Source organism: Isoptericola sp. NPDC055063 (assembly GCF_053608125.1).
Genome location: NZ_JBSGUW010000010.1, coordinates 121,362 through 177,385, shown reverse-complemented (window position 1 = coordinate 177,385; position 56,024 = coordinate 121,362). Strand labels below are relative to the sequence as shown.

General features: G+C 74.6%; 51 protein-coding genes (1 of these 51 only partly in view). 17 read left to right on the top strand and 34 right to left on the bottom strand.

Annotated features, from left to right (window positions below; translation table 11 throughout):
• Positions 1-498, bottom strand: partial view of an AMP-binding protein gene (locus ACWF41_RS13990; RefSeq protein WP_380315088.1) — the 5' portion only. Its footprint begins 1,080 nt before the window's first position; the window shows 498 of its 1,578 coding nt (coding positions 1-498); its start codon is at positions 496-498; the stop codon falls past the left edge of the window.
• 294 nt (positions 499-792) lie between these two features.
• Between ACWF41_RS13990 and ACWF41_RS13985 the strand changes: the two genes are divergently transcribed.
• Genes ACWF41_RS13985 through ACWF41_RS13975 form a run of 3 tightly spaced genes read left to right on the top strand, consistent with a single transcriptional unit; the run spans position 793 to position 4,491 of the window.
• Complete coding sequence (locus ACWF41_RS13985; protein ID WP_380314994.1) at positions 793-2,205, top strand: hemolysin family protein; 1,413 nt, start codon at positions 793-795, stop codon at positions 2,203-2,205.
• Entirely contained in the window at positions 2,202-3,242 is a 1,041-nt protein-coding gene (locus ACWF41_RS13980; protein ID WP_380314997.1) for a hemolysin family protein, read from the top strand. The genes ACWF41_RS13985 and ACWF41_RS13980 overlap by 4 nt, the downstream gene beginning before the upstream one ends.
• A gap of 40 nt (positions 3,243-3,282) precedes the next feature.
• Entirely contained in the window at positions 3,283-4,491 is a 1,209-nt protein-coding gene (locus ACWF41_RS13975; RefSeq protein WP_380315000.1) for an acyl-CoA dehydrogenase family protein, read from the top strand.
• Between the two features lie 65 nt (positions 4,492-4,556).
• On the opposite strand, the gene ACWF41_RS13970 is transcribed toward ACWF41_RS13975, so the two are convergent.
• Positions 4,557-5,516 carry an aldo/keto reductase gene (locus ACWF41_RS13970; protein ID WP_380315003.1) on the bottom strand — a complete coding sequence of 320 codons (960 nt, stop codon included), beginning with the start codon at positions 5,514-5,516 and terminating at the stop codon, positions 4,557-4,559.
• Positions 5,517-5,576: 60 nt separating this feature from the next.
• Between ACWF41_RS13970 and ACWF41_RS13965 the strand changes: the two genes are divergently transcribed.
• The 3 genes from ACWF41_RS13965 to ACWF41_RS13955 are packed head-to-tail and all read left to right on the top strand — an operon-like array spanning position 5,577 to position 9,753.
• Positions 5,577-6,983, top strand: coding sequence for an MFS transporter (locus ACWF41_RS13965; protein WP_380315006.1), 1,407 nt, complete (start codon positions 5,577-5,579; stop codon positions 6,981-6,983).
• Positions 6,980-8,548, top strand: coding sequence for a pyridoxal phosphate-dependent decarboxylase family protein (locus ACWF41_RS13960; protein ID WP_380315009.1), 1,569 nt, complete (start codon positions 6,980-6,982; stop codon positions 8,546-8,548). The genes ACWF41_RS13965 and ACWF41_RS13960 overlap by 4 nt, the downstream gene beginning before the upstream one ends.
• A 59-nt stretch (positions 8,549-8,607) precedes the next feature.
• On the top strand, positions 8,608-9,753 hold the full coding sequence (locus ACWF41_RS13955) for a trans-sulfuration enzyme family protein (protein ID WP_380315012.1): 1,146 nt from the start codon (positions 8,608-8,610) through the stop codon (positions 9,751-9,753).
• Positions 9,754-9,786: 33 nt separating this feature from the next.
• Here the strand turns inward: ACWF41_RS13955 and ACWF41_RS13950 are convergent, their stop codons facing one another.
• From ACWF41_RS13950 to murA, 3 genes are read right to left on the bottom strand one after another with little or no spacing between them, the layout of a single operon-like run.
• Complete coding sequence (locus ACWF41_RS13950; RefSeq protein ID WP_380315015.1) at positions 9,787-10,845, bottom strand: NAD(P)H-dependent glycerol-3-phosphate dehydrogenase; 1,059 nt, start codon at positions 10,843-10,845, stop codon at positions 9,787-9,789.
• Positions 10,842-11,600, bottom strand: a complete 759-nt coding sequence (locus tag ACWF41_RS13945) for a lysophospholipid acyltransferase family protein (protein ID WP_380315018.1) — start codon at positions 11,598-11,600, stop codon at positions 10,842-10,844. Before ACWF41_RS13945 ends, ACWF41_RS13950 begins: the two co-directional genes overlap by 4 nt.
• Positions 11,601-11,642: 42 nt before the next feature.
• A complete protein-coding gene (gene murA, locus ACWF41_RS13940; RefSeq protein WP_380315021.1) occupies positions 11,643-12,959 on the bottom strand; it encodes a UDP-N-acetylglucosamine 1-carboxyvinyltransferase in 1,317 nt (438 codons plus the stop codon).
• A gap of 239 nt (positions 12,960-13,198) precedes the next feature.
• On the opposite strand from murA, the gene ACWF41_RS13935 reads away from it, so the two are divergent.
• Positions 13,199-14,560 carry an MFS transporter gene (locus ACWF41_RS13935; RefSeq protein WP_380315024.1) on the top strand — a complete coding sequence of 454 codons (1,362 nt, stop codon included), beginning with the start codon at positions 13,199-13,201 and terminating at the stop codon, positions 14,558-14,560.
• Between the two features lie 90 nt (positions 14,561-14,650).
• On the opposite strand, the gene ACWF41_RS13930 is transcribed toward ACWF41_RS13935, so the two are convergent.
• Positions 14,651-16,303, bottom strand: coding sequence for a DHA2 family efflux MFS transporter permease subunit (locus ACWF41_RS13930; RefSeq protein WP_380315027.1), 1,653 nt, complete (start codon positions 16,301-16,303; stop codon positions 14,651-14,653).
• A gap of 37 nt (positions 16,304-16,340) precedes the next feature.
• Entirely contained in the window at positions 16,341-16,850 is a 510-nt protein-coding gene (locus ACWF41_RS13925) for a MarR family winged helix-turn-helix transcriptional regulator (protein ID WP_380315030.1), read from the bottom strand.
• A gap of 51 nt (positions 16,851-16,901) precedes the next feature.
• On the opposite strand from ACWF41_RS13925, the gene ACWF41_RS13920 reads away from it, so the two are divergent.
• The 3 genes from ACWF41_RS13920 (at position 16,902) to ACWF41_RS13910 (ending at position 19,546) form a co-directional block, all read left to right on the top strand.
• The gene (locus tag ACWF41_RS13920) at positions 16,902-17,975 is read left to right on the top strand and encodes an LLM class flavin-dependent oxidoreductase (protein ID WP_380315033.1); all 1,074 of its coding nucleotides are present in this window, start codon (positions 16,902-16,904) and stop codon (positions 17,973-17,975) included.
• Positions 17,972-18,631, top strand: a complete 660-nt coding sequence (locus tag ACWF41_RS13915; protein WP_380315037.1) for an NADPH-dependent F420 reductase — start codon at positions 17,972-17,974, stop codon at positions 18,629-18,631. Before ACWF41_RS13920 ends, ACWF41_RS13915 begins: the two co-directional genes overlap by 4 nt.
• 219 nt (positions 18,632-18,850) lie before the next feature.
• Positions 18,851-19,546, top strand: a complete 696-nt coding sequence (locus tag ACWF41_RS13910) for a DUF4287 domain-containing protein (protein ID WP_380315040.1) — start codon at positions 18,851-18,853, stop codon at positions 19,544-19,546.
• A 48-nt stretch (positions 19,547-19,594) separates the two neighbouring features.
• Here the strand turns inward: ACWF41_RS13910 and ACWF41_RS13905 are convergent, their stop codons facing one another.
• The 3 genes from ACWF41_RS13905 to ACWF41_RS13895 are packed head-to-tail and all read right to left on the bottom strand — an operon-like array spanning position 19,595 to position 21,850.
• Positions 19,595-20,089, bottom strand: coding sequence for a MarR family winged helix-turn-helix transcriptional regulator (locus tag ACWF41_RS13905; protein ID WP_380315043.1), 495 nt, complete (start codon positions 20,087-20,089; stop codon positions 19,595-19,597).
• Positions 20,086-20,844, bottom strand: a complete 759-nt coding sequence (locus ACWF41_RS13900) for an SDR family NAD(P)-dependent oxidoreductase (protein ID WP_380315046.1) — start codon at positions 20,842-20,844, stop codon at positions 20,086-20,088. Before ACWF41_RS13900 ends, ACWF41_RS13905 begins: the two co-directional genes overlap by 4 nt.
• Positions 20,845-20,863: 19 nt before the next feature.
• A complete protein-coding gene (locus ACWF41_RS13895) occupies positions 20,864-21,850 on the bottom strand; it encodes a helix-turn-helix transcriptional regulator (protein WP_380315049.1) in 987 nt (328 codons plus the stop codon).
• 137 nt (positions 21,851-21,987) lie between these two features.
• Here ACWF41_RS13895 and ACWF41_RS13890 point away from each other — a divergent pair, with 137 nt between their 5' ends.
• Complete coding sequence (locus ACWF41_RS13890) at positions 21,988-22,392, top strand: VOC family protein (protein WP_380315052.1); 405 nt, start codon at positions 21,988-21,990, stop codon at positions 22,390-22,392.
• 15 nt (positions 22,393-22,407) lie between these two features.
• On the opposite strand, the gene ACWF41_RS13885 is transcribed toward ACWF41_RS13890, so the two are convergent.
• From ACWF41_RS13885 to ACWF41_RS13875, 3 genes are all read right to left on the bottom strand, one after another.
• On the bottom strand, positions 22,408-23,463 hold the full coding sequence (locus ACWF41_RS13885) for a Gfo/Idh/MocA family protein (RefSeq protein WP_380315055.1): 1,056 nt from the start codon (positions 23,461-23,463) through the stop codon (positions 22,408-22,410).
• Positions 23,460-24,476, bottom strand: a complete 1,017-nt coding sequence (locus ACWF41_RS13880; protein WP_380315058.1) for a Gfo/Idh/MocA family protein — start codon at positions 24,474-24,476, stop codon at positions 23,460-23,462. The genes ACWF41_RS13885 and ACWF41_RS13880 overlap by 4 nt, the downstream gene beginning before the upstream one ends.
• Before the next feature lie 74 nt (positions 24,477-24,550).
• Positions 24,551-25,075: a VOC family protein gene (locus ACWF41_RS13875; RefSeq protein ID WP_380315061.1), complete on the bottom strand. Its 525-nt coding sequence runs from the start codon at positions 25,073-25,075 to the stop codon at positions 24,551-24,553.
• Between the two features lie 93 nt (positions 25,076-25,168).
• Between ACWF41_RS13875 and ACWF41_RS13870 the strand changes: the two genes are divergently transcribed.
• Positions 25,169-26,131, top strand: coding sequence for a helix-turn-helix transcriptional regulator (locus ACWF41_RS13870; protein ID WP_380315064.1), 963 nt, complete (start codon positions 25,169-25,171; stop codon positions 26,129-26,131).
• Here the strand turns inward: ACWF41_RS13870 and ACWF41_RS13865 are convergent.
• Positions 26,128-27,018, bottom strand: coding sequence for a sigma-70 family RNA polymerase sigma factor (locus ACWF41_RS13865; RefSeq protein WP_380315067.1), 891 nt, complete (start codon positions 27,016-27,018; stop codon positions 26,128-26,130). The two genes, ACWF41_RS13870 and ACWF41_RS13865, sit on opposite strands and share 4 nt — an antisense overlap.
• A 120-nt stretch (positions 27,019-27,138) precedes the next feature.
• On the opposite strand from ACWF41_RS13865, the gene ACWF41_RS13860 reads away from it, so the two are divergent.
• On the top strand, positions 27,139-27,648 hold the full coding sequence (locus ACWF41_RS13860; RefSeq protein ID WP_380315070.1) for a DoxX family protein: 510 nt from the start codon (positions 27,139-27,141) through the stop codon (positions 27,646-27,648).
• Positions 27,649-27,919: 271 nt separating this feature from the next.
• Here the strand turns inward: ACWF41_RS13860 and ACWF41_RS13855 are convergent, their stop codons facing one another.
• The 4 genes from ACWF41_RS13855 to ACWF41_RS13840 all read right to left on the bottom strand — a co-directional run bounded on the left by ACWF41_RS13855 (position 27,920) and on the right by ACWF41_RS13840 (position 34,730).
• Complete coding sequence (locus tag ACWF41_RS13855; protein ID WP_380315073.1) at positions 27,920-28,894, bottom strand: hypothetical protein; 975 nt, start codon at positions 28,892-28,894, stop codon at positions 27,920-27,922.
• Entirely contained in the window at positions 28,891-29,877 is a 987-nt protein-coding gene (locus tag ACWF41_RS13850) for a hypothetical protein (protein WP_380315076.1), read from the bottom strand. The genes ACWF41_RS13855 and ACWF41_RS13850 overlap by 4 nt, the downstream gene beginning before the upstream one ends.
• Positions 29,878-30,055: 178 nt before the next feature.
• A complete protein-coding gene (locus ACWF41_RS13845; protein ID WP_380315079.1) occupies positions 30,056-30,850 on the bottom strand; it encodes a helix-turn-helix transcriptional regulator in 795 nt (264 codons plus the stop codon).
• A gap of 118 nt (positions 30,851-30,968) precedes the next feature.
• Complete coding sequence (locus tag ACWF41_RS13840; protein WP_380346804.1) at positions 30,969-34,730, bottom strand: S8 family peptidase; 3,762 nt, start codon at positions 34,728-34,730, stop codon at positions 30,969-30,971.
• Between the two features lie 223 nt (positions 34,731-34,953).
• Between ACWF41_RS13840 and ACWF41_RS13835 the strand changes: the two genes are divergently transcribed.
• A complete protein-coding gene (locus ACWF41_RS13835) occupies positions 34,954-37,494 on the top strand; it encodes a polysaccharide lyase family 8 super-sandwich domain-containing protein (protein ID WP_380316240.1) in 2,541 nt (846 codons plus the stop codon).
• A 122-nt stretch (positions 37,495-37,616) separates the two neighbouring features.
• Here the strand turns inward: ACWF41_RS13835 and ACWF41_RS13830 are convergent, their stop codons facing one another.
• The 10 genes from ACWF41_RS13830 to ACWF41_RS13785 all read right to left on the bottom strand — a co-directional run bounded on the left by ACWF41_RS13830 (position 37,617) and on the right by ACWF41_RS13785 (position 47,496).
• Positions 37,617-38,519, bottom strand: coding sequence for an alcohol dehydrogenase catalytic domain-containing protein (locus tag ACWF41_RS13830; protein WP_380316237.1), 903 nt, complete (start codon positions 38,517-38,519; stop codon positions 37,617-37,619).
• A gap of 1 nt (position 38,520) precedes the next feature.
• On the bottom strand, positions 38,521-39,420 hold the full coding sequence (locus ACWF41_RS13825) for a BadF/BadG/BcrA/BcrD ATPase family protein (RefSeq protein ID WP_380316232.1): 900 nt from the start codon (positions 39,418-39,420) through the stop codon (positions 38,521-38,523).
• Positions 39,417-40,466 carry an SIS domain-containing protein gene (locus tag ACWF41_RS13820; RefSeq protein ID WP_380316229.1) on the bottom strand — a complete coding sequence of 350 codons (1,050 nt, stop codon included), beginning with the start codon at positions 40,464-40,466 and terminating at the stop codon, positions 39,417-39,419. The genes ACWF41_RS13825 and ACWF41_RS13820 overlap by 4 nt, the downstream gene beginning before the upstream one ends.
• A 120-nt stretch (positions 40,467-40,586) precedes the next feature.
• Positions 40,587-41,330, bottom strand: a complete 744-nt coding sequence (locus ACWF41_RS13815; protein ID WP_380316226.1) for a GntR family transcriptional regulator — start codon at positions 41,328-41,330, stop codon at positions 40,587-40,589.
• Between the two features lie 53 nt (positions 41,331-41,383).
• Positions 41,384-42,376, bottom strand: a complete 993-nt coding sequence (locus ACWF41_RS13810; protein WP_380316223.1) for an NAD-dependent epimerase/dehydratase family protein — start codon at positions 42,374-42,376, stop codon at positions 41,384-41,386.
• Positions 42,373-43,158, bottom strand: a complete 786-nt coding sequence (locus tag ACWF41_RS13805; RefSeq protein WP_380316220.1) for a sugar phosphate isomerase/epimerase family protein — start codon at positions 43,156-43,158, stop codon at positions 42,373-42,375. The genes ACWF41_RS13810 and ACWF41_RS13805 overlap by 4 nt, the downstream gene beginning before the upstream one ends.
• A complete protein-coding gene (locus ACWF41_RS13800) occupies positions 43,155-43,898 on the bottom strand; it encodes a ThuA domain-containing protein (RefSeq protein ID WP_380346802.1) in 744 nt (247 codons plus the stop codon). The genes ACWF41_RS13805 and ACWF41_RS13800 overlap by 4 nt, the downstream gene beginning before the upstream one ends.
• Positions 43,899-43,916: 18 nt before the next feature.
• Positions 43,917-45,551 carry a type 2 periplasmic-binding domain-containing protein gene (locus tag ACWF41_RS13795; RefSeq protein ID WP_380316214.1) on the bottom strand — a complete coding sequence of 545 codons (1,635 nt, stop codon included), beginning with the start codon at positions 45,549-45,551 and terminating at the stop codon, positions 43,917-43,919.
• A gap of 29 nt (positions 45,552-45,580) precedes the next feature.
• A complete protein-coding gene (locus ACWF41_RS13790) occupies positions 45,581-46,531 on the bottom strand; it encodes a carbohydrate ABC transporter permease (RefSeq protein WP_380316211.1) in 951 nt (316 codons plus the stop codon).
• Positions 46,528-47,496: an ABC transporter permease gene (locus ACWF41_RS13785; protein ID WP_380316208.1), complete on the bottom strand. Its 969-nt coding sequence runs from the start codon at positions 47,494-47,496 to the stop codon at positions 46,528-46,530. The genes ACWF41_RS13790 and ACWF41_RS13785 overlap by 4 nt, the downstream gene beginning before the upstream one ends.
• 157 nt (positions 47,497-47,653) lie before the next feature.
• Here ACWF41_RS13785 and ACWF41_RS13780 point away from each other — a divergent pair, with 157 nt between their 5' ends.
• Positions 47,654-49,249, top strand: a complete 1,596-nt coding sequence (locus ACWF41_RS13780; RefSeq protein ID WP_380316205.1) for a beta-N-acetylhexosaminidase — start codon at positions 47,654-47,656, stop codon at positions 49,247-49,249.
• Positions 49,250-49,256: 7 nt separating this feature from the next.
• Here ACWF41_RS13780 and ACWF41_RS13775 read toward each other — a convergent pair whose 3' ends face one another.
• A complete protein-coding gene (locus tag ACWF41_RS13775) occupies positions 49,257-49,871 on the bottom strand; it encodes a GNAT family N-acetyltransferase (protein ID WP_380316202.1) in 615 nt (204 codons plus the stop codon).
• Positions 49,868-51,619 carry a glycoside hydrolase family 9 protein gene (locus ACWF41_RS13770; RefSeq protein WP_380316199.1) on the bottom strand — a complete coding sequence of 584 codons (1,752 nt, stop codon included), beginning with the start codon at positions 51,617-51,619 and terminating at the stop codon, positions 49,868-49,870. The genes ACWF41_RS13775 and ACWF41_RS13770 overlap by 4 nt, the downstream gene beginning before the upstream one ends.
• Positions 51,620-51,716: 97 nt before the next feature.
• On the opposite strand from ACWF41_RS13770, the gene ACWF41_RS13765 reads away from it, so the two are divergent.
• Positions 51,717-52,151 carry a TY-Chap domain-containing protein gene (locus tag ACWF41_RS13765; RefSeq protein WP_380316196.1) on the top strand — a complete coding sequence of 145 codons (435 nt, stop codon included), beginning with the start codon at positions 51,717-51,719 and terminating at the stop codon, positions 52,149-52,151.
• Between the two features lie 30 nt (positions 52,152-52,181).
• On the opposite strand, the gene ACWF41_RS13760 is transcribed toward ACWF41_RS13765, so the two are convergent.
• Complete coding sequence (locus ACWF41_RS13760) at positions 52,182-52,670, bottom strand: pyridoxamine 5'-phosphate oxidase family protein (RefSeq protein WP_380316193.1); 489 nt, start codon at positions 52,668-52,670, stop codon at positions 52,182-52,184.
• A gap of 100 nt (positions 52,671-52,770) precedes the next feature.
• On the opposite strand from ACWF41_RS13760, the gene ACWF41_RS13755 reads away from it, so the two are divergent.
• Entirely contained in the window at positions 52,771-53,202 is a 432-nt protein-coding gene (locus ACWF41_RS13755; protein ID WP_380316190.1) for a hypothetical protein, read from the top strand.
• A 3-nt stretch (positions 53,203-53,205) separates the two neighbouring features.
• On the opposite strand, the gene ACWF41_RS13750 is transcribed toward ACWF41_RS13755, so the two are convergent.
• Genes ACWF41_RS13750 through ACWF41_RS13740 form a run of 3 tightly spaced genes read right to left on the bottom strand, consistent with a single transcriptional unit; the run spans position 53,206 to position 55,891 of the window.
• A complete protein-coding gene (locus ACWF41_RS13750) occupies positions 53,206-54,033 on the bottom strand; it encodes a DUF6999 family protein (protein ID WP_380316187.1) in 828 nt (275 codons plus the stop codon).
• Positions 54,033-54,764: an iron-containing redox enzyme family protein gene (locus ACWF41_RS13745; protein ID WP_380316184.1), complete on the bottom strand. Its 732-nt coding sequence runs from the start codon at positions 54,762-54,764 to the stop codon at positions 54,033-54,035. Before ACWF41_RS13745 ends, ACWF41_RS13750 begins: the two co-directional genes overlap by 1 nt.
• On the bottom strand, positions 54,761-55,891 hold the full coding sequence (locus ACWF41_RS13740; RefSeq protein WP_380316181.1) for a 3-oxoacyl-[acyl-carrier-protein] synthase III C-terminal domain-containing protein: 1,131 nt from the start codon (positions 55,889-55,891) through the stop codon (positions 54,761-54,763). Before ACWF41_RS13740 ends, ACWF41_RS13745 begins: the two co-directional genes overlap by 4 nt.
• Positions 55,892-56,024 lie beyond the last annotated feature (133 nt).

The following is a 56,024-nucleotide window of genomic DNA, read 5'->3' as shown; positions in this document are numbered from 1 at the left end:
GTCGGGCGCCGCGTGGCCGCCCGCGAGGAGCTCGCCGAGCGACGGGTGCCCGTCCGCGCCATCGAGAACGACGACGTCCGCGGCCGCCATCCCGACCGCGTCGGCGCCGGCCTCGGCCGCGGGCAGCAGCGCGGACACGGTCACGAGCGCCTTCGCCCCCGACGACCCGAGCTGCTTGGCGACCTCGCGCCCGGACGCGAGCGCGTTGATCGTCGTCACCGTGACGCCTGCCCGCAGCAGCCCGTGGAACACGGCGACGAACGCCGGCACGTTGGGGCTGTGCAGGGCCACGACGTCGCCGACGCCGAGCCCGCGCGCGGCGAACGCGCCCGCGATCGCGTCGACCTGGGCGCGCAGCTCGGCGTAGGTGGTCGTGGCGCCGCTCGGGCCGTCCACCAGGGCGACGCGGTCGAGGTCGGCGCCCGAGAGGGGAGCGAAGAGGAAGTCGTACAGGCTGACGTCGGGGATCTCGACGTCGGGATGGAGGCTGCGGATGATGCCGTCGTCTGCCGGGCCGGTGGCGGGGCTGGCTGCGGGGCGGGCTGCGCTGGTGTCGGGCATGGCGGTCCCTTCGTGCGGCACGGTCCTCGTCGACCGTGTGCCACCGGAGCGTAGCGCCGGGAACCGATCGCGCGACGCTCGCGTTGGGGCGTTCGTGGACATCACCCTCACGACGGAAGCCGTCACGGCGCCCGCGGCCGACGAGGCCGCCGCGCCCGCCGACGACCCCAGCCATAGTCCGGGCTCCCCGCAGCTCCCTGCCCCCCTCGGGCGTGAGGCGGTGCGCGTCCGATGACCGCCGTCCTCTCGCTCCTCCTCGGCCTCCTGGTGATCCTCGTGATCACCGCGGCGACGGCGTACTTCGTCGCCCAGGAGTTCGCCTACATGACCGTGGACCGCTCCCGGCTCGCCGCCCGCGCGGAGGCCGGTGACGCGACCGCGCAGCGCGCCCTCGCCGTCACGAGACGCACGTCGTTCGTGCTCTCGGGCGCCCAGCTCGGCATCACTGTGACCGGCCTGCTGGTCGGCTACGTCGCCGAGCCGCTGGTGGGCGACGCGCTCGGCACGCTGCTGGGCGGCGTCGGCGTCCCGACCGGTGTCGGCGTGGCCGTCGGGACCGTCGCGGCGCTCGTCGTCTCGACGCTGGTGCAGATGCTGTTCGGCGAGCTGTTCCCGAAGAACCTCGCCATCGCCCGGCCCGAGCCGACGGCGCTGCGCCTGGCGGGTTCGACGACGGCCTACCTCACGGTGCTCGGCTGGCTCATCGCCGTGTTCGACAAGGCGTCGAACGCGTTGCTGAAGCTGCTGCGCATCGAGCCGGTGCACGACGTCGAGCACTCCGCCACGGCCCGCGACCTCGAGCACATCGTCGCGGACTCCCGCGACAGCGGCGACCTGCCCGACGACCTGTCGATGCTGCTGGACCGCATCCTCGACTTCCCGCAGCACGACGCGCGCCACGCGATGATCCCGCGCTCGCGCGTCGGGACCGTCGAGCCCGGGCTCACGGTGGGCGAGCTGCGCACCCTCATGGCCGGCGGCCACTCCCGCTACCCGGTCGTGGACGGCGAGGACCAGGCGATCGGCGTCGTGCAGCTCACCGACCTGCTGCGCACGCCGCTGGCGGACGACGCGCCCGTGACCGAGCTGATGCGCCCGGTCACCGTGCTGCCCACGCTGATGCCGCTGCCCGCGGCCCTGACGGAGCTGACGCGCTCGCGCAACCAGCTCGCCGTCGTCGTCGACGAGTACGGCGGCCTCGCGGGCGTCCTCACCCTCGAGGACCTCGCGGAGGAGCTCGTCGGCGAGATCACCGACGAGCACGACGACGACGAGACGGCCACCGTCACGGCCGAGGCCGACGACACCTGGGTGATGGGCGGCGACGTGCACCTCGACGAGGCGGAGCGGGCCCTCGGGCACGACCTGCCGCGCGGGGACCACGAGACGCTCGCCGGGCTGCTCATCGCACAGCTCGGCTCGCTGCCCCGCGCGGGCGACGCCGTCACGGTGGAGCTGCCGCCCGACCCTGCCGACCTCGCGCACGACGAGCCCGTCTCCCGGCGCATCGAGGCGGAGGTGCTCGCCGTCGAGCGGCACGTGCCGCACCTGGTGCGCGTGCGCCTGGTCGAGGCCACCGGTGATGCTGCGCCGGACGCCGCGACCGCCACCTCGACCCGCACCACGAAGGAGGAGGACCGATGAGCGACCCCTGGGTCGTCCTCGCCGCGACCGTCGTCATCATCGCGCTCAGCGCGTTCTTCGTGGCCGTGGAGTTCGCCCTGCTCGGGGCGCGCCGCCACCGGCTCGAGGACGCCGCGCCCACCAGCCGGTCGGCGCGCGCCGCGCTGCGCAGCTCGTCCGAGCTGACGCTGCTGCTCGCAGGCTCGCAGCTCGGGATCACCGCCTGCACCCTGGCCCTCGGCGCCGTGACCAAGCCGGCGGTGCACCACTGGCTCACCCCGCTCTTCGCGGGCTGGGGCGCGCCGTACTGGGTGGCCGACGTCGCGGGCTTCGTGCTCGCCCTGGTCATCGTCACGTTCCTGCACCTCGTCGTGGGCGAGATGGCGCCCAAGTCGTGGGCCATCGCGCACCCCGAGACGTCGGCCACCCTGCTCGCGCTGCCGATGCGCGGGTTCATGTGGCTCACGCGCCCCGTGCTGCGCTGGCTCAACGCCCTCGCCAACCGGTGCCTGCGTGCCGTCGGCGTGGAGCCGGTCGACCACATCGAGGCCGGGCACGACCCGACCACGCTGCGCCACCTGGTGGAGCACTCCGCGAACGTCGGGGCGCTCGACGCGGCGTACTCCTCGCAGATCTCCGGCGCGCTGGAGCTCCAGGCCCTCACCGTCGACACGCTCGTGGCCCCGGGATCGCGGCCCACGGCGGTGCCCGCCGGTGCCACGGCCGCGGACGTGCGGGCCGCGTCCGTCACGTCGGGCCACCTGCGCATCTTGCTGCGGTCGGGCTCCGGGCACGACGCAGGGGACGACGGCGGGGTGACCGGTGTCGTGCACGTGCGCGACACGCTGCTGCTCGACGACGCCGCCCCCGTCGCGCCCATCGCCCGGGAGCCCTTCGTGCTGGACGCGTCGACCACCGTGCACGCGGCCATCGCGCTGCTGCGCGAGGCGGGCGAGCAGCTCGCCCTGGTCCACCGCGACGGCCGCACGCTCGGCGTGATCACCCTCGCCGACGTGCTGCACCGCCTCCTGCCGGAGCCCGTGCCCGCGGGCGGCTGATCGCGCGCAGCCGGGTGACGGCGCGTCGTACGGTGAGGGCATGCCTGCGCCCTCACCGTCCGACGCGCCGTCGCCGTTCTCGACCCCCCGACAGATCCTCACCGACGAGCTGCTGGAGACCATCCGCGGCCGGGCGGCGACGCACGACCGCGAGAACACGTTCTTCGCCGACGACCTCGCGGACCTCAAGGCCGCGGGCTACCTCGCGGCGATGGTGCCCGAGCACCTCGGCGGCGCCGGGCTCACGCTGCGGGAGGCCGCGCGCGAGCAGGCCCGGCTCGCGGGCGCCGCGCCCGCGACCGCGCTCGCGGTGAACATGCACCACGTGTGGGTGGGCGTCGCCCGGTTCCTGCACGAGCGCGGCGACCGCTCCCTCGACTGGCTGCTCGAGGAGACGGCGCGCGGCGAGGTCTTCGGCTTCGGCTACTCCGAGGCGGGCAACGACCTCGTGCTGCTGGGCTCGCGCACCGAGGCGCGCCCCGACGGCGACGGCGGGTACTCCTTCCACGGCACCAAGATCTTCACGTCCAACTCCCCCGGCTGGACCCGCCTCGGCGTCATGGGGCTGGACGACACGACCGACCCCGACGACCCACGCATCGTGCACGCCTTCGTCACCCGCGACGGCGGCGGCTTCGAGATCAAGGACGACTGGGACACGCTCGGCATGCGCGCGTCGCAGTCCTGCACCACCGTGCTGGACGGCGCCCACGCCCCCGCCGACCGCGTGCTGCGGCGCATCGCGCCCGGCCCGAGCCTGGACCCGTACGTGCTCGGCATCTTCACCAGCTTCGAGATCCTGCTCGCGTCCGTTTACCTCGGCATCGCGGACCGCGCGCTGGCGCTCGCCGTCCAGGCGGTGAACAAGCGCCGGTCGATGAAGACGGGCAAGGCGTACTCGCAGGACCCCGACATCCGCTGGCGCATCGGCACCGCCGCGCTCGCCCTGGACGGCCTGTGGCCGCAGCTGGACATGGTGGCCGGGGAGGTCGACGCCCAGGTCGACGTGCGGTCCGGATCAGGCGCCGGGTTCTTCCGCTCGACGGCGGGGCTCAAGGTGCGCGTCACCGAGACGGCCCGCGAGGTCGTGGACGAGGCCATCCGCTGCTCCGGCGGGTCCACGTACTTCAACCGCTCCGAGTTGGGGCGCCTCTACCGCGACGTGCTGGCCGGCATCTTCCACCCGTCCGACGACGAGTCCGCGCACTCCACCGTCGCGCAGGCGATCCTCGGGCCGCTGGAGGACTGACCCGCCTCCCGAGCTGTCAGGGCCACACGCAGGTATACGTCACCGTGGCCCTGACAGCTCCGGGGTCAGGACGAGGCGCCGTCGAGCCGGGCGAGCTCGTCCGCGGTGAGCTCCAGCGTCATCGAGCGCAGCAGGTCGTCGAGCTGACCGGTGCGGCGAGCGCTGGCGATGGGCGCGACGACGGTGGGCTGCTGGCGCAGCCACGCCAGCGACACGGAGGCGACGGGCACGCCGTGGGCGGCGGCGACGTCGTCGAGGGCGGCCAGCACGCGGCGACCGCGGTCGTCGAGGTAGCGCGCGGCGCCCTGGGCGCGGGGGCTGTCCGGCGTCTCGCCGTCGCGGTACGTGCCGGCGAGGAACCCCGACGCGAGTGCGTAATACGGCAGCACGCCCAGGCCGTGCCGCTCCGCGGCCTGGCGCAGCCCGTCCTCGAAGCCCCGCTCCACGAGGTTGTAGTGCGGCTGCAGCGCGACGGGCCGGTGCAGGCCGCCCTCCTCGACGGCGGCGAACCACTCGTCGACCCGCTCCGGCGTGTAGTTGGAGACGCCGATCTCCCGCACGAGGCCGTCGTCGACGAGCGCGGAGAACGCGGCGGCGGTCTCGGCGATCGGCGTCTCGGCGTCGTCGAAGTGCGCGTAGTACAGGTCGATGCGGTCGGTGCCGAGCCGCTTCAGCGACGCCTCCGCCGCGGCCCGGACGTTCGTCGCGGCCAGCCCGCGGAACTGCGGGTGCGTGGAGACCTTGGTCGCGACCAGCACGTCGTCGCGGCGACCGGCGCGGGCGAGCCAGCGCCCGATCGTCGCCTCGCTCTCGCCACCCGAGTTGCCCGGCACCCACGCCGAGTAGCCGTCCGCGGTGTCGACCATGCGGCCGCCGGCGTCGGCGAACGCGTCGAGCACGGCGAAGGACGCCGCGTCGTCGGCCGTCCAGCCGAACACGTTGCCGCCGAGCACCAGGGGCGCCGCGTCGAGATCGAGGGAGCCGAGCGCGCGGCCGGCCGGGGCGGAGTGAGTCGTCTGGGTCACAGGTCGCACAAGCCCGACGGCGTCCGGATCATTCCCGCGGGAGCGCTACGATCCCCGCTCATGACGCTGCGCAGGGGCACGGTCGCCCGGTATGCCGTCGGGTCCGTCGGCACCGGCGGGTTCGCGACGCTGCCCGGGCTCGTCCTCGTCTTCTACCTCACGGACACCCTCGGCGTGACGGCCGCCCTCGCGGGCCTGCTCGTCACCGCGGCCAAGGTGTGGGACGTGATCATCGACCCTGTGATCGGCGCGGCCAGCGACCGGGAGCGCGCCCGCACCGGTCGCCGTCGCCGGCTCATGGTGGCCGGCGGCGTCGCCCTGCCCGTGTTCTTCGTGCTCACCTTCGCCGTCCCGGCCGGCCTCGCCCCGGCGGCGGGCGCGGTCTGGGTGCTGCTCGCGTTCCTCGCGGCGGCGACGGCCTTCAGCCTGTTCCAGGTGCCGTACATCGCCCTGCCGGCGGAGCTCGCGGACACCTACGACGCCCGCACCCGCCTGCTCACCGCGCGGGTCGTGGTGCTCACCGCCGCCATCCTGCTGTTCGGCGGTGGCGGCCCCGCGCTGCGCGGCCTCGGGGGCGACGACGAGCGGCTCGGCTACCTGGTCATGGCCGTGGCGGCCGGGCTGGTGCTCGGCGCGGCGCTGCTCGTCTCCTCGACCGTCGAGAAGTCCGCCGGCCCGCCCGCGCCGCTGCGCCCGGTCCCGGCCCGTACCCGGCTCGCCGCCCACTACCGCGAGGGGCTCGGGCTGCTGCGCGCCAGCCGCCCGTTCCGCACGCTGCTCGGCACGTTCGTGCTGCAGGCGCTCGCCACCGGCGCGATGCTCGCGGGCGCCCAGTACGTCGCCACCTGGGTGCTGCGCGACACCGCCGCGGTGACCTTCCTGTTCGTGGCCCTGGTCGGGCCGGCGCTGGTCGTGACGCCGGCGTGGGGCGCGCTCGCCCGCCGGGTCGGCAAGGAGCGCACGTTCCGGCTCGCGTCCGGGCTGTTCGCCGTCGCGGCGCTCGCCCTGCTGCCGCTGGCCTGGGCGCCCGGCGCCTGGGTGTACGCGCCGGTGGCGCTCGCCGGCGCCGCGTACGCAGGCATGCAGTCCCTGCCGATGGCGATGCTGCCCGACGTCATCGCGCACGACGCCCGCACCACCGGCGCCGACCGCGCCGGCGCGTTCGGCGGCGTCTGGACGGCGGGCGAGACCACGGGCATGGCGCTCGGCACCACCCTGCTGACCGTCGTCCTCGCCGTCACCGGCTACGTCGAGTCGACCGGCGGCCAGTCGGTCGACCAGCCCGGCGCCGCCGTCCTCGGCATCGTCGCGGCGTTCAGCGTGCTGCCCGCGGCGCTCGTGGCCCTCAGCCTGCTCCCGCTCGCCCGCTACCCGCTGCGCCGCCGTGACATCGACGCCGCCCGCCCCGCCGACCACCTCGGCACCCCCGGCACCCCCGGCACCCCCGATCACCAGGAGACCCCGTGAACCGCCCCGCCCGGCCCGACGCCGCCCTCGACCTGGAGCAGTCCCCGGAGGCGGTGCTCGCCGCCCTGGCCGCGCTGCGGCACCGGGACGCCCCCACCCACGGCGGGCGGGTGCTCAGCTACGTCTACGACCCGGGCGTGCCGGAGCTCGACGAGCTCGCCGCCGGCGCCGTCCGCGCCATGCAGCCGGTCAACGGCCTCGACCCGACGACGTTCGGCTCCGTGGCCGCGCTCGAGCGGGATGTCGTCGGCTTCGCGCGGGACCTGCTGGGCGGCGACGCCGACACCGTAGGCACGGTGACCAGCGGCGGCACGGAGAGCTGCCTGCTCGCCGTCCAGTCGGCGCGCGACACCTGGCTCGCGGCCCGGGGGCTGCGGCCCGGCGAGGCCCGGCCGCGCCTGCTCGCCCCGGTGACGGTGCACGCCGCGTTCCAGAAGGCCGCCCACCTGTACGGGCTGGAGCTCGACCTCGTGCCCGTCGTCGCGGACGAGCCCGGCACCGGGGCGGTCGAGGCGGCCGCGCTGGGCGCCCGCCTGCACGACGGCACCGGCGGGGCCGACGGCGTCGCCCTCGTGGTCGTCTCCGCGCCGTCGTACCCGCACGCCGCGGCCGACCCGGTGGCCGACGTCGCCGCCCTCGCCTCGGCCGCCGGGGTGCCGGTGCACGTCGACGCGTGCATCGGCGGCTTCGCGCTGCCGTTCTGGCCCGGCCTGCCCGCGTGGGACCTGCGCGTGCCGGGCGTGACCAGCCTGAGCGCCGACCTGCACAAGTACGCCTTCGCGCCGAAGGGCGCCTCCGTGCTGCTGCACCGCGACCGCGACCGGCAGCGCGCGCAGTACTTCGCCACCACCCGCTGGCCCGGCTACCCCGTGGTCAACCCGACGCTGCTCGGCTCCCGGTCCGGCGGCCCGCTGGCTGCCGCCTGGGCGATCCTTCAGGCCCTGGGGACGGACGGGCTCGCGACGCTCGCCGGCCGCGCCCGGCGCGCCACGCTCGCCCTGCACGACGCCGTGGGCGAGATCGACGGGCTGCGCGTCGTCGGTTCCCCCGTCGGGCCGCTGCTCGCCGTCGCCGCCGACGACGCCGTCCCCGCGGACCGCCGCGTCGACCCGCACGTCTGGGCGGACGCCGTCGGCGCCCGCGGCTGGACGCTCCAGGCCCAGCCCGGCATGGACCAGGCCGACGGCACCCGCCTGCCGCACACCACCCATCTCACCGTCACCCCCGTCACCGAGGGCGTGCTCGGCGACCTGGTGCCCGTGCTGCGCGCCGCCGCCGACGAGGTCCGCGGCGTCCCCCGGCCCGACGCCGGCGCGCTGCTCGGTGCGCTGCCGCCCGCCCTCCTGCCCGGCGACGCCCCCGCCGCGCCCCTCGACTCCGCGACGGCCGCCGCGCTGCTCGACGCCGTCGGGCTGGGCGCCGTCGGCGGCGACCCCGACGCGGCGCCCGGCGTCGGGCCGATGGCGCCGCTGCTCGCGCTCGTCGAAGCGCTGCCCGCACCACTCGTCGAGCGGCTGCTCGTCGAGCTGCTGGCCCGCCTCGTGGAGCCGCGCCCCGCCGCCTGACACGAGTTGTCAGTGGGACGGGGCGACGGCGGCGCGGGTCGGCGTCGTACCCTGCGGCCATGACGCACGACCCCCAGGGCTCCCTGTCCCCCGCCACGCTCGCCGTCACCGCGGGGCGTCCGCCGCGCACGCAGGGCGGCCCGGTGAACCCGCCGGTCGTGCTGAGCTCCACGTACGTGAACCAGGGCGTCTCCGCCCCGGGCGAGCTGCTGTACACCCGGATGGACACCGAGACGTGGCACCCGTTCGAGGAGGCCCTGGCGGCGCTGGAGGGCGCGACCCACGGCGTCGTCTTCGGCTCCGGCATGGCGGCCGTGATCGCGGCGGTCGGGCACGTGCCCGAGGGCGGAGCCGTCGTCGTCCCGCGGCACGCCTACCAGGTGTCGCTCGGCTACCTGGACGACCTCGCCGCCACGCGCGGCGTCGAGGTGCGGCGCGTGGACGTCGCGGACACGGACCAGGTGGTCGCGGCCCTGGACGGCGCCGCGGTGCTGCTGGCCGAGTCGCCCACCAACCCCATGCTCGAGGTCGCGGACCTGCCCGCGATCCTGGCGGCGGCGCGCGAGCGCGGGGTGCGCTCGGTCGTGGACAACACGTTCGCGACGCCGCTCGGCCAGCGCCCGCTGGACCTCGGCGCGGACGTCGTCGTGCACTCGGTGACCAAGTACCTGGCCGGGCACTCGGACGTGGTGCTCGGCGCGGTCGTGACGCGCGACGACGAGATCGCGGCGGGCGTGCGCGCCTACCGGACGATGCACGGCGCGATCCCGGGGCCGATGGAGGTCTGGCTCGCGCTGCGCGGCCTGCGCACCCTGCACCTGCGGGTGGAGCGCGCGAACGCCAGCGCCGCCGAGCTGGCCCGGCGCCTCGCCGAGCACCCGGGCGTCGCCGAGGTGCGGCACCCCTCGCTGCCCGGCGACCCCGGGCACGAGCGCGCCGCCGGCCTCATGAACGGGTTCGGCGCTGTGCTCGGCCTGCGGCCCCACGGCGGCCCCGCCGCGGCGGACGCCGTCGTCGCGGCGGTCCGGCTCTGGGTCCCGGCCACCTCGCTCGGCGGAGTGGAGTCCACGCTGGAGCGGCGCCGCCGCTTCGCCACCGAGTCGCGCACCGTGCCCGAGGACCTGCTGCGGCTCTCGGTCGGCGTCGAGGACGTCGAGGACCTCTGGGCCGACCTGGACCAGGCCCTGCGCGCGGCCGGCGCCTGAGCGGGGCCTGGCCGGGCGCCGGGCCCGCGCGGGTCAGGCGCCGACGCCCTCGGACTTCTGCGGCCGGGCGAGCAGGCCGCGGGCCATGTCCTCCACCGGCAGCCCGTCGTACAGGACCGCCACGACGCCGGCGGTGATCGGCATGTCGACGCCGTGCTTGCTCGCGAGGTCGAGCACGGACCGGCACGACTTGGCGCCCTCCGCCGTCGTCCCCGTGGCCGCGACCGCCTCCTCGAGCGTGCAGCCCTCGCCGATGCGGCGGCCCACCGTGTGGTTGCGCGACAGCGGCGAGGCGCAGGTGGCGACGAGGTCGCCCATGCCGGCGAGCCCCGCGAACGTCGCCGCGTCGGCCCCGAGCGCGAGCCCGAGCCGCGTGATCTCGACCAGGCCCCGGGTGATGACCGTCGCCGTCGTGTTGTCGCCGAAGCCGCGGCCCTGGGCCATGCCCACGGCCAGCGCGATGACGTTCTTCACGGCGCCGCACAGCTCGACGCCCGTGACGTCGCTGTTGAGGTAGGGGCGGAAGTAGGGCGTGGTGCACGCCTCGGCCACCAGGCGGGTCGCCGCCTCGTCGGTGCCCGCGACCACCGTCGCGGTGGGCTGCTCCGCCGCGATCTCGCGGGCCAGGTTCGGGCCGGACACGACCGTGACGCGCGCCGTCGGGACGCCGAGCGACTCGGCGATCACCTCGCTCATGCGCTGGTCGGTGCTCAGCTCGACGCCCTTCATGAGGGAGACGATCACGGCGTCGGGCTCCACGAGGTCCCGGAGCGCGCCGAGCGTGGCGCGCGCGACCTGCGACGGCACGGCGACCACGACGATCTCCGCCCCGTCCAGCGCGACGGCCGCGTCGGTGGTGCCGAGCATCGCCGGCAGCTCGATGCCGGGCAGGTACTTCTCGTTGCGCCGCGCCGTCGTGACCTCCTGGGCCACGGCGGCGTCCCGCCCCCACAGCCGGACGTCGCACCCGGCGTCGGCGAGCACCTTCGCGAACGTCGTGCCCCACGATCCGGAGCCGAGCACGGCGACGCGCCGACGCGGGGCCGCCGCTCGGGGGACGATGGGCAGCTCGGTGGTCAGGTCGTTGCTCAAGGGCGCTCCACGGGCGGGTAGTGGGTCTGCTTCTTCTCGTACTCGGGGTGCTTGCGCAGGTCGAAGCGGGCGGCCGGCGGCGTCTCGCCGCGGATCACCGCGAGCTGCGCCGTGATCGCGTCCATGACGCGGTTGGTGGCCTCGCGCAGCACCAGCGTGTCGAGCGGACGGTCGTAGAGGTCGGACAGGTCCACGGGCGGCCCGGCGACGATCGTCACGGGCTTGCGCGGCCACGGCCGCAGCAGCCGCCCGTACCGCGGCAGGGTCTTGTGCGCGCCCCACTGGGCGACGGGGATCACCGGCAGGCGGCTCACGAGCGCCAGCCGGGCGAGCCCGGTCTTGCCCTCCATGGGCCACAGGTCCGGGTCCCGGGTGAGGGTGCCCTCCGGCAGGATGGCGACGCACGCGCCGTGCCCGAGCTGCGCGCCCGCGTCCTCGAGCGACCTCGCCGCCGCGGACGTGCCCCGGTCGACGGGGATCATCCGCGTGGCGCGGAGCACGGAGCCGACCAGCGGCGCGGTGAACAACCCGCGCTTGGCCAGGATCCGCGGCTCGAACCCCTTGTCGAAGAGGTAGTGCGCCAGCGTGAGGGCGTCGAACTCCGTGACGTGGTTGGCCGCGGCGATGAAGCCGCCCTCGCGGGGCAGGTTCTCCTCGCCGCCGTCCCAGTCGTAGCGGATCATCGAGGACAGCAGGGGCCGCACGATCCGCGCGACGGCGCGGTAACCACGGGAGTCAGGTCGGGCGATCGGCACGGGCTCAGAGCCTACCCGCCCGTGCCGGCCGGCCGTGTCAGGTCAGCCCCGCGTGACGTCGGCGCCGAGCGAGACCAGCTTCTCCTGGAAGTTCTCGTACCCGCGGTCGATGAGGCTGATGCCACGCACGGTCGAGGAGCCGTTGGCGGTCAGGGCCGCGATGAGGTGGGAGAACCCGCCGCGCAGGTCGGGGACCTCGATGTCGGCCGCGCTCAGCGGCGTCGGGCCGGAGATGACGGCCGAGTGCCGGAAGTTGCGCTGCCCGAACCGGCAGTCCCGCCCGCCCAGGCACTCCTTGTAGACCTGGATGGTGGCGCCCATCTTGCGCAGCGCGTCGGCGAAGCCGAACCGGTTCTCGTACACCGTCTCGTGCACGATCGACAGGCCCTTCGCCTGGGTCAGCGCGACGACGAGCGGCTGCTGCCAGTCCGTCATGAAGCCGGGGTGCACGTCGGTCTCCAGGACGATGGAGTCCAGGTCCCCGCCCGGGTGCCAGAACCGGATGCCGTCCTCGGCCACGTCGAACCGGCCGCCCACCTTCCGGAACGTGTTGAGGAACGTCATCATCTCGGGCTGCGTCGCGCCCTTGATCGTCACGTCGCCGCCCGTGGCCAGCGCCGCGGACGCCCAGGACGCCGTCTCGATCCGGTCGCTCAGCGCAGTGTGCGAGTAGCCCTCGAGGCGGTCCACGCCCTCGATCCGGATCACCCGGTCGGTGTCGACGGAGATGATCGCGCCCATCTTCTGCAGGACGGCGATGAGGTCCATGATCTCGGGCTCGATGGCCGCGCCGGTGAGCTCGGTGATGCCCTCCGCGCGCACGGCCGTGAGCAGGAGCTGCTCGGTGGCGCCGACGGACGGGTACGGCAGCGAGATCTTGGTGCCCTGCAGGCGGCGGGGGGCGCGGAGCTGGATGCCGTTCGGCATCTTGTCCACGACGGCGCCGAACTGCCGCAGGATGTCCAGGTGGTAGTTGATCGGCCGGTCGCCGATCCGGCAGCCGCCCAGGTCGGGGATGAACGCCTCGCCGAGCCGGTGCAGCAGCGGGCCGCAGAACAGGATCGGGATCCGGGACGAGCCCGCGTGGGCGTCGATGTCCGCCACGTGCGCGGACTCCACGTTCGACGGGTCGAGGTCGAGGATGCCCGCGTCGGGGTCCGCCTTGACGTTGACGCCGTGCAGCTCGAGCAGGCCCGTGACCACCGCGACGTCGCGGATCTGCGGGACGTTCCGCAGCACGCTCGCCGACTCTCCCAGCAGGGACGCGACCATCGCCTTGGAGACGAAGTTCTTCGCCCCACGCACCGTGATGGTGCCCTCGAGCGGGGTCCCGCCGTTCACGTGCAGCAGATCGTTCATGTCGTCGTGTTCGTCCCGTCGTTACGAGTGCAGTGGTGCCCGGGGCGTCGTCGGTTGCCGTCGTCCCAGCGCGCCGTCGATCCTGCCCCGCCCGGCCCGGCGGTGCCAACACGCGCCCGGAGAGCCATCCTCACGTTCACCACACCTTCACGCGCCGGGCACCCCCTCGCAGGGCCGCCGATTCCGTATCCCGAGACAAGTGTTCATGATGCGGACTCACGGGCGTACCGTCCCCGACCATGTCCACCTCCGTCACGTCGGGCGCCCCCAGCACGCCGACGCCGGCCGTCAACTCGCGCGGCCGCGTCATCGTCGCGTCGCTCATCGGCACGTCCATCGAGTTCTACGACTTCTACGCGTACGCGACCGCGGCCTCGCTCGTCTTCCCGGCCCTGTTCTTCCCGAACCAGGACGGCACCACGGCCCTGCTCGCGTCGTTCGCCGCGTTCGGCGTCGCGTTCGTCGCGCGGCCGGTCGGGTCCGTCCTCTTCGGCCACTTCGGCGACCGGGTGGGCCGCAAGACGACGCTCGTGGCGTCCCTGCTCACCATGGGCATCGCGACCGTGGTGATCGGCGTCATCCCCGCCGCCACCAACCCGGGCTGGGCCGTGCTCGCGCCCGTCGTGCTGGTGCTGTGCCGCTTCTGCCAGGGCCTCGGTCTGGGCGGCGAGTGGGGCGGCGCCGCCCTGCTGGCCACGGAGAACGCGCCGGCCGGCAAGCGCGCCGTGTGGGGCACGTTCCCGCAGCTGGGCGCCCCGATCGGCTTCATCCTCGCCAACCTGGTGTTCATCGGCCTCTCGCAGACCCTCACCGACGCGCAGTTCACGTCGTGGGGCTGGCGCGTGCCGTTCCTCGCCAGCTCGATCCTCGTGATCGTGGGCCTGTGGGTGCGGCTCAAGCTCATCGAGACGCCCGCCTTCACCAAGGTCGTCGAGGCGGAGGCCGTCGCGAAGGTGCCGGTGGCCGAGGTGTTCCGCACGTCGTGGCGCAAGGTCCTCTCCGGCACGTTCATCATGGTCGCCACGTACGGGCTCTTCTACCTGATGACCACGTTCACGCTGAACTACGGCATCGCCGCGACGGACCCCACGGACGGCTCCCCCGCCGGCCTGGGCTACGAGAAGATCGACTTCCTCTGGATGCTCATCGTGGGCTGCGTCTTCTTCGGCCTGTTCACGCTCGCGTCGGGCCCGCTCGCGGAGAAGTACGGCCGCCGGCCCATGCTGCTGGTCGTCACCGGGGCGATCGCCGTCTTCGGCCTGCTCTTCGTGCCGCTGTTCGCCGGCGGCACCGTGGGCGTCCAGACCCTCCTCATCCTCGGCTTCACGCTCATGGGCCTGACCTTCGGCCCGATGGCGGCGCTGCTGCCCGAGCTGTTCCCGGCGAACGTCCGCTACACGGGCGCGTCGGTGGCGTACAACCTCGCGTCGATCCTCGGCGCCGCCGTGGCGCCGTTCGTCGCGGTGTGGCTCTGGGAGAAGGCCGGCTCCCCGGTCCTCGTGGGCGCCTACCTCGCCGTGATGGCCGCGGTCACCTTCGTGGCGCTGTGGCTGCAGAAGGAGACCAGGGACGTCGACTTCAGCGGGGACATCTCCGCCTGACGACGGCGCTGCCGCCCGGCACGACGACGGCGCCGTCCCTCCGCCGCGGAGGGGCGGCGCCGTCGTCGCACCGGACGAACCGGCGGTCCGTCAGGCCGTCGCCTCGGCCGTCTCGTGCTCGCGGTGCTGCACGGGCGACATCGCCGCCGCGCACACGACGCCGATCACCAGGACGGCGCCCACCAGCAGCAGCGTCTGGCCGGCGGCGGTGGCGAAGCCCGCGAAGAACGCCTGCTGGGCCGCCGCACCGACCTGCTCCGCGACCGAGGACGGGACGCCGTCGGGCAGCTGGACCGAGCCGACCGCCGTCGTGCCGAGGCCGCCGCTGGCCTGCGTGATCCCGTCGACGAACGGCTGCCGGTACTGCTCCGGCAGCTGGGCCGCGACGTCCTGCGCGGCGGCCGGGACGGTGATCGCAAGGCGGGCCGAGAGCACCGCCACCACGACGGCCGACCCGATGACGCCGCCCACCTGGCGGTTGGTGTTGAACGCGCCCGCCCCGGCGCCGGCCGTGCGGGCGTCGAGCCCCGACGTGGCCAGGTTGGACAGGGGCGAGAACGTGAGGCCGGTCCCGACGCCGAACAGCGCCATCGGCCACAGCAGCGCGTACGGGGACAGGTCGGGGTCGAGCACGGCGGAGAGCCAGAGCACCGCCCCCGCGATCGCGGCGAAGCCCGCGGCGACCACCCACTTGGCCGGCACCCGGTCGGACAGCCGACCCGCGAACGGCGCCACCACCCCGGACACGAGCGAGCCCGGCATCATCACCAGCGCCGCGTTGATGGGCGTCAGGCCGAGGATGGACTGCAGGAAGATCGTCAGCGGGAAGAAGATGCCGATCATCGCGAACGTCACGACCATGCCGTCGACGTTGGCGAGCGAGAAGTTGCGCGAGCGGAACAGCCGCAGCGGGAGCAGCGCGCGCGGCCCCTGCTTGTGCTGCCACCAGACGAACCCGGCAAGGACGAGCACGCCCAGCCCCACGACCGTCCACACCGAGAACGGCCCCCAGATGTGGCCCCAGTCGTAGTTCTCGCCCTCCTGCAGGCCGAAGACGACGGCCGCGAGGCCCACCACCGACAGCACCACGCCGAGCGGGTCGATCGTCGTCCCGTGCGACGGGAGGTGCGGCAGCCGCGCGAACGAGAACCAGAGCGCGGCGACACCCACCGGGATGTTGACGTAGAAGATCCACTCCCAGCCGATCGTCTCGACGAAGACGCCGCCGAGCAGCGGGCCGACCAGCGTCGCCACGCCCGCCGTCGCGCCCCACAGGCCCATCGCCGCGCCGCGCTGGGTGGGCGGGAAGACGCGCGTGATCATCGACATCGTCTGCGGGGTCATCATCGCCGCGCCCACGCCCTGCAGGACACGGAAGCCGATGAGCCAGCCGATCTCGGGCTCGGATCCGATGTTGCCGGAGAAGCCGCAGAGGAACGAGAACGTCGTGAACACCACGAGCCCGACGATGAACACCGACTTCTGCCCGTACCGGTCGCCGAGCCGGCCGGCCAGGAGCATCAGCACGGCGTAGGAGAGCAGGTAGGCGCTGTTCACCCAGCCGACCTCGATGAGGGAGGCGGAGAACTGCTCGGTGAGCGTGGGGATGGCGATGTTCACGATCGTGGTGTCGACCATGATCATGAAGAAGCCGAGGATGAGCGGCGGGAGCACGCTCCAGGCCGACCGGCCGTGCAGGTCGACGAGAGGGGTCACCGGGGCGCGCCCGGACGTGGTGGACATGCGACGAGCGTGGCACGGCCCACCGACGCGCGCCTCGTCACGCGGGCGGTGTGCCCGGCGCCCCCTCGAGCGACGCGCGCAGCGCGACGGCGATCTCTCCCGCCGCGGCGAGCTGGTCGTCGCTCAGCGCGTCGACGAACAGGCGCCGCACGTCCCGCAGGTGCCCGACCGACGCCCGGCGGAAGGACGCGGCGCCCTCGTCGGTGAGCGCCACTCCCGCCGCCCTGCTCCCCCGCCGCGCGACGAGCCCGCGGCGCTCCATGCGGCCCACGTGGTGCGAGAGCCGGCTGCGCTCCCAGCCCACCGCCGTCGCGAGCGCCGAGGACCGCAGGCAGCCCCCGTCGGCATCGTGCAGCGCGAGGAGCACCGCGTAGTCGGCCCACGACAGCCCCGACTCGGCCTGCAAGCGAGACGACAGGCGCGAGCGGAGCGCCTCGGTCGTCTCGACGAACTCGCGCCAGGTGCGCAGCTGGTCGAGGGTCGGCGAGCGCCGCGCCCCGTCCCGGCCCTGCGTCATGCCGCCCTCCAGCCCTTCGGGAATTGACACGTCAACTCTGACGTTACCCCCGGCGACCGACACCGTCACGGGGAGGACACCATGACCACGCTCCAGCTCGGGCTCGACTCGTTCGGCGACCGCCCCGTCGGCGCCGACGGGGAGCTCGTCTCGCACGCCGCCGCGATCCGGCAGGTCGTCGACGAGGCCGTCCTGGCCGACCAGGTGGGCGTCGACGTCGTCGCGCTCGGCGAGCACCACCGGCCCGAATACGCCATCTCGACCCCCGAGACCGTGCTCGCCGCGATCGCGTCCCGCACCGAGCGCATCCGGCTGGCGTCGGGCGTGACCGTGCTGTCGTCCGACGACCCCGTGCGGGTGTTCCAGCGCTTCGCCACCCTCGACGCCCTGTCGGACGGGCGCGCCGAGGTGATCCTGGGGCGCGGCTCGTTCACCGAGTCGTTCCCGCTGTTCGGCTACGACCTCCAGGACTACGACCTGCTGTTCGACGAGAAGATCCACCTCTTCACCGAGTTGCTGAAGGAGGAGCCGGTCACCTGGTCCGGCACCACCCGGCCGGCGCTGCGCGACGCTGACGTCTTCCCCAAGACGGAGTCCGGCCGCCTGTCGACGTGGGTCGGCGTGGGCGGCTCCCCGCAGTCCGTGGTCCGCGCCGCGCACTACGGCCTGCCCCTCATGCTCGCGATCATCGGCGGGGAGCCCGCGCGGTTCGCGCCGTACGTGGATCTCTACCGCCGCGCCACCGCCCAGCTCGGCACGACGACGCACCCGGTGGGCATGCACTCGCCCGGGTTCGTCGCCGACACCGACGAGGAGGCCGTCGAGGTCTTCTGGCCCCACTACAAGCTCCAGCGCGACCGCATCGGGGCGTCCCGCGGGTGGCCGCCGATCCGGCGGGAGGAGTACGACGCCGAGATCGCGCACGGCTCCCTGTACATCGGGTCGCCGGAGACCGTCGCGCGCAAGATCGCGACGTCGGTCACCGCCCTCGGGGTGGGCCGGTTCGACATGATCTACACCACCGGCGCCCAGCCCGCCGAGGCCAGACTGCGCAACGTCGAGCTGTACGGCACCCAGGTGGTGCCCCGCGTGCGCGAGCTGGTCGCCGAGCAGACCGCCGCGCAGAACGACGCCGCACAGGACGGTGCCGCGTGACCGCACCGTCGTCCTCACCCGAGGCCACGACGATCGGCATCCTCGGCGCCGGGAAGGTCGGGACGGTCCTGGCGCGACTGGCCGCGGCGGCCAGGTACCGCGTGCTCGTCGCGGGCTCGGGCGACCCGGAGCGGATCGCGCTCACGGTCGAGGTGCTCGCCCCCGGCGCGCAGGCCGTCACCGCCCAGGAGGCCGCGGCGAAGGCCGACGTCGTCGTCCTCGCGCTCCCGCTCGGCCGCTACCGCACGGTCCCGGCGGACGCGCTGGCCGGGAAGCTCGTGCTCGACGCCATGAACTACTGGTGGGAGGTGGACGGGCACCGGGCGGACCTCGCCGAGCCCGCCACCTCGACGAGCGAGCTGGTGCAGGACTTCCTCCCGGCGTCGCGCGTCGTCAAGGCGTTCAACCACATGGGCTACCACGACCTCGACGGCGGGGCCCGGCCGGCCGGTGCGCCGGACCGGCGGGCGATCGCGGTCGCCGGGGACGAGCCCGACGACGTGCGGCAGGTGGCCGACCTCGTCGACCGGCTCGGCTTCGACCCCGTGGTCGCGGGCGCGCTGGCCGCCGGCGCGCGGCTGCAGCCGGGCACCCCGGCGTTCGGCGCCAACGTCGCCCGCGCCGAGCTGCGGGAGCTGGTCGGGGCGCGGGGCTGACGCCCGCCCTCGCGGCCGTCGGCGGCGCCCCCTACGCTGGACGGCAGGGCGGCGCGTCCCGCCCGACCCCCGGTCCGGCGCTCGCGCCGCCGGGACCGCGCGAGCGGTGGGGCAGAGGGGACCTCGAGTGCTCGACGCGGGTCAGGACACCGTGTTCCCGGTGCCTGCCGGCGGGCGCGAGCCGCGGGTGGCGCGCCGAGCGAGCACGCAGGAGTCCCCATGACCACGCAGGAATCGTTCAAGCGCCGCGTCCGCGCGCGCATGACCCGCACCGGCGAGAAGTACGGCGCCGCGCGCCGCGCCCTCCTCGCCCAGGCCGCGCCCGCCACGCCGCCGGGAGCCGCGCCCGGCACGCGCCGCTGGGTCTCGCAGCCCGACGTCGCCGACGACGCCGTCCGCGAGAACACCGGCCACGGCTGGGACGAGTGGGTCGACCTCGTCGACGCGGGCCCCGGTCGCGAGGCCGGCCACACCGCCATCGCCGCGTGGGTGGCCGAGCAGCACGGCGTGCCGGGGTGGTGGGCGCAGTCCGTCACCGTCGGCTACGAGCGCATCACCGGGCTGCGCGTGCCCGGGCAGCGACCCGACGGCACGTTCTCCGTGAGCCGGTCGCGGCTGACCGACCTCGACCCGGACCTCGTGCGCGCCCTGCTCGACGACGAGGCGGCCCGCGCCGACCTCGTTCCCGGCCTGACGCTCACGCCGAGGTCGCGGCCCGGGGTCAAGAGCCCCCGGTTCGGCGTCTCCGACGACGACGGCGCGCACGGCGTCGCGATGTTCTCGCTGGACCCGGCCGGGTCCCGGCTGCGCCTCACCGTCACCCACGAGCGGATCCCGACGGCGGCCGAGGCCGAGCAGTGGAAGGGCTACTGGGCCGACTGGCTGGATGCGCTGGCCGCAGCCGGTGACGGCTGAGCCGGCGCCGGGTCCGGCCTGCACGGCCGGGCCCGGCGCGGGCCGCCCTCAGTCCCGGCGCAGGTGGTCCTCCGTGGCGGTCTCGAACCTGCGCAGCAGGCCCGCGAGCGCCCGGCGGTCGGCGACGTCCCACCCGGCGAGGAGCTCGTCCACGAGGCGGTCGCCGCCCTCGACGAACCGGCGGGCGACGTCGACGCCCGCGGGCGTCAGGTGCACGCGGGAGGCGCGGGCGTCGTCGGGGTCGGCCCTGCGCTCCACGAGCCCGCGCTTCTCCAGCCGGCCGAGGATCTTGCTGACGTTGGAGGCGCCGGTCGACAGGTGCTCGGCGACGTCGGAGGGGCGCCGCGGCCCGTGCCGCCAGAGCACCGTCATGACGACGATCGCGGGGGCGTCGAGGTCGACCCCCGCACGCCGCGCGATCGACGCCATGAGGTCCCCGCCCGTCCACAGCCCCATGACGCGCACCAGCGCGTCGAGCAGGTCCGAGCGATAGCCCGGGACGCCGGCGGGCCCGTCCACGGGAGCGGGGCCTGCGCCCGTCACGCGATCCGCGTGCCGCCGTCGACGGGCAGGACGACGCCCGTGACGAAGGCCGCCTCGTCGGACAGCAGGAACGCGGTGGCGGCGGCGATCTCCTCGGGGCGCCCGAGGCGCCCCATCGGCACGTCGGCGGCGTAGCCGGCGCGCGCGTCCGCGGGCAGCGAGGCGAGGGCGGCGGTCTCGATCGCGCCGGGCGCGACGGCGTTGACGCGGATGCCGTCGCCGACGTACTCCAGCGCCGTGGCGTGGGTCAGCGAGACGACGCCCGCCTTGGCCGCAGAGTACGGCGACAGGCCCGGCGACGCCTTGAGCCCGGCGATCGAGGCGGTGTTGACGATCGACCCGCCGCCGTGGGCGACCATGTGGGCGGTCTCCGCCCGCAGGCACAGGAAGGTGCCCCGCAGGGTGATGTCCTCGGCGCGGTCCCACGCCTCGACGGGCATCTCGTGCACGCGCGTCGGCCGCGTGCCGACGCCCGCGTTGTTCACCGCGAGGTGGAGCCCGCCGAAGGTCTCGACGGCCGTCGCGACCAGCGCCTCGACCGCGGCGGCGTCGCTGACGTCGGCGGCCTGGAACACGGCCCGCCCGCCCGCCGCGGCGATCTGCTCGACGACCCGCGCCCCGGCGTCCGCGTCGACGTCGGAGACGACGACGGCGGCCCCCTCGGCGGCGAGGCGGACGGCGATCGCCGCCCCGATCCCCGCGCCCGAGGCGGTCACGAGCGCGACCTTGTCGGTGAAGCGTGCGGTGGTGGACATAGGTGACCTCCTGAGAATTTTACTGTCCTGACGACAGTAACACCGGATGCTGCGCGACCAGCTCCGCCCCCAGCCGGGCCAGCTCCGCGCGGACCTCCGGCGGGCCGAGCACGCGGGCCTGGGCTCCCCAGCCCGCCAGGTGCCGCGCGACGTCGAGCGGCGTCGGCGCCGCCACGCGGACCCGGACCCAGCCGTCGTCGCCGTCGGCGTCGGCGCCATCCCCGACGGCGTCCTCGACCTGCGTGTGCCGCCCGAACTGGTCGCGGAGCACGGCGACGTGCTCCGGCGCCACGAGCACGGTGGCCCAGGTGGCGGAGCGCTTCTGCTCCACCTCACCGACCACGCGCCGCCACTCGGCCTGCAGGTCGAGGTCGTCGGGGACGGCGGCGGGCTCGTCCGTGACCTCCAGCGCGCCGACCCGGTCCACCCGGTACGTGCGCGGCCCGCGCTCCGTGCCCGCCACGAGGTACCAGACGCCGTCCTTGTCCACGAGGCCCCAGGGGTCGACGACGCGCCGCGAGGAGCGCCCGGTCGCGCCCGTGTAGTCGAGGCGCACCCGCCGCCGCCCGACGACGGCTCGCTGCAGCGCCTCCACCTCCGGCGGGGTCGCGCGGTCCGCGGCGCTCCAGCGCTCCCGGTCGACGACGACGGCCGCCGCGGCCGCCTCTGCCTCGGCGCGGAACGTGGCGGGCAGGGCGCGGACGAGCTTGCGCAGCGCGGACCGGGCGTCGTCGGACGAGCGGGTGCTCGGCCCGGCGAGCAGGAACAGGGCGCGCGCCTCGAGCGCGGTGAGACCGGTGAGGTCGGTGCGGGAGCCGCCCAGCAGCGACCAGCCGCCGCCGCGGCCGGGCTGCGGGTAGACCGGCACGCCCGCGGCCGACAGCGCCTCGAGGTCGCGACGCGCCGTCGCGACCGACACCTCGAGGGCGTCGGCGAGCTCCGCCGCCGTCACGCGCGGCCGCGACTGGAGGTGGAGCAGGACCTGGATGAGCCGGTCGGCGCGCATGACCCGAGACTGGCACAGAAAGTGATCAGTAGATGAGCACTTTGAGCGGAACAGTGGTGCTCATCAGGTCGTCCGGACCTGCACCTCTCGCCCCGAGAGCACGATCGACCCCGAGCACCATCGACCGAGGAGCACCCATGCTGCGTGGACTGACGACCATCACCTACCTCGCCGACGACGTCGCCGCCGCCCGCGACTGGTACGCCGAGGTGCTCGGCGCCGACGCGTACTTCGCCCGCGAGGTCGGCGACCGCCTCGCCTACGCCGAGTTCCGCATCGGCGACTACCAGCACGAGCTCGGCATCGTCGACCGGCGCTTCGCTCCCCCGCAGCCCGACGGCGCCGCCGGGGCCGTCGCCTACTGGGCGGTCGACGACGTGCGCGCCACGCACGCGCGGCTCCTGGAGCTGGGCGCCGCGCCCTACCAGGACGTCGTCGAGCGCGGCCCCGGCTTCGTCACCGCGGCCGTCGTCGACCCGTTCGGCAACGTGCTCGGCGTGATGGAGAACTCCCACTACGACGAGGTGCTCGCAAGCCGCTGAGCCGCGGCCTCCGGGTCACCGCCTCCGCACCACGCGGCCCGTCGCGACCGACTCCTGGGCGTCGAGCACGAGGCGCAGCGTCCGCAGCCCGACCTCGCCGTCGGGCTGCGGAGCCTCGCCGGCCCGCACGGCGCCCAGGAAGTGGTCGAGCATCGCCCGGTCGAGGTCGGCGCCGAGCGGCAGCCAGGCCGCCCCGCCGCCGGCGGTGCCCCCGACGTGCGCCCCGAACGGGTCGATGTCGGCGACGCCCTCGCTGCCGCACACCTGCAGCGTGAGCCCGCCCCAGTTCGCGGCCGCGTCGGGATGGCTCCAGGAGGAGTCGATCGTCAGCACCTGCCCGCCGGGGAAGGTCGCGGTGACCAGGCCCCCGGTCTCGGCGCGCACCCGCGGGTCGTCGGCGTGCAGCACGCGGTTCGCGACGGCCCGGACCGTCGCGGGCTCCGCGCCGTCGAGCAGGTCGTCGACCAGGTCCGCGAGGTGCACCACGTGGTCCACGAGGGCGCCGCCGCCCGCGAGCTCCGGGTCGACGAACCAGCCGCGGCCGCCCACGGGGATCTTGCCGTTGTTCGTCCCGACGAGGGCGAGGACGTCGCCGAGGGCGCCCGCCGCGACCGCCTGGCGCAGCGTCGCGAACTCGGGGCTGAACCGGACCGGGTACGCCATCATGAGGAACACGCCCGCCGCCCGGCACGCGTCCACCATCTCCCGGCCGTCGTCGAGCGTGGTCGCGAGCGGCTTCTCGCACAGCACGTGGGCCCCGGCCCGCGCCGCGGCGACCACCAGGTCGCGGTGCCGCGCGTTCTCGCTGCACACGACCACGGCGTCCGGCCCCCACGCGAGGGCCTCGCCGTACGTGTCGGCGTACGGGACGCCGATCGACTCCGCGAGCGCCCGGCCGCGCGGTGCGGCGTCGGTCGAGGACGAGCCGTCCGGGTCGCTCGTGAGCAGCTCGACGCCCGGCGTCGCCGCGAGCAGGGCGGCGTACCCCTCCGCGTGCGGGTGCGCGAACGACAGCAGCGCCACCTTCAGGGTGCGGTCCCGGACCGCGCCGTGCTGCACGATGCCGGTCATGCGATCCTCCCGACGAGGGTTGCGGTGTCGACGGCGACGGCCTCGCCGGTCGCGACGGACTCGAGGGCGGCCGCGGCGAGCTCCACGGCCACGGCCCCGTCGACGGCGGTCACCCGCGGCTCGGGCCCGCCGGCGAAGGCGCGGGCGAACTCGCGCACCTCCGTCAGGTACGGGCTCTCGCCGCCGACCGAGGCGGGGCGGGGCTCGCCGCCCGGCGGCACCGGGGCCAGGTCGAATCGCACCCCGGGAGCCTCGGCCGAGTCGTAGCGCAGCACACCGCCGTCGCCGGCCACGTGGAAGCCCGTGCGGAACGTCAGGTGCGGCGGACCCCAGACGCCGACGACCAGGCTCGTCGCGCCGTCCGCGTGGGTGAGGGTCACGTGCGCGGACTGCTGGCCGTCGGCGCGCGGCGCGGTGCGGGTCGCGTAGACCTCGACGACCTCCCCCGCGACCCACCGCGCCACGTCCAGGTCGTGGATCATCTGGTCCATCACGATGCCGCCGGACAGCGCCTCGTCGGCGAACCACGGCGACCACGACGGGAAGGTGCCCATCCGCGAGAACCGCAGCACGGCGGGTCGACCGACCCGGCCCGCGGCGACCGCGTCCCGCAGCGCCGCGTACTCCGGGAAGAACCGCACGACGTGCGCCGGGTAGAGGCGTCCCGTGGACCCCTCGGCCGCCCGCACCAGCTCCCACGCCTGCTCCGGCGTGCGCGCGAGCGGCTTCTCGCACACCACGTCCCGCCCCGCCGCCAGGGCGCGCAGCACGAGCGCGTGGTGCGTCGGCGTCGGCGTCAGCACGCCGATCACCGCGCTGCGCTCCAGCAGCTCGTCGAACGACGACGCCGCCGCCGCGCCGTGCCGCGAGGCGAGCGCCTCGGCCCCGCGCTCGCTGAAGATCGCCACGTCCGCACCCAGCTCGTGCCAGGCCGCCGCGTGCGGGACGGCGATGCCGCCCGCCCCGACCAGCCCCACCTGGGTGCCCACCCGGGTGCCCGCGCTCGTCGTCATGCCCGTTCTCCTTCGTCCGGGTCCGTGCGCCGGGGACCGTCGCACGGACCCGTGTATAGACCAGATCGCGACCGTCAGCGCACCGGCGCGCTGCTGCGGCCGTGGGCGCGTCCGCTCAGCTCGGCGTCGAGGGTCTCCTGCGCCACGCGCATCTGCTCCGCGTAGACCGGGTCCTGCAGCCGCTGCCACATGACGTCCTCGGGCACGTCCTCGACCTGGCAGACGACCCACCACACGTTGCCGAACGGGTCCTTGACCCGGCCGCCGCGCTGCCCGAAGGCGCTGTCGGCGAGGTCGGTGACGACCCTCGCCCCGGCCGCGGTGGCCCGCGCGAACGCGGCGTCGGCATCCGGCACGAACACGCGCAGCAGGCTGGGCATGACGGGCCACTCCGGGCGCCGGTCGAAGGCGAGGACGACGGTGTCTCCCACGCGGGTCTCGCCGTGTCCGACCGCGCCGTCCGCGGTGACGACGCGGGCGAGCTCCTCGCCGTCGAACGCCGCGGCGACGAAGTCGAGGAAGGCGCCCGTGTCGTCGGTGACGACCCACGGGGCGACGCTCGTGTATCCGGCGGGCGCGGGGTGCTGCGTGGCGGTCATGGGGGTGTCCTCTCGGGTGGGGTGATCCTGTGCCGACCACGCTAGGAGGCAATGAGGACCGTTCCTGTCCTCGATGGCAGGCAGGATGGGGACATGCCCGGACCCACCTCCCGCCTGCTCTCGCTGCTGTCGCTGCTGCAGACCGCACGCACCTGGCCCGGCGGCGAGCTCGCCGAACGGCTCGGCGTCACGCACCGCACGGTGCGGCGCGACGTCGAGCGGCTGCGCGAGCTCGGCTACCCCGTCGAGGCGACGCTCGGCGCCCACGGCGGGTACCGGCTGGTCGCGGGCACGTCCATGCCTCCACTGCTGCTGGAGGACGACGAGGCCGTCGCCGTCGCGCTCGGCCTGCGCACGGTCGCCGCCCACGGCCTGCCCGGGCTCGACGACGCGGGGGTCCGCGCCCTGACCAAGCTGAGCCGCTCGCTCCCACCCCGCCTGCGGCACCGCGTGCGCACGCTCGGCACGGCGGCCATGCCCGGGGACCGGCCCGCGAGCGCCGTCGACCCCGAGGTCCTCACCGTGCTGGCCGCCGCCGCCGCCAACCGCGAGCGCGTGCGGCTGGAGTACGAGACCCGCGGCGGTCGACGCGGGCCGCGGCACATGGAGCCGCAGCAGCTGGTCGTCGTGCGCCGGCACTGGTACCTCGTCGCGTTCGACCTCGACCGCGACGACTGGCGCACGTTTCGCGCCGACCGGGTCCACGCCCCGCGCGCCACGGGGGCCCGGTCGCGGCACGACCTGCCGCCGGAGGAGGTGCTGACCCACCTCGAGGCGAGCGAGCGCGCGCTGGCGCCCACGGCCCGCGCCGACGTCACGCTGCGCCTGCCCCTCGACGAAGCCCGCGCCCGGCTGCGCGACCACCTCGGGGACGGCGAGCTCGCCGCGGACGGCGAGAGCACCCGCTGGCGCAGCGCGGAGGACACCGTCGAGTGGCTTGCGCTGCGGCTGCTCGCGCTGGGGTGTGAGTTCGAGGTGCACGGGCCGCCCGCGCTGCGCGCCCACCTCGACGCGATCCACGAGCGCACCCGGCCAGCAACGAGCCGTCAGCGCTAGAGCGGACGCCGCAGCAGCACGGAGTGGACGGCGGCGATGCGCCCGTCGACCACCAGCAGCCGGACCACGGCGACGGGCTCGCCGTCCTGCACCGCAAGCACGCCCATGCCGTCCTCCCACCGCAGCGGGGTGAGCGTCCAGCCCGACTCCGGGCCGAGGTAGACCAGCGTGCGGGCCGCCACGCGCGCGGCGCCGACGTCGGACCCGACCCGCTCGCCGTGCCACGTCGCCCAGCCCGCCACGTCCGGGTGCAGCGTGCGGGCGAGGGCGCCCAGGTCGCCGCCGTCGCACGCCGCGACGAAGCGGTCGACGATGTCGCGGAGCTCCGGGTCGCGGGTCTCTGGTCCGCCGTGCCGCGGCACGGGGCCGCCGTCCCGCACCGCCCGGCGGGCGCGGCTCGCGAGCTGCCGGCACGCGACGGTAGTGCGCCCCACCACCTCGGCGACGTCGTCGAAGGGGACGCCGAACACGTCGTGCAGCACGAAGACGGTGCGCTCCCCCGGCGTGAGGCGGTCCAGCACGACGGCGAGGGCCCGACGGACCTCGTCGTCCAACGTGACGCGGTCGGCGGGGTCGGGGACAACGGCGTCCCCGCCGGCGCCGTCGGCGACGGCTAGCCCCGTGGGGTCGCGTGGCTCCGACCGCCGCCCCCGCGCGGACCGCACCCGGTCGAGCGCGAGCCGCCGCACCGCGACGACCAGCCAGGCGCGCAGGTCCCGGATCTGCTCGACGTCCTGCGTCGCCAGCCGCGCGAACGCGTCCTGCACGGCGTCCTCCGCCTCCACCGGGTCGGCCAGGATCCGGTCCGCGACGGCGCGCAGGTACGCCCGGTCGGCCCGCGACGCGGCCGTGACCCGTGCGGAGCTGCTGTGCTCGGGAGTGCTCATGACGACAGGACGATCGTGCACCCGCGAACGTGACGGTGCCACGGGTTGTCACGCACCGTGCCCGCCGCCCGTCCCCTCCCCGCACGGCCGGCGACCCGCCGGCCCGACGGAAGGACCACCATGCTCCCCATCGCCCTGGGCGCCGCACAGACCGTGCTCGCCCTGCTCTTCCTGTTCGCCGGCCTGCCCAAGGTGCTCGGCAGGGGCCTCGACCGCTGGACCGGCTTCGACGCCCTGCCGCGCCCCCTCACCGTCCTGATCGGGGTCGCCGAGATCGCGGGAGCGCTCGCGCTGGCCCTGCCGCCGCTGCTGGGTCGCCTCGAGTGGGTCACGCCGCTGGCCGCCGTCGGCCTCGCCGTCGTCACGCTCATGGCCGCGGGCTTCCACCTGCGCGCCGCCGAGTGGCTCCGCGCCACCGAGACCGCGCTGTGGGCGCTGCTGTGCGGCGCCGTCGCCGTCGGGCGGTGGGACGCGCTGGTCACCGGACCGGACCTGGCGCCGGACCTGGGCACGGGGCTCCTCGCTCCCGCGATCTGGCTGCCCCTGGTCGCCCTGGCGGTCAACCTCGCCGCCATCCTCCGCGCGACCCCCCGACCCGTCGACCGCAGGCGACGGGCGAGGCGGACCTGAGCACGGTCGCCGTGACGTCGGCGACACCCCTGCTCGGGAAGGCGCTGCGCCCGGGCGCGGTGCTCGACCAGCGGGCGACCGGGCCGACGGCGAGCTGGGTGCCGCGATGGGCGCCGCGCTCCGGCACGACGCGACCGTGCTCGGGGAGCTGCGCGCCCTGGGAGGCGCCGTGTCCGACGTCCCGGCCGACGCCACCGCGTGGGCCGGTCGCCACCAGGAGGCGTTCGCGGCCGCCCCGGGCAGCCGCGCAGAGCGCGCGACGGACGCAGGCTCATCCGTCGCCCGCGGTCGGGTAGAACTGCAGCCGGACGTCGGCGTCCGCCGGGACGACCATCACGGCCGACGTGTCCGGGTCCCAGCCCGCACCGTCGGGGACGAGGAACATCCGGCCGCCGCTCTCGTCCAGGAGCCGCAGGCCCGTGTAGCGGTAGTGGAACCGTTGGGCGTCGCACAGCTCGTCGGCGGTCGGGAAGGACCCCTCCGGCACCGAACGGCTCACCTCCACGCGGCAGGGCAGCGCCTCCACGGCGATGCCGGGATAGTCCGCGAGCAGGAGGTCCTTCGTGTCGAGGACGACGGCCGGGAGCCGCCCGGTCCGCCCCGCCTGCGCCTCGGCCTGCCCGCGCCCGTAGGCCGCGGCGAAGCTGTTCGCCGCCCAGAACAGCGCCACCACGACGAACCCGGCGACGAGGTAGGCCGACGCCACCATCGCGACCGGCCGCGGCGCCGCGCGGGAGCGCCGCCTCGCCCGGTCGAGCACGGAGACGCCGTAGGCGATCGCTGCGCTGCCGAACCCCAGGCAGATCGGGGTGGTGGCGATCGCCTCCGTGGCCGCCAGGTCGGGGGTCAGGACGCCGCGCACCCCGCGCACGAGGGCGGCGGCCCCCACCGCGACCAGGACGGACGCCGCCACGACGACGGCCGTGCGGAACCTCGCGTCGCCGACCAGTGCACCGGCCCACGTGTGGAACCACAGGGCGGCGATCGCCAGGACGATCAGCACCAGGAGGGGGACGTAGACGACGGCGACGCTCCGCAGCAGCACCTCCTGGTAGGAGAAGCCCAGTGTGCTCAGGCGGAGACCGAAGTAGCCGAGCTGGGCCGTCAGGGAGACGTAGCCGAAGTAGAACAGCAGCGCCGCGATCACGGTCGTCGGCGCCAGCACGCTGGTCAGGAGGCGGAACCGTCGCTCCCCGACCGGCTCGGACGCCGTCCGCGGTTGCCCCGCCACCCGCTTGCCGCTCACGGCACGCCGCCCTCACCACCGTCGGGCGCGGGGCCGGTCTCCCCGGTCGGCGTCCCGCCCTCGGCCGGGCCGCTCACCTCGTCCGTCGGCTCCGTCGGCTGCGTGGGCTCCGTCGGCTGCGTGGGCTCCGTCGGCTGCGTGGGCTCAGTGGGTTCCGTCGGCTGCGTGGGCTCCGTCGGTTCGGTGGGGCCCGTCGGTTCCGTCGTGCTCGTGCCGCCGCACCCGTCCGACGGCGGCGAGCCCTGGACCTGGCCCGTCGCGCCGCAGAAGCGGTAGCGGACCTGCCGGGTCCAGTCCACGCGCACGGGTGCGGCACGTGTCGGCACCTCGGCGACGACGTCCGGGTCGTCGCAGGGCGGGGCGGCCGTGTCCGTGCACGTGATCCGGACGCGGAAGGTCTGCACCATGCGCGGGTAGTCCTGCGTCGTGTCGGCGCCGGCCGCGATCCTGCGGAAGGCCCCGCACGCCGTATTCGCGGGGAGCGTCGTGCCCGCCACGCACGGCCCCGCGGGCACCGCGCCGGACGACAGCGCGACGCAGTCCCCCTCGTACACCTCCAGGGGGTACTCCGTGGCCGCCGAGACGATCGTCACGTCGTACGCCGTCGAGAACGTGAAGCCGCCGCACCCTGCGGGACGCGGCTGGTAGAGGTTCTCGAAGTACTCCCCGTAGTCCGCGGTCACGGTCGGCCCGGCCACCTCGATCGACTGCGCACCGCCGGAGCCCGTCCCCGTGGCCGGCTTCCGGCCACCGCCGGTGCTCGTCGACCCGCCGTCCGTGGGCACGGACCCACGACGCCGGTCGGGCGAGCCTCCGTCCCCGCCGTCCTGCCGCGTCGTCGCGCCGGCCGACGTCCGGTCCGACGGCGTCCCCTGGGCGCCGCCCGACGGCGGCCCCGAGGCGCACGCGCCGAGCAGCGCGGCCAGGGCGAGCACCACGGGCCCAGCGGACCGGATCGTCGCGACACGAACGGCGCGAAGCATGGCTGCCTCCTCGGCGAGGACCCCGTGCGGGGGGTCATACCGGAAGAGAGCCCACGTCGGCGGGCGGTGATACCGCCCGATCTGCGTCCCGACCTGCAACGACACGGGTTCGCACCGACGCCGGGGCAACAGTCTGCCCGGGCCCCGTCCCGGGACGGGACCGGACCGGGCGCGTGGCTCAGACCCAGAAGTTGCGGATCGCGTACCACCCGAGCTGGATCCGGGAGGTCACGCCGGCCGCGTCCATGAGCGCGCGCACCCGCCGCTGCACCGTCCGTGGCGACGTGCCGACCTGGTTCGCGGTGGCGGCGTCGGTCAGGCCGGACAGCATCAGCTGGAGGATCCGCCGGTCCAGCGGGCTCAGGTCGCCCTCCTCGCGCAGGTAGGGCCGCGAACGCCGCCAGGTCGTCTCGAACAGCTCGCACGCCAGCTGCACGAGCGGCGGCCTCAGGAGCAGCGAGCGGTCCTGGCTGACCTGGATCATCGCCGTCTCCTCATCGGCGATCGCGAGCTTGACGAGGGGCTGGTCGACCACCCGCACCTGGTGTCCCGCCGCCAGTCTGGCGTCCAGGGCGACGATGGCCGCCGGCTCGGTGAGGAACGCGCTGTCGACCAGCACGCGGTACCTGATGCCGACCCGCTCGGTCGCGTCGTCCGCGCTCCCGAACGGACGGGTCGTCACCGGCGCGACCGTGTTCGCCCCGCTCTGGAACGCCCACACCGTCCGGCGTGCGCCGACCTCGAGCTCGTGCACGCGGCGGCCCTGCTCCTCGCGACCGTCGACAACCTCGACCAGCTCCGGTCCGTCCGGCCCCCCGTCGACGCCGCCGCGCCGGAGGAGCCCGCTCACCGTCGCGTCGGCGCGGCGGAGGTCTTCCCGCAGCCGCCGCAGCGTCGCCGCGGTCCCGCCGCCGGCGGGTCGATCGTCCGCGACGTCGTCCCGCGACCGCGCGGGCTCACCATGGATGACCATGGCGCACAGTGTCGCCCACGGCGACACCCTGGCACGACGCCCGGGCACACCGGTCGAGCTCGCCGCCGACCCCTGTCGATGCAGGACCGGCGGCGAGCTCGACCGTCGAGGACCGCGATCAGCGCACGCCGTACGCCCGGATCACCGTCTGCTCGACGGAGCTGCCGTCGGCGTCCGCGGCGGCGATGCGCAGCGAGACGTACCCTGCCTGCGGCGCGGCCGGCGTCGTCACCGTGAACTTGCCGGCGCCGTCGGCCGCGACGACCGCCTGCTCCCACGTCTCGCCGTCGTCGGTGGAGACCTCCGCGGTGAGCTCGGACGCCGTGGGCGACCCGGGCATCCCCGGCTCGGCCGTCCGCACGGAGAACGTGAAGGGCTCGCCGGCCGGCGCCCGGTTCTCCAGGTCCAGCGGCAGGTCGTAGTAGAGCTGGACCAGCGGGATCGGCGCGGTGCCCGACTCGGGCTTCGCCGACGTGAACGTCCACTCCGACCGGGTCCGGGTGGACATCGGCGCCCAGTCCGCCGTCCGCGTGCCGTCCATGACCAGCCGGTACTCGGTGGGCTCGGCGTACGGCGCGGGCCAGGAGCCGATGGCGGTGGTGCGCTTGAGGATCAGCTGGTCGCGGGCGAAGAGCTGGGTGCTGAACTTGTCCGTCTGGTACCAGTACTGGCCCTCGTGCTCGTTGCCGCCGTCCACCCACGGGACGATGCCGAAGTTCATCTGGGTGGCGCTGCGCGTGGGGTTCAGGTCGGGCCGGCCCACGGGGATGGCGGGTCGCAGCGGCGAGCGGTGCCACGACTCCTCGAGGACGTCCCCGGCACGGAACGCGGTGCGCGGGTCCTTCATCACGCTGCCGTAGCTGTCGTCGGAGTAGGCGAACCGTTCCCACTCGACGCCCGTGGTCGAGAGCCACTCGGTGCGGTGCGCCGGCGAGGGCGCGAGCCGCGGCGTCGACCAGGACGTGGCCAGGGTCGCGCCCGTGGGGTAGGCCCAGCGCAGGTCCTTGCCGTAGGGCGCGGGGCTCGGGTTGTGGTAGTCCGCCTCGATCCGGGCGGTGGTGGTCCCGTCGACGGTGAACGACGTGTCCTCCGGGATCTGCCCGTTCCACGGGAGGTACAGGTCGTAGACGTCCTTGCTGCGTGCGACCCCCACGACCTTCAGCCGCAGGTCCCCGGCGTCCGCCTGCCGGGCGAGCGCCGCCCCGGGGCCGGCGTCGAGGGTCATCGCCGGGATCGTGGTCGCCGCCGAGGTCAGGAACCGGCCGGGCTCGGTGGCGTAGACCAGCGCAGCCGCCGCACCGGCCTCGGCCACGGCGGCCACCTGGTCGGCGAGGTCGCTGCCCGCGTCGGCGCGGATCAGGGCCAGCCTGCCGCTGAGGTCGGTGCCTGCGAGGTCGGCCTCGGACGCGCCGCCGACCGGGGCCACCTTGAGCACGCTGGTGCCGTCGAGCTTCGGAGAGCCGACGACGTACTCGGGCGTGGTGACTGCAGCTCCCGTCCTGGGCTCGGTGACCCTGAGCTCGGGGGCGTACATCTGCCACTGCGTGAAGACGCGGAACGGCGACCCCGTCACCTGGTCGGTCGGTACCGCGTAGACGTGGTCGACGTACTGGTCCAGGAAGGCGACCTGCGACAGCCGCTTCGGCCCGGAGCCGCGCTCGTAGCCGAGGATCAGGCCGCGGTGCTCGGCGGGCTTCGGCGTGTCGACGGTGACCTCCTCGGCCTGGGTGCCGTCGAGGGTGATCTCCGTGCTGTGCGCCAGAGTGAGCTCGGGCATCGGCGCGAGCGTGAAGTCCACGACCTGCGTGCCGGGCTCGTCGAGGCTCGCGAGGTAGCCCATCACGCTGTAGGTGCCGGGCTTCACGCTGAAGTACGCCTCGCCCCTCGAGTTGAACGGGTGGGTCTGCGTCGCGCCGGTCTCGAGGTTGTAGAGGCTGACGTCGCTGTTGCGGTACGCCGGCTGCCCGGCGTGGTTGATCCCGTGCACCGTGATCTCGACGACCTGGTCCCCCTTGACAATGCCGAACCCGGTGTGCACCGGGGCCGAGCCGTCCCGCGGCGTCGCGGTCAGGTCACCGGTGATCCGGCCGGTCGGCCCCTGCGCGGGGTCGGCGGTCAGCCGGACGTCGGCGGTGCCGTGCGCGGGGACCGTCACGGTGTCGCTCGACGTGGTGACCATGGCGGCGGGCAGCGCCTCGCCGAGCGTGCTGAGCCCGCGCACCGCGAGGTCGAGGGTCAGCGGGGCGTCGCCGTCGTTGGTGTAGGTCACGGTGCGGGCGACGGGGTCGGTCGCGTCGCCGTACCTGAAGAGGCCGTAGCTCACCGAGCCGGTCGCCGTGAGCGTCTGGGTCACCGCGCGGCCGACGTCCACCCGGCCGGCGCCCTGGTCGAAGCCACCGCCGGCGGGCGCCGTCTTCGACGTGCTCATCAGGGCGTCCTTGAGCCGGGCGGGCGACCAGTCCGGGTGCTGCTGGACGAGGATCGCCGCGGCTCCGGACACGTGCGGCGCCGCCATCGAGGTGCCGCTGAGCGCGGTGTAGTGGGCGTCGACGACGGTGCCGCGGGACGTCCCGGCAGCGCGCGCTGCGACGATGTCGACCCCGGGGGCGGAGACGTCCGGCTTGAGGGTGCCGTTCGCCGTCGGGCCGCGGCTGGAGAAGGACGCGATCCTGTCGCCGCGGTCGACCGCCGCGACCGAGAGCGCCGAGCGGGCCGTCGAGGGGCTCGACGCGGTGCCCGGGGTCGGGCCGTCGTTGCCGGCGGCGACCACGAAGAGGGCGCCGGTCTCCTGGGTGAGGCGGTCGACCGCGAGACTCGCCGGGTCGTCGCCGTCGCTCGGGCCGCTGCCCAGGCTCATGCTCACGATGTCGGCACCGGTGTGCGCGGCCCACTCCATGCCGTCGATGACGGCCGAGGTGCTGCCCCTGCCGGTGGCGTCGAGCACCTTGCCGATGACCAGCTCGGCGCCCGGGGCCACGCCCCTGTACGTGCCGCCCGAGGCGGCCCCCGTGCCCGCGATGGTGCTGGCGACGTGCGTGCCGTGGCCGTTGGTGTCGGTGATCGACTCCTCGGCGGTGAAGTTGCGGGAGTCGATCACCTTGCCGGCGAGGTCCGGGTGGGTGAGGTCGATGCCGCTGTCGAGGACCGCCACCTCGGTGCCGGTGCCGTCGAGCCCGGCCTCCCACGCGGTCGGGGCGCCGATCTGGGCGGTGCTGCGGTCCAGCGTCGCCTCGACCTGGGCGTCCAGCCACACCTGGGAGACGCCGTCGGTCAGCGCGGGCCGCCGCTCGCCCGTTCCCTGGCGCACCAGGTCACGCCAGAACCGCTTCGCCAGCTTCTTCGACTCGCGCACGCCGACCGCGTCGATGCTGGTCAGGCTACGGGTCTGCGAGGAGCCGTCGGGGACGTCGGCGCGTGCCAGCCGCGCCTTCCCGTCGTACCCGAGGATCAGGGGCAGCTGCGCCGTGCTCGCGTCGTCGTAGCCCTGCTCGACGAGGCTCGTGACGTTGAAGAGCTCCTGGTCGACGGCCCCGCTGTTCACGAGGTCCCGCGCCTGCTCCGGGATGACGAACAGCCCCTCCTCCGTCTCGGTGACGAAGGCGTTGTGCCGGACCTGCCCGCGCTCGTCGGGGAGCAGCGCCGCGCCGCGACGTCCGTCGGGCCACTCCTGCAGCAGCACCACGTCGCCGGTGACCAGCGTGACCCGGTGCTCGACGGGCGCGGCATCCCCCGCGGCCGCGGCCTCGGCATCCGCCGCGGCGGGCGGGGACGCCGTGGTGGCGAGCGGGGCCTGGAGCGCGGCGAGGGCGAGCGCCCCCGCGACGACGGACGCGATCGTCGGGCCGGTTCTGGGGGTGGTGCGTCGTGATCCACGGGTCACCGCAGGCCTCCTGGGCAGTCGGGCGAGAGTTGCCTCGGAGCCTGTCGGAGCCGGTTGGCGACGGCAAGGATCTCGGCTGGCGACTGTGCGACAGCTCGCGGCTGTCATGAACTCGCCACGTCGGGGGGAAACCATTGCCCCGGTCGGCACGACCTTGGTTGGATGTTGCCATCCGCGGACGTCACCGTCCGCCGGAAGTCGCCGTCGGACAAGGGAGTTCGCCATGCCGCAGCCGTCCCGCCGTCAGGTCCTCGCCGCAGTGCCCGCAGGCGCGTTCCTCGCGATCGCGGCGCCGCTGCGCGCCCGCGCGGACTCGCCGTCCGACCATGCGCGGCTGCTGGCGAACGCGCGCGGCATCTTTGCGGGGACGGCGGCGTCGAACGCGCGGCCCGAGGCCGCGCCGCGGCTGAGGGCGATCCACGCGGCGGCGCGCGCGAACCTCGCCGCCCTGGACGCCGCGGGCTCCGGCGAGCTGTTCAAGGGCGTCCCGCTCGGCACCAGCGACCCGAACCTCAGCACCTCGTTCCTCAGGCTGTACGAGATCGCGCTGGCCACCTGCACGCCGGGCTTCGCGTCCGCCCTCGTGGGGGACGTCGCCGTCCAGCGTCGGGTGCTCGACGGGCTCGACTGGCTCCACGCCCACTACTACGGCGACCAGGCCGCGGGGTACTACGGCAACTGGTTCACCTGGGAGATCGGCATCCCCGCGAGCGTCAGCAAGACGTTCGCGCTGCTCGCCGACCTCGTCGCGGCGGAGCGCCCCGCCCTCCTGCCCACGTACGTCGCGTCGATGGACGCGTACCTGCGCAACGGCAAGGACGGCGACGTCGACCTCGACTCCCGCTTCCACACCGGCGCCAACCTCGCCGACATCACGACCAACCGCGTGCTGCAGGGCGCGCTCACCGGCGACGACGCCCGCGTGGCCAAGGCGATCGCCGACCAGTCCACCGTGTTCGCGACCATCGACCCGTACGCCATCCAGCACGGCAACACCGACGGCTACTACGCCGACGGCTCGTTCATCCAGCACGACTCGGTCGCCTACACGGGCTCGTACGGGCGCACGCTGCTGACGCGCGTCGTGCAGACGATCAAGCTGCTCGACGGCACGGCCGCGGCCCCCGGCACGGAGCTGGCGGACGTCGTGCACGGCTGGGTCCGCGACGGCTTCGCGCCCGTCATCGTCGACGGCTGGATGATGGAGATCGTCAAGGGCCGTTCGGTGTCACGCACCGGCACCGGGTACGCGGACACCGCGACCGTGCTCGAGGCCGCCGTCGACCTCACCGACTACGCGAGCGGGGCCAACGCGGCCGCCCTCGGCGGGTACGTGCGCCACCTGGCGACGGTGTCGCCCACGCCGCCCGACCCGTCGCGGTTCGTCTCCCCCGTGAGCGCCGTGCGGTACGCCGACCTCGTCGCGGACGCCGGCGCGCCCGCCGCGGACCTCAACCCGCCCGAGCGGTCGGTCGCCCTCAACGCGATGGACCGCACCGTGCACCGCCGCCCCGGGTACACGTTCGCGCTGGCGCGTAGCTCGGAGCGGATCAGCAAGTACGAGTACATGAGCGGCGAGAACCTGATGCCGTGGTTCCAGGGTGACGGCGCCTTCCACCTCTACCTCGCCGGGCAGGACCACACGCAGGCGTTCGGCGTCGACTTCTACACCACCGTCTCCCCGTACCGGCTGCCCGGCACCACCGTGCCCGTCGAGGAGCGGCGCACCGTCCCCGACCTCTACGGGCAGGCCTGGTACGAGAACCCCGGCCACCCGCTCGGCTTCACCTCGTCGTCGGAGTCGCAGAACACGTACGTCTACTTCCCGCGCGCCACGAACGCCTTCTCCGGCGGCGCGACGCTCGGCCCGTTCGGCGCGGCGGGCATGGTCCTGTCCGACGACGTCCCCTACGTCGACGCGCAGGCCGGCGTCCTGCCCGACGACTTCGTCGTCTACGCGAACGCCCGCGCGACCAAGTCGTGGTTCCTCCTCGACGACGAGGTCGTCGTCCTCGCCGCCGGCATCCACGACGAGCACGGCCGCGACGTCGTCACGACGCTCGACTCCCGCATCGCCGCGCCGGGCGACGGCGTCGTCGTCACGGGCCGCCGCGCCGACGGGACAGCGTGGGTGGGGGGCGACGGCGCCGCGTCGCTCGCGTGGCTGCGGTGGGCCAACCCGGGGCAGGGCGTGGCCGTCGGGTACGCGCTGCTCGACGCCGGGCCCGTCACCGTGACCCTGGAGGACGTGACGCGCAGCCGCCGCTCGATCCGGACGTCGAACCCCGACACGGCGGTCACCAAGCGCGTGTTCACGGCCGCCGTCGAGCACGGGAACAGCCCCGCCGCCCTCGCGTACGCGATCGTGCCGGGCGCGACCGAGGAGCGCCTCGCTGCGTTCGGCGCCGGCGGGCCGGTCGTCGTGCTCGCCAACGACGAGCGCGTGCAGGCCGTGCGCCACGCGGGCCTCGGGCTCGTCGCCGCGACCGTGTTCTCCGGCCGCGCCCACGTGCGGAACCTGACGGTCGACGGCCCTGCGTCCGTGCTCGTGCGCGAGGGCGACGACGGCCGCACCTCCGTCGCGCTCTCCGACCCGACGATGACGCGCGACGCCGTGACCCTGACCGTCCGCGGCCGGCACCTCGACGTCGAGGCCGCGGACGACGGCGTCCACGTGCGTCGCGTGCCCGGCGGCACCGAGGTCCGCGCCACCACCCGGCACGCCTACGGCGCGAGCCTCACCGCGGTGCTGCGGCGGCGCTGACGTCACCCGCCGGACACAGGTCGACCGCGAGCGCCACGCCGGGGAGACTCTCACCCATGCCCGACGACGAGACCTCTGGGCGACGGCGCTCGGCTGACGTCGTCGCCGCCGGGCAGGGGGCGTCAGGGCTCGAGGACGGCCTTGACGAAGCCCGGCGGCCGCTCGCGCAGAAGGGCATAGGCCTCGTCGACCGCGCCGAGGCCGAGCCGGTGGGTGACCAGCGCCTCGAGGTCGACGTCTCCGCGGGCGGCCAGCTCCAGCCCGAGGGCCATGGCCTCGCGGGACGCGGGGCGGTCGGGCGTGAAGCCGCCCAGCACGTCGATCCCGCGGTACCACCAGTCGAGGTCGAGCCGGCGCTCCCCCGTCGCGTGGTACCCGCCCACGACGAGCCGCCCCATCGGCCGGGTCAGGCGCCCGGCCAGCTCCAGACCGCCCGCCGACCCGGTGAACTCGAGGACGACGGCGCACCGCGGCCGCGCCGACCCGCGGCGGTCGACGCGGTCGCCCACCAGCGCCGCCACCCGGGCGACCCGCCCGGCGTCGCGGTCGTGCAGCTCGACGGACCCGGCGCCCAGCGCCACCGCGACCTGCGCCGCGATCGCCCCCATGCTGCCCAGCCCCACGACGGCCACCGGCTCGCCCGGGGCGATCCGCGCTCGACGGACCGCGCCGACCACGCAGGCCAGCGGCTCCCCCAGCCCCGCCCACAGCGGGACCCGGTCGGGCAGGGGAAGCACGTCGTCCTGCGCCGCGACGAGGTGCGTGGCGTGCGAGGGGGACCCGAAGCCCGTGACCCGGTCCCCGACGGCCAGGGTCGTGACGGCGTCGCCCAGGGCGGCGACCACCCCGCTGAACTCGTGCCCGTGGCGCACGGGCACGTCGCCGGGCGTCTCCCAGAGGGCGACGTCCGACGCGCACACCCCCGACGCGGCGACCTCGACGAGCACCTCGCCGGGGCCGGGCTCGGGCGTCGGCGCCTCCACCACCGCGGCGTGGCGGCTCCCCCGGATCTCGACGACCCGCATGTCAGCCCACCTCTCCGTCGTGCCGTCGCGCGAGCCGCAGCGCGCCCCGCACCGGCGGTTCGGCCAGGACGCCGACCGCCAGGTCGGGCCGGCGAGCACGCACCAGCTCCCCGACGCGCCGCGCGTACCCCGCCTGCGCGGCGACGACGCCCCCGGCCAGGACCACGTGCCCTCCGGCCGCGCCGCGGTCCACGACGTCGCACGCCATGGCGGCGAGGGCGGCCGCGCCGGACTCGACCACCGCGGCGGCCGCGGCGGACCCCGCCTCGCGCGCGGCGAAGACGGCCGGCGCGTGCCGCCCCCAGGTCTCCACCCCGCCGTCCCAGCTGAGCGCGGACGCCAACGCGTCCAGGTCGGCGGCGCCCACGGAGTCGAGCAGCGCCCGGGCGAGCGTCGGGTCCGCGGCCCCGCGGTCGGCGCCGAGCAGCACGGCCCGCGCCGCCTCACGGACCAGCGCGGAGCCCGAGCCGTCGTCGTGGAGCACCCAGCCCCAGCCGCCGGCGCGCACGAGGCTCCCCGCGGCGTCGCGGCCCACGGCCACGGCGCCGGTCCCGGCGATCACGCCGACGCCGCGCTCGTGCCCGGCCGCGGGGACGACGAGCTCGGCGTCGTTCACCACGCGCACCCTCGCCCCGGGGAGCCTGCGCCGCAGCTCCGCGGCCACGGCGACGCAGTGCTCGTCCGACTCGGCACCGTGCGCCCCCACCGCCACCGACGCTCCCGGCGGGACGACGCCGCCGGGCGCCGCCGCCCGCACGACGCCGACGAGCCACGCCACCGAACCGGGAAGGTCCCGCAACCGCCACCCGTCGCTCGCCACGGTCGTGACCGTCGCGGGCGCCCCTGCGGCCTCGACGGCGACGCTGGTCTTGGTGCCGCCGACGTCGACCCCGACGATCACGGGAGGTCCACGACGGAGCTGAGCGGGGGCACGCTGACGCCGATCTTCGTGTCGACGTTGTCGAAGACGAAGGACTCGATGTCGAGGTTCTTGCGGCCGGCCACCGCCGCCGCCACGGCCTGCGCGAACGCGGCTTCGGCGACGGCACGCTGCGCCGCCGGCAGCGGGGGCAGCGAGACGTGCTCGACGCCGTCGGCCACCTCGCCGGCGGCGTCGGAGGCGAGGATCGTCAGGTGGCCCGCCGCCGCGAGGGACGCGGCCACCGAGACCTCGCGCCCCTGGCCGAACAGCACGTGGGCAGTGTCCCCGGCGGACTCCATCGCGCCGTGGAGGTAGTTCCTGGTCTCGTTCGCCGACGAGGGCACCCGGCCCACCTCGCGCAGCAGCAGGGCGAGGACCTCGGCGGCGGCGACCGAGGCGCCGGACCCGACGGCGTCGACGCCCGCGACCCGGGACAGCCTGCCGGCGAGGCCCTCGGCCGCCCGGCCCAGGTCGTCCTGGAGCCCGGGCAGGACCGCGAAGAGCTCCTGCCAGGCGTGGTCCTCGCGCGGTCCCCCGGTGATCGCCCCCGCCATGAGGTCGAGGGCGAGCACGGTGCCGGTGTAGCCGATCGTCGAGGCGAACGAGTCCGGGCGGCCGCCGAGGCCGACCATCACGTCGGCGTGCCGCTCGAGCGGCGACCCGGTGGCGTTGGCGAGGCCGACCGTGACGACCGACTCCTGCTCGCGCGCCGCGGCCAGCACGTCGACGGTCTCCGGGCTCCTGCCGGACTGCGAGATCCCGACGACCACGGCGCCGGCCGGCCACCGCGCCCCCGCCGGCCGCTCGCTGCTCAGGTGGCGGGAGGCGCTGAGGCCCGCGGCCTGCAGCCCGGGGAGCACCGCGGCCGCGGCGGCATAGCTCGCCCCCATGCCCACGAGGGCCACGTGGCGCGGCGGCGCGAAGCGCCCGAGCCCGCTCAGCTGCTCCAGCACGGTCGCGTGGATCGATCGCAGCGCGTCCGGCTGGACTCGCTGCGCCTCGACGAAGGGGATCCGGGTCGCCACGTACTTGCTCCTCACCTCATGCCACAGCCCCGGAGACCCGTGGGCGCCAGACCAATATACCCCAGAATGTCTCTGGTGGTATCTCTTGGTCTACCGCGTGGTCTCCGGGGCTGCCGGGAGTCAGGAGCGGGTGAACGTGGTCTGGAGCCGGTACCGGTCTCCCCGGTAGCTGATCGTCGTGAGCATGATCGGCCGACGACGGGCGTCGGTGAGGATCTGCCGCATGCGCAGCACGGGCTGGCCCGGCTCGAGCCCGAGCGGCCCGCCCTCCTCCTCGGTCGCGGCCCCCGCCTCGATCAGCGAGACGGCGTGCACCGGGCTGGCGCCGCGCTCGGTGAGCTCCTCGAACAGCGACGCCGACCCGAAGTCGACGAGCTCGATGCCCGGCGCCGCCGACGCGACGATCCGCGAGTCGTCGATCCCGATCGCCACGGTGTCCATGAGGCGCAGGCGCCGCAGGTGGAAGCACGGCGTCCCGGGGGCCACGCCGAGCTCGTCCGCGAGGTCGAGCGAGAACTCGCCCATCGCGGCGGCCAGCACCTCCGAGCGCGACGGGAGGCCCTTGCGCGCGGCGGTCTCCGAGAACGACTCCAACGAGTTCGGCCACGGGGTGCTGCGCGCCGCCTCCCCGTCGTCCGCGCTGACGAACCACCCACGACCACGGGACGCCTGGAGCACGCCGTCGTCGGTGAGCGTCTGCAGCGCCTTGCGCAGCGTCACCCGGCTCACGCCGAGCGTCTCGCAGAGCACGCGCTCCGCGGGCAGCCTGCTCCCCGGCGGGTGCAGCCCCGCGCGGATCTGGTCCGCGATCGTGTCCGCCGTGCGTCTCCACAGCGGGAGCAGCTCGTTCTGGTCCTCGCTCATCGTCAACGTTCCCCGCCGATCATGGTGGCCGAAGGCGCCAGTCTCCCAGATCCTCACGGTCGGGTCCTCCCGGCGCACAGGCGGTCCAGCGCCTCCTCGAGGGACGTCTCCGCAGGTCGCCGGCCCGGGCGGGCGTCGAGCCGGCGCACCGTCTCGGCGAGGCCCTCGGCGAGCCCGACCTGCGGGCGCCACCCCGGGTTCACGGCCAGCAGCCGGGACAGGTCGTAGACCACCGAGTGCCCGAAGTCCTCCGCGCAGACCAGACCCATCCAGTCGATCTCCGCGGCGATGTCCTCGCTCGACCGGTGCACGAGCCACGGGTCGGGCACGCCGGCGGCGGCCGCCGTGAGCCGATGGATCTCGTCCCACGACACCGGGTCGGGCGCGGTGACCTGGAACGTCCGCCCGAACGCCGCGGGGTCGCCCAGCAGCGGCAGCACCCCGGTGGCGAAGTCGCGCGCGTGGAGCAGGTTCCACAGCGACGTCCCGTCGCCGTGCACCACGACCGGCGCGCCGCGGCGGAACCTCTCGACGGCGGTCCAGCCGAGCAGGAGCGGGAGCGTGAGCTCGTCGTACACGTGGGCCGCCCGCACCACGGTCGCCGCGCACGGCGCGCCGGGCTCGAGCCGCCACAGCTCGTCCTCGACGTCGATCTTCCCCGCCGGGTAGTCGAACCGCGGGCTGGACCGCGGGAAGTGCTCCGCGATCGGCAGCGTGCGGGCCGGGCGCTCGTACACCGAGCACGTCGACATCATCACGAGCTGGTCGCAGACCGCGCCGAGGGCGTCGACCTCGCGCCGCACGTCCTCGGCCGAGTAGGCCACGAAGCTCACCGCGACGTCGAAGCGGCGCCCCGCCAGCGCGGACCGCGTGGCCTCGGGGTCGTGGACGTCGGCGACGACGTGCTCGACACCCTCGGGCAGGGGCCGCCCGGACCGCCCGCGGGTCAGCGCGACGACCTCGAGCCCACGCTTCACGGCCTCCCGGGCCACCGCACCGCTGATCACGCCGGTGCCGCCGACGAGGAGGAGCGACGCCGCGCTCATGCGGCGCGCCCCTCGACGACGAGCCCCGTCGCGAGCAGGTTCGCCCGGCTGGTGCTCAGGGCGTCCGTCATCGGCCCCTGGACGCGGTCGAGCTCCACGACCGCCCAGCGCAGGTCCGGGAGGGACTCGAGCGTGTCCAGCACCCCCGGACTCTCGGCCGTGACCGGCGTCATGACGTCCGCCATCCCCGTCGCCGGTCCGTCCTTGAGGTGGACGAGCCTGACCTCGCGCCGGGCCGCCACCGCAGCGGCCGCCGCGGTGGCGGCGTCGGCCCCGACGACGCGCGGCCAGTACACGTCGAGCTCCAGCACGACGCGGGGGTCGAGCTCGCGCTGGAGCAGCTCGTACGACCGGAGGGGCCCGTCGGGGCCGGGGTGCGTGTGCTCGAACTCGGCGAAGTGGTTGTGGTACGCGACCTGCATGCCGAATCCCGCCGCCCGCTCCGCGCCGACGTTGACCCGCTCGACGCCGCGCGCCAACGCCTCGGCCGACGCGAGCTCGTGCGGCTCGAGGCTCCACGCGATCGTGTCGACCCCGAGGGCCGCGTAGGTGGCCAGCTCGGAGTCGGACTCCGGGCCGGCGGGGAACGGGACGTGGGCCGCGCAGACCGTGAGGCCCCGCTCGGCGAGCATCGCCCCGGCGGCGCGCACCCCCACGGCCCCGAACCCCATCGTCTCGACCGCCGTGAACCCGGCGTCGACGACCAGGTCGAGGGCCGCGGGCAGGTCCGCGCGCACCAGGGCGTCCACGCTCCACAGGTGCACCGCGAGCGCCGCGGTCACGACGCGCCGCCCGAGCCCGGTGCGACGACGTGGCGGCCGTTCCCGAGCGGGAAGCGGGTGCTCCACGTGCGGGTCTCCGCGGCAGGGTCGGCGCCGCCGGCCCAGACCACCGCCTGCCGGAGCAGCTGCCGGAACCAGGGGTTGAACCAGGCCCGGCCGTCGTGGCCGAGGGTCGTGCACACGACGCGCCCCTCGCCCTCGGTCCGCGTGACCAGGGCCGGCACCCACCGGCCGTCGGTGAGCCGGTGCTCGGCGACGACGTCGGCGTCCGCGGCGACGGTGGTCACGTAGTACTCGTCCTCCACCTCGAAGTCGTCCAGGGCCGTCGTGATCGGGTGCTCCCCCACCCGGACCGCGATGCGCCCCTCGGACAGCCCCGACGGGTCGTGGCTCGCGTAGCGGCAGCCGATCAGGCGCGACCACGCGTCCTGCTCGCCGTCGAGCACGACGCTGCTGGCGTGCACGGCCACGAGGCCCCGCCCCGAGGCGACCAGGTCGCGCAGCGCGTCCTGCTCGTCGGCGGGCAGGTCGCTGCCGGCGGTGTAGACCACGAAGACGTCCGTCTCGGCGGTCACGGGCATCGGGTCGACGAACCGGCGCAGGCCGACCGCGACCTGCACCGGGAGGCCGCCCTCCGCGACGATGTCGCGGAGGGCGCCGGCGGCGGCGTACAGGTCGTGGTGGGTGTCGGTCCCGGCCACGATCACGGTGACGTTCACCGCGGAACTGCTGACTCGCACGTGCTCCTCGTTCCTCGATCAGTCCACGGAGGCGGACTCGGCCAGCTCGCGGGCGATGGCGTCGCCGCCGCCGGACTTCCAGGCGGCGATGGCGTCCACCAGCTCGCTCGACGACGACCGCCCGACGAAGACGTTGGTGATCGCGTCGTCGACCTTCTGCTGCAGGGACTTGCCCTTGGTGTCGTCGGTCTTGGAGTACAGCCCGCGCGACGGGTCGTCGACGAGGAGGTCCACGACCTTGGTCTGCCACTCGTGGATCGCCTTGTCGACGCCGGGCGCGCCCTGCGGGTTGCACAGGATCTGCGGCGCGCCCGCGATGTACGCGAAGCCGAGGTCCTGCTCGCGCTGGCCCCGCTCGGTGAGGACGGCGACGCCGTCCTTGACGACGTAGTCGTTGTCCTTGCCCTCGACGCCGTACGACTGGATGAACGACTCCTTGGTGCCGAACGGGGCCGCGAGCCAGTCCATCGTCCGCAGGAACATCTCGACGCGCTCCGGGGAGGCCGACTTCTTGATCATCGTCACCGCGTAGGCGCCGGGGCCGTTCCACACCGCCGCCGTGCCGCCGTCGGCGCCGAAGGCCCCCGGCATGCCGAAGACGAGCGCGTTGTCGTCGGCGATGATGCCGAACGCGCGGTTGCCGTCGTAGGTCATCGCGATCTTCGACGAGCGGAACATCGAGTCCCGCTGCGTCTTCTCCAGGGTCGCGGAGTCGGGGTGGAAGTACCCCGCCTTGTACATCTCGGCGGCCTTCTCCACCGCCGTCACGAAGTTCTCGTGCTCGTAGAACGAGGTGAAGCTGCCGTCGGAGTTCTTGACCCACTTGTTGGGCACGCCGTAGGCCTGCAGGAGGTAGTCGGTGATCGGGCCGCCGAACGCGTACACGCCCGCCTTGGCGTCGGTGACCGCCGCGGCCGCCGCGACGAACTCCTCGATGGACCCGGGCTCCTCGGACACCCCGGCCTTCTCGAAGAGGTCGGTCTTGGTGTACATCTGCCCGCCGAAGACCGGGTCGGACTTCGGGACGCCGTAGATCCGCCCGTTGAAGTACCCGTTGCGCCACGCCGACTTCTGGATGCCCGCGAGGTTGGGGTACTTGAGGACCGCGTCGCCGGACAGGTGGTCCGACAGGTCGGTGAACTCCGCGTCGACGAGCGCGGGCAGGCGCGAGACCTTCTGCCACACGGGGATCGACACGATCTCGGGCAGGTCGTCGCCCGCGACGAGCGCGGGGAACTTGGTGCCGAAGTCGGCGAACGGCACCTGGAGCGGCTTGAGCTTCAGGTCGAGCTCGGAGTTCAGCAGCTGCCAGTAGACGTTCTCGTCGAGCGCCGGGGCGGGCTGGCCGTAGGTCATGACCAGGTACTCGAACTCGCTGCCGTCGCCCACCGTGCCCTGCACGGAGACGGGGCCGTCGAGCGGGAACGCCTCGTAGACGTCCATGACGCCGGACTCCGTGCCCGGCAGCACGGGGGTCGGCTTGACCGGCGCCTTGTACGTCGGCCAGGCCGCGGCGCCGCCCGACCCCGGGGCCGCGGCCGTGGGGGCCTTGCTCGAGCAGGCCGCGAGGGTGCCGCCGAGGCCGATGGCGGCGCCGGCCACGAGGGCGCCGCGCAGCACCGCGCGACGGGACGGGTAGAAGGATGCGGACATGAGTGACCTCATTTCGGTTCGGCTCTCGATCAGCCCTTGATCGAGCCGGTGAGCATGCCCTTCGACATGTGTCGGAGGAGGAACGGGTAGGCGAGCAGGATGGGGACGATCGCGATCACGACCAGCGCCATCTGGACCGCCTGCTGGGGCGGGGGCACCGTGCCGGGGATCTGCGCGGCCGCGGAGGTGTCGTTCTGCAGGACGAACGACCGCATGAGGAGCTGCAGCGGCCACATCGACGAGTCGTTGAGGTAGAGCAGCGGGCCGAAGTAGTTGTTCCAGTAGCCGACGGCGATGAAGAGGCCGACGACGGCGATCGACGCCCGCGACAGCGGCAGCGCCAGGTGCCAGAACGTGCGCCACTCGCTCGCGCCGTCGATCCGCGCGGCGTCGAAGATCTCCTGGGGGATCCCCTGGATGAAGCCGCGGATGATGATCACGTTGAAGGCGCTCACGGCGACGGGGATGATCAGCGCCCAGTAGGTGTTGAGCATCCCGAGGCTCTTGACCATCAGGTAGACGGGGATCATGCCGGGCGCGAACAGCAGCGTGACCAGGAAGTACGTGACGAGCCCGCGGTTGAACAGGGTCCCCCGGCGGCTGAGCGCGTACGCCGCGAGGGTGGTGCAGGCGAGGCTGAACGCCGTCCCGACGGCCGTCACGCCGATGCTGACGACGATCGACCGCGTGACCCCTCCCCCGTTGAAGATCTGCACGTAGGCGTCGATGGTCGGCTTGGCCACCCACACCACGTAGCCGCCGTTCGCGTCGATCTCCGCCTGGGTCGCGAGCGACGTCGACACGACGACGGCGAACGGGAAGATCACGAGGAGGCAGATCAGGGCGAGGGCGACGCCCCGCACGGCCGTGGTCAGGGGCCGGGGCCGGCCCTGCCACGCCGGCCGCAGGCTGTCCTTGCGGCGGCGGACGGGCGGGGCGGGAGCGGCCTGCGGCCGCGGGCTGTCGGTCAGGACGCTCATCGCTGGTAGATCCCTTCCTCGCCGAGGCGGTGGGCGAGATGGTTCGCGCCGAGCACGAGCACCAGGCTGACGACGCCCTTGAGCAGGCCGGCGGCTGTCGCCGTGCCCCAGTTCCCGTCGACCATCCCGTTGAAGTAGACGTAGGTGTCCAGCACCTCCGCGGCCTGCGCGCCGACGGCGTCGCGCTGCAGCAGGATCTGCTCGAAGCCGACGGAGAGCGCGTCCCCGAGCCGCAGAATCAGCATCAGCACGATGATCGGGCGCATCCCGGGGAGGGTGATGTGCCAGAACCGGCGGCCGGACCCGGCGCCGTCGATGGTCGCCGCCTCGTACTGGCTGATGTCGATCGCCGCGATCGCGGCGAGGAAGACGATCGTCCCCCAGCCCGCGTCCTTCCAGATCGACTGCGCCGTGAGCAGCAGCTTGAAGGCGGCCGGGTTGGTCATGACGTCCAGGGCGCTCATCCCGTGCTGGGCGAGAAGCCGGCTCAGCACCCCGGCCCCGCCCAGCAGCTGCTGGAAGAGGGCCACGATGATCACCCAGGACAGGAAGTGCGGCAGGTAGATCACCGACTGCACGAACTTGCGCAGGGTGGGGCGCAGCACGGAGCTGAGGAAGACGGCGAGCACGATCGGCACGGGGAAGAACAGGAGGAGCTGCACCGCCGTGATCGCGAGCGTGTTGGTCAGCGCGTGCCAGAACGCGTCGTCCGCGAAGAGGGTGGTGAAGTTGTCCATGCCCACCCAGGTGGACCCGCCGAGGCCGAGGAACGGCACGTAGTCCATGAAGGCGATGACGTTCCCGGCGAGCGGGATGTAGACGAACAGGGCGACGACGATCGCGCCGGGCGCCACCATGAGGAGCACCGGGTAGTCGTTGCGGAGCCGGACGAGGAACGGCACCCGCCGGCGTCCGACCGCGCTCGCGCCTCCGTCGCGCGCCTCGGGCGCGGCTCTCGTGATCACTTCAGCCAACGTGTTGCCACCTCGTCCATGAAGGGCGCGGACCGGACCATTCCGACGCGCAAACCAGTACCTACCACTTGATACCACGGCTGGTACCACAGAGTATAGGGGTCGTTCAGATCCGTACCGCACCATCCCACCCACCGGAGGCCGTCCGATGCTCCCCTTGATCCCCCGCCCCGACCGGCTCGATCTGAAGGCCGGCACCCTGTCGGCGGCCGGCGGGCTCGAGCCGACCGGGGACGTCCCCGCGCCGTGGCTCCGTGCCACGCGGCGCCGGCTCGCCGGCTGGGGAGTGCTCGACCCCGACGGGCCGCCGCTCGAGGTCGTGGCCGACCCGGCGCGCGCGCCCGAGAGCTACCGGCTGGAGGTGACCTCGGACCGCGTCGTGCTCACGGCCGCCGACGAGCCCGGCCTCGCCCACGCGCTCGGCGCCCTGGCCCAGCTGCTGGCGCCGGGCGCCCACGGCCCCGGAGGTCACGACGGGCCCTTCGACCTCCCCTGCCTCGAGCTGGAGTCGACGCCCCGGTTCCCGCACCGCGGCGCCATGCTGGACGTGAGCCGGCACTACTTCGGCGTGCCGGTCCTACGCGACCTCGTCGAGACCCTCGCCCTGTTCGGGTACAACCGCCTCCACCTGCACCTGAGCGACGACCAGGGGTGGCGCGTCGAGTCGTTCGTCGAGCCGCGGCTCGTGCAGGTCGCCACCCACCGCCCGGGCACGACCTTCGGGCCCGACGGGCCGACCGACCCCACCCCGCACGGCGGCTACCTCGCCCTGGCGGACCTGCGCCGGCTCACCGACCACGCGCGGACGCTCGGCATGGAGGTCGTCGCCGAGATCGACCTGCCCGGCCACACCACCGCCCTGCGCGCCGCGCTGCCCGAGCTGGGCCGACCGGGCGAGCAGGTCGACGTGCTGCAGACCGTGGGCGCAGGCGGCAGCTCGGTCGCCCCTCTGCCGCGAACCGTGGAGGTGCTCGACCGGGTCCTCGCGGAGCTGGTCGACGCCACCGGCATCCGGTACGTCCACCTGGGCGGCGACGAGTGCGACATGGGCTGGTGGGAGGACGACCCGGAGGTCGTCGCCCACCGCGAGGCGCTCGGCCTCCGGACCGGCGAGGACCTGCACGCCTGGTTCCTGCGCGAGCTCGCCGCCCGGCTCGAGGCGCGTGGAGTGTCGGTCCTCATGTGGGACGAGGCCTTCGTGACCGGCGGGCTGACCCCCGCCGCGACCGTCACCGCCTGGCGCGGGGACGCCGTCGCCGAGCGCGCGGCCCGCGCCGGCGCCCTCGTCCGCACGCCGCTGTTCCCGACCTACTTCAACTTCGACCAGTCGACGGACCCCGACGAACCGCGCGCCCAGGGCGGGCCGATCACGCTGCGCGACGTGATGCGGTTCGACGTCGCCCCCGCGACCTGGGACGACACGGCACGACGAAACGTCCGCGGCGGCCAGTTCCAGGTGTGGACCGAGTGGATCACCACGCGCGAGGAGCTCGAGTACGCCGTCTTCCCGCGGGCCCTGGCGATGGCCGAGGTGCTCTGGCGGGGCGCGGTGGACGACGAGGACGAGCTCGAGGAGCGGATCCTCCGCGCCCTCGACGTGCTCGACGCCCGCGGCGTCGCCTACCGGCCGCTGGACGGGCCGCGCCCGTGGCAGCGCGGCGGGCTCGGCCGGCGCCGGCGCGCCACCGGGGACGACATCGAGGCGACCAGGCGCTGGGTCGAGTCCGTGTCGGACCGGGCGTGAGGCCCCGTCAGCGGAGGTCCTTCACCATCGTCGAGCCCCAGTCGTGCACCGCGTGCTCGGTGTACCCCATGGCGAGGTAGAAGGCCCTGGCGCCGGGGTTCCCCGACCCCACGCCGAGGTGCACGCCCGGCACCCCGCGGGCCCGCAGCGCCGACCACAGCCGCTCGGTGAGAGCCCGGCCCACGCCCCGGCCCTGCAGCCGGGGCAGCAGGTCGATGTGCAGCTCGGCGGGGTAGGCGTCCAGCACGTCGCCGCCGGGGTCGGTGTCCGACCAGATCTCCGCGATCCGGTCGGACTCCAGCCCCGGGCGGCGGCTGCCGCGCGGGTAGGCGTCCCGCAGCCGCGGGTACCAGACGCTGCGGCGCCACGTGGAGAACGCGCGGGCGTCCGCCGTCGCGACGACGTACCCCGCCACGCCGAGCTCGTCGACGGCCACGAACGTGAGGCCCGGGTCGGCGACGGGGTACGGGCCGCAGTACACGTGCCCCAGCAGGTGCCGGTCGTCGTACAGGGGCGTGGCGTCCCGCCCCGAGTCGCCCGTGCGCAGGCACACGTCGTACATGGCGGGCAGGTCGCTCGGGTGGAAGCCGCGGACGACGACGTCGCGGCGGGCCGCGGTCATCGGGCACCGCTCACGGCGAGCAGGAACCAGGCCGAGTGCGGGATCCACTGCTCCGCCCACCGCCACGACTCCCCCGTCGCCATCGGACCCGGCGGCGCGAAGTCGATGTCGGACTCGTCGTCGAACCCGCCGGTGATCCCGTTGAGGATGCCGCCGGGCAGGTTCGGGAAGTCCTGGGAGTACTCGACGGCGCCGCTGCCCCGCCCCTGGAGCATGCACGCGGCGTACGGGTTGAGCCCGACGACCCAGCCGAGGAGGTGCTCGGCCCAGTCGCGCAGGCGTCCGGCGTCCGCGGCGGGGGCCACGGCCGCGGCGGCGCTCGCGGCGGCGCTCAGCGACGCGACGTTCGCGTTCTCCCCCTGCCACCAGTAGCCGGTCTCGTTCTCGTGCGGGAAGAAGAACTGCTCCATCGTCGAGCCGTCGCCGCGTGCCGCGACGACGTGCCGCGGGTGCTCGAACGGGTTGGGCACCGCCGTCGCCCGGTCGAGCGCGCCGAGCGCCAGGTCGACCGCGGCGCGGCGCGCGTCGTCCGCGAGCTGTGGCCGCTCCGCGTCGACGGCCTCGGCCGCGCGCAGGAGGGCGAGCACGGGGAGGCCTGTCTCCGCCGCGTGGTGGTACGTCCTCCCGTCGGGCGCGGCGACGAGGTACGCGCGTCCCGCCGCGTCGTGGCGGACGGCGGCGAGGAGGTTCGCGACGCGGCGCTCGAGCGGGGCGCGGAAGGGCGCGGTCTCCGCGCCCCGTGCCCGCGCGGCGAGGACCAGCTCGGCCGCGGCCAGCGCGGCGCAGTAGTCGTCGAGGACGGTCTCGACGCCGTTGAACAGGTAGTCCGTGTTGTGCTCGACGAGGTGGGCGTGCCCCCGCACCGCCGCCTCGAGGTAGCGGTCGCGGGAGAACTCGCCGTCGGCGTCGAGGGTCGAGGCGCGGGCGAGGGCGGCGATCGCCACGCCCCCGCCGTGCCGGAAGGCGGCCTGCCAGCGCTGGGTGCGGACGCTGTCCTGCAGCGGCGCGGTCACCACCCGCTCGTCGAGGTCCTTGGTCAGCGCGTCGAAGATCCCCGTGTAGAAGTACCCCTCCGGGGCCTGGAACCGCACCAGGAAGTCGGCCCCGTGCAGGGCCTCGTCGCGCAGGCGCGAGCCCTGCGCCGCGGCGACGCGCGGGTGGGCGCGCGCCAGGTCGTCGCGGGCCGCGGCGAACGCCCACGCGCACAGCGGGATCTGCTGCGGACTCATGAGGTCCGTGTAGGTGAGGTGGCTGAGGAACTTGCTGAAGTCGCCCGACGCGTCCAGCCAGCCGCCGCGCGCGTCGACCGGCGGGCGCGCGGGGTCGTCGTAGAACGCCGCGGCGCGGTCCTTGCGGTCGATCTCGCCGAACGACCGGACCGAGCGGAAGTACGCGAGCACGTCGGACACGGCGACCGCCTGCCAGCGACCCGGCCCCACGCCGACGGTCCGCACCATCTCGGAGCCGTCGCCGCGGACCAGCCGGAGCCGGTGCTCCCCCGCGGGCATGTCGGGCGGCAGCTCGCCCACCCGGTGCCAGCCCACGGACCAGCCCGGGGTGCGGACCGGCGCGGCCAGGGGGACCTCGACCTCCGTGCCGTCCCGCCCCCACCGGAGCGCCACGCGCTCGTCGGGGTCGGCGAGCGCGACGACGACGCGTCGCGCCGGCCCCGCTCCGTAGCCCAGCTCGTTCACCAGGAGCGCGGCGCCCGTCGCCGCGGCGGCTCCCCGCCGTGTCTCTGCGTCCATGCCAGGAAGATACCAGCGCATACCACTTTCTCGGCCACGGCCTGATCTGGCCTCCTCGGGGCCGACGTGTCGTGACGTCCTGCGGTAGACAGACCTCATGGCGGACGCGTGGACCCCCGTACGGGACGAGCTCGACGCGCGGCTGCGCGCGCTGCGCCCCGAGGACGCTCTGGTGCTCCGCGAGCCGCCGCCCCCGGATCCCTTCCTTCCGCCCGAGCGCGGGCTGTTCGGCCGACGACGGCGCGTGCGGGAGCCCGCCACCCGCTACGTCCAGGCGCTGTGCCGGCCGGAGGGGTACGTGGTCGAGTGCGTCAGCGACGCCTTCTGGCCCTCCACGCCGGAGCAGCAGCGCGCGCTCGTCGAGGACGGCTGGCACGCCCCGCACCGGCTCGACGGGTACGCCACGGACAACTTCGCCCAACTCTTCCTCGGGGCGGACCGGGACCGCGCCGCGGACGCCGCCGTCCGCGCCCTCGCGACCCTCGGCTGCGCGCCCGCGACGGCGTGGGTCTGGGACGTCATCACCGACTGAGCCGGACCGGCCGACCGCCGGCGCGCCCCGTCAGCCTCCGGCGCGCTCGGCGAGCTCCTGCAGGAACCGCGGTACCCGACCCGCGCCGAAGTCGTAGTAGCGCGCCCAGCGCGGCCGGATCGCGATGCGCGCCATCCGGTCGTACAGCCCCCGGCAGGCCGCCGCGAACTGCTCGTACTCCTCGCCGGCCATGCCCTTGCGGGCCGCGGCGAGGTACTCGTCCACCACGCCGTCGACGATGCGGACCTCCGCGCGCCCCCGCACCGACAGCGACCGGGCCCCCGCGCCCGGAACGTCCGCGTCCAGGGTCAGCGCGACGTCCGGGCGTTCCGTCAGCGCCGCGACCTTGGGCGCCGTCTCCGCCGTCGAGACGACGAACTCCTCGCCCGTCCAGAAGAACCCGACCGGGACGACGCGCGGCGTGCCGTCCTGCGCGACGTACGCGAGGTGCGCCGCCGACGGCAAGTCGAGCAGCTCCCCCGCCGCGGCGAGCTCGGCGTCGATGTCGCGCTGGTCCATCGGGCGATCCTCCCACCGGGCGTGCCATCATGCCGACGTCGCGGGCGCTCTCGGGCGGACGCGATCACGGTCCACATCGGTGCGCGACGACGGAGATGCCATGGCGTGGGGTAAGTCCGAGCAGGAGAAGGAAGCCCTGCGGCTGGAGAAGGAGGCCCGTCAGCGCGAGCAGCAGGCCGCCGAGGCGGCGCGGGCCGAGGAGCAGCGGCGCGCCGAGTTCGCCGCCAGCCCGCTGGGTCGCGCGACGACGGCGTACCAACGCGGCGACGCGTTCTTCCAGTTCACGGCGACGGTCTCGGCGCTCACGGGGCAGAGCTCGGGGTTCGGCTCGTCCGACAACACGGTGTCCGAGTACTCCGGGGGCGTCGAGGTTCTCGGGCCGATCGAGGCGCTCGGCTGGTCGCTCGAGCACGTGAGCCACGTGTTCGTCCAGACCGGCTCGACGTCGACCGCGCGGGTCATGTCCACCGGCGAGGGCACCGTCACCCGGGGCCTCGTGAACGCGATCTACCTGTTCCGCCGCGCGGGGTAGCCCCTACACCTCCTCGCCCCGCCGCTGCGCGATCGAGACGAGGTGGGCGTGGGCGTACTCGCACACCAGCGCGTGCCGGTAGACGAGCTGCGGGACGTCGACGTTCGTGTCCATCCAGAGGCTCAGCGCGCCCATCTTCCAGTGCTCGAAGGTCTCGTCGTCGGTCAGGACGGCGAGGATGCTCAGGAAGGAGTCGTCGAAGCGCAGCGAGTGGATCGCCCGGCGGAACTCCTCCAGGTTCAGCGCGATGCAGAACGGGATGTTCATCAGGCACAGGGCCGTCTGGATGTCGAGGCGCAGCAGCCGGGGGCGGCGGCGTTCGGGGTCGAGGTCCGGCACGTCGAGCTGGGCGAAGTTCAGGCGCTCGGGCGCCGCGATGTCTATCCCCTCGAGCGCGATGAGCACGTCGTAGACGTTGACGTCGTGCTCGACGACGGCGTTGTCGCCCAGCCCGGCCAGCGTCGTCGGGCGCAGCGTGACCGGCTCGATGGCGGCCGGGGTGTTGCGGATGATGAAGTTCACCAGGTTCGTCTCGACCACGAAGTGGCGGATGAGCAGCTCGACGGCGTCCGGCGCCACGAACCGGCGCAGGAACCACAGGCACAGTGCGTCCATGGTGGTCAGCGTCATCCACCGGCCGGGGAACACCCGCTTGATGACGGAGAGCACGGCCACCAGCACCCGGGAGACGATCCGCGCGATCGGGTACAGCAGACGGCGCGACGGTCGTTGCTGGTCCTCGATGATCATCCGCACCAGCGGCTTGTCGAGCGGCACCGAGGGGTCGGCGTAGATCGCCTCCCACATGCTCGGGTCGGACCTCACGGGCATCAGATCTCGTCCAGCTCGGTCAGCTGCATGACGTAGAGCCGGGCGACCACACGGGCGCAGGTGACGATGGCGTCGGCCGCGTCGTCGTCGATCCGGTCCGAGGTGAGGATGGCGTCCAGCGTGCCGGTGTGCTCGGCGTCGGCGTCCTGGTGGTAGGCCATGAAGTGCACCTGGTTGTCCGCCAGCCCGAGCGCCTCCTGGAAGCGCCGGGCCCACACCCCGGCCTTCTGCGCGCCGAGCCCCTCGATGATGAACATCGCGCCGAGGCACCCGACCGGGTTCGGCCGGCTCGCCTCGTGGAACATGTAGCCGGACAGCGCCTGCGAGCCGAGGTTCTTGCGCCCCGCGCGCAGCGCCTCGAGGGAGCCGCCGACGGCGACGTAGTCGCGTTCGAGGAGCAGGTGGTCGCGGTGCTCCTCCAGCGCGTGCGAGATGGCGGCCGAGCGCAGGTCGAAGTGGTCCATGTCGAAGTTCGACGCCGCCCGCGCGATCCACAACGACCCGTCGACCACCTGCTGGCGCAGGTTGTGCAGCAGCCGCTGGTAGTCGGCGACCGTCACGTCCCCGGCGTCGAGCGCCCGCAGGATCGGCACCTCGGCCAGCCGGGCCTCGAACTCCGTCCAGACGTCGGCGAGCCGGGCGAGCAGCCCGGCCGCCCGGTCCGGCTGCGGCGGGCGGTAGCCCTCGACGGTCACGGTGCTCGTCTCCGTGCTGATCCCGGTGCTGGTCATCTGCTGCTCCCTCGCGGTGCGACGACGGTCAGGTGGGCGAACCCGAACGAGAACCGTCCGGACTCGGGGACGGCGAGGAGGATCGTGTCGCCCGGCGCGAAGCGCCCGGTGCGCCACGCCTCCTCCAGCGCGATGAAGATGCTCGCCGCGCCGGTGTTGCCGCAGGTCTCCAGGTTGGAGAACCAGCGGCTCGTGTCCATGCCGGGCACGCGGGTGCTCAGCGCGTCGAAGACGACGTCGCGGAAGGCGTTGGTGCTGTAGTGGCAGAGCACGTGGTCGAGCTTCTTCAGGTCGATCAGGCCGCGGTCAACGAGCTCCTCGAACTGCGCGAGCCCCGCCGCGGCGAGCTCGTCGAGCACGGCCGTCTCCTGCCGGATCTGCATCAGCCCGGCCTTCTCGGCGGTGGCCACGTCGTCGTAGTCCTGCCAGGTCCGCCCCGCGACGGCGGTGGGCCCGTCGAGGCCCGCGCGCATGCAGACCTCGTGCTCGTGCGCCAGGGAGACCTGCCGGACCCAGTCCACGCGCAGCGACGGCCTGTCGGGGCGGGGCTGGAACTCGACGATCGCCGCGCCCGCGCCGTCGGACAGCATCCACCGCAGGAAGTGCGCGTCCAGGTGGTCCTCGACGCCGTCGAACCGCCGCTGGTGCAGCCACCGGCTGGCCAGCTCCGAGCCCACCACCACCGCCCGCGGGTGGTCGCCGAGCCGCACCTTGCTCACCGCCGCGTCGAGCGCGGCGATGCTCGACGCGCACACGCCGCCCGCCGTCAGCGTCTGCATCGGCCCGCCGCCGAGCCGCCCGTGCACCATCGACGCGAACCCCGGCACCAGCAGGTCACCCTGCGTCGTCGCGCACGCGAGCATGCCCAGGTCGGATGCGGCGATCCCCCGGTCGGCCAGCGCGTCCTCGATCGCGTGGACGGCGAGCTCCTCGTTGAGCTCGGTGGTGCGGCCTTCGTCGTCCAGCGCGTAGTACCGCTGCCGGATGCCGTTGGCGCGCTGGATACGGGCGCGCAGACCGTCCGTGCGCCTGCCGACGCCGCCGAGCCGGCGGGCCACGTCCTCGTTGGCTACCGGTTCGCCGGGAAGGTACCGGCCCAGGCCGGTGACGTACGCGGTCGCTGGCATGGGGGCCATTCAGCCACACATGGGCGCTTGCGTCACCAGGTCGCACCAAGCTGACCCGACCGGATGTCCCGGAAGCGGTCTGTACGTGCCTGGCTTGGCGATTTCCGGTTCTCGCCGAACGGACGCGGCGAGT

Excerpts from the sequence above, each read along its gene's own strand:
- ACWF41_RS13880 (WP_380315058.1), bottom strand. The coding sequence starts at position 24,476 with ATGACGACGAGCGCGGGCACCCGGGTGGGCACCCAGGTGGGGCTGGTC.
- ACWF41_RS13770 (WP_380316199.1), bottom strand. The coding sequence starts at position 51,619 with ATGGACGCAGAGACACGGCGGGGAGCCGCCGCGGCGACGGGCGCCGCG.
- ACWF41_RS13955 (WP_380315012.1), top strand. The coding sequence starts at position 8,608 with ATGACGCACGACCCCCAGGGCTCCCTGTCCCCCGCCACGCTCGCCGTC.
- ACWF41_RS13790 (WP_380316211.1), bottom strand. The coding sequence starts at position 46,531 with ATGAGCGTCCTGACCGACAGCCCGCGGCCGCAGGCCGCTCCCGCCCCG.
- ACWF41_RS13860 (WP_380315070.1), top strand. The coding sequence starts at position 27,139 with ATGCTCCCCATCGCCCTGGGCGCCGCACAGACCGTGCTCGCCCTGCTC.
- ACWF41_RS13920 (WP_380315033.1), top strand. The coding sequence starts at position 16,902 with ATGACCACGCTCCAGCTCGGGCTCGACTCGTTCGGCGACCGCCCCGTC.
- murA (WP_380315021.1), bottom strand. The coding sequence starts at position 12,959 with ATGAACGATCTGCTGCACGTGAACGGCGGGACCCCGCTCGAGGGCACC.
- ACWF41_RS13830 (WP_380316237.1), bottom strand. The coding sequence starts at position 38,519 with ATGCGGGTCGTCGAGATCCGGGGGAGCCGCCACGCCGCGGTGGTGGAG.
- ACWF41_RS13775 (WP_380316202.1), bottom strand. The coding sequence starts at position 49,871 with ATGACCGCGGCCCGCCGCGACGTCGTCGTCCGCGGCTTCCACCCGAGC.
- ACWF41_RS13935 (WP_380315024.1), top strand. The coding sequence starts at position 13,199 with ATGTCCACCTCCGTCACGTCGGGCGCCCCCAGCACGCCGACGCCGGCC.
- ACWF41_RS13740 (WP_380316181.1), bottom strand. The coding sequence starts at position 55,891 with ATGCCAGCGACCGCGTACGTCACCGGCCTGGGCCGGTACCTTCCCGGC.
- ACWF41_RS13750 (WP_380316187.1), bottom strand. The coding sequence starts at position 54,033 with ATGCCCGTGAGGTCCGACCCGAGCATGTGGGAGGCGATCTACGCCGAC.
- ACWF41_RS13845 (WP_380315079.1), bottom strand. The coding sequence starts at position 30,850 with ATGGTCATCCATGGTGAGCCCGCGCGGTCGCGGGACGACGTCGCGGAC.
- ACWF41_RS13965 (WP_380315006.1), top strand. The coding sequence starts at position 5,577 with ATGACGCTGCGCAGGGGCACGGTCGCCCGGTATGCCGTCGGGTCCGTC.
- ACWF41_RS13985 (WP_380314994.1), top strand. The coding sequence starts at position 793 with ATGACCGCCGTCCTCTCGCTCCTCCTCGGCCTCCTGGTGATCCTCGTG.
- ACWF41_RS13930 (WP_380315027.1), bottom strand. The coding sequence starts at position 16,303 with ATGTCCACCACGTCCGGGCGCGCCCCGGTGACCCCTCTCGTCGACCTG.
- ACWF41_RS13745 (WP_380316184.1), bottom strand. The coding sequence starts at position 54,764 with ATGACCAGCACCGGGATCAGCACGGAGACGAGCACCGTGACCGTCGAG.
- ACWF41_RS13815 (WP_380316226.1), bottom strand. The coding sequence starts at position 41,330 with ATGAGCGAGGACCAGAACGAGCTGCTCCCGCTGTGGAGACGCACGGCG.
- ACWF41_RS13755 (WP_380316190.1), top strand. The coding sequence starts at position 52,771 with ATGGCGTGGGGTAAGTCCGAGCAGGAGAAGGAAGCCCTGCGGCTGGAG.
- ACWF41_RS13900 (WP_380315046.1), bottom strand. The coding sequence starts at position 20,844 with ATGTCCACCACCGCACGCTTCACCGACAAGGTCGCGCTCGTGACCGCC.
- ACWF41_RS13890 (WP_380315052.1), top strand. The coding sequence starts at position 21,988 with ATGCTGCGTGGACTGACGACCATCACCTACCTCGCCGACGACGTCGCC.
- ACWF41_RS13760 (WP_380316193.1), bottom strand. The coding sequence starts at position 52,670 with ATGGACCAGCGCGACATCGACGCCGAGCTCGCCGCGGCGGGGGAGCTG.
- ACWF41_RS13780 (WP_380316205.1), top strand. The coding sequence starts at position 47,654 with ATGCTCCCCTTGATCCCCCGCCCCGACCGGCTCGATCTGAAGGCCGGC.
- ACWF41_RS13865 (WP_380315067.1), bottom strand. The coding sequence starts at position 27,018 with ATGAGCACTCCCGAGCACAGCAGCTCCGCACGGGTCACGGCCGCGTCG.
- ACWF41_RS13765 (WP_380316196.1), top strand. The coding sequence starts at position 51,717 with ATGGCGGACGCGTGGACCCCCGTACGGGACGAGCTCGACGCGCGGCTG.
- ACWF41_RS13910 (WP_380315040.1), top strand. The coding sequence starts at position 18,851 with ATGACCACGCAGGAATCGTTCAAGCGCCGCGTCCGCGCGCGCATGACC.
- ACWF41_RS13895 (WP_380315049.1), bottom strand. The coding sequence starts at position 21,850 with ATGCGCGCCGACCGGCTCATCCAGGTCCTGCTCCACCTCCAGTCGCGG.
- ACWF41_RS13870 (WP_380315064.1), top strand. The coding sequence starts at position 25,169 with ATGCCCGGACCCACCTCCCGCCTGCTCTCGCTGCTGTCGCTGCTGCAG.
- ACWF41_RS13875 (WP_380315061.1), bottom strand. The coding sequence starts at position 25,075 with ATGACCGCCACGCAGCACCCCGCGCCCGCCGGATACACGAGCGTCGCC.
- ACWF41_RS13975 (WP_380315000.1), top strand. The coding sequence starts at position 3,283 with ATGCCTGCGCCCTCACCGTCCGACGCGCCGTCGCCGTTCTCGACCCCC.
- ACWF41_RS13835 (WP_380316240.1), top strand. The coding sequence starts at position 34,954 with ATGCCGCAGCCGTCCCGCCGTCAGGTCCTCGCCGCAGTGCCCGCAGGC.
- ACWF41_RS13885 (WP_380315055.1), bottom strand. The coding sequence starts at position 23,463 with ATGACCGGCATCGTGCAGCACGGCGCGGTCCGGGACCGCACCCTGAAG.
- ACWF41_RS13980 (WP_380314997.1), top strand. The coding sequence starts at position 2,202 with ATGAGCGACCCCTGGGTCGTCCTCGCCGCGACCGTCGTCATCATCGCG.
- ACWF41_RS13810 (WP_380316223.1), bottom strand. The coding sequence starts at position 42,376 with ATGAGCGCGGCGTCGCTCCTCCTCGTCGGCGGCACCGGCGTGATCAGC.
- ACWF41_RS13795 (WP_380316214.1), bottom strand. The coding sequence starts at position 45,551 with ATGTCCGCATCCTTCTACCCGTCCCGTCGCGCGGTGCTGCGCGGCGCC.
- ACWF41_RS13850 (WP_380315076.1), bottom strand. The coding sequence starts at position 29,877 with ATGCTTCGCGCCGTTCGTGTCGCGACGATCCGGTCCGCTGGGCCCGTG.